Consider the following 57,671-nt stretch of genomic DNA (forward strand, 5'->3'; position numbering starts at 1 on the left):
AATTCCGGCCGATTGTAGACCGATGGATGGTAGGTATTACCATGCTCCAGACTCTATCCATCGGGGCCGGAGGCGGTTCCATTGCCTGGATTAATAAAAAATTGGGCAATAGACTTGAGGTCGGTCCGCAGAGCGCGGGTTCCATGCCAGGCCCGGTGTGCTATAACCAAGGGGGCACAGAACCGACAGTGACGGATGCCGACCTGGTGTTAGGGTATATTGATCCTGATTTCTATTATGGCGGTCGCATGAAACTTAACAAAGACAAAGCCTTCCGCGCCATTAAAAATAAAATCGCCGATCCCTTGGGAATCTCCGTGCCGGAAGCAGCATCTGCCATTAAAAGGTTGGTGGAAGAGAGCATGGCTTCGGCGATCCGCAAAGAGGTTCACTTAAGAGGGTACCAGCCTGAAGATTTTGTAGTGTTCGCTTTTGGTGGAGGCGGTCCGACTCATGCCGCTGGCTACAAAGGTGATATAGATAAGGTTGTTGTCTTCCCTATGTCGCCCGTATTCTGCGCCTATGGCTCTTCGATTATGGATATGATCCATATTTACGAAACCTCAAAGCGCATGGTCTTTATGGAGCCGGTGACTAAGAAAGTGGTAATCGAGCAGGAAGCTTTTAACGAAGTGGTACGCAGCCTCATGGATAAAGCCAAACAGGAGTTGGAAGGGGACGGACTTAATGCGGAACGGGTGATTTTCTCCTTGGAACTCGACATGATTTACGGTGGCCAGGCTCATGTCAAGCGCACAACATCCCCGAAGCTGTTTATTGAAAGTAAAGAGGATGCGCAGAAGATCTACGAACATTTTGAAAAGGAATTTGCTGAGTCCTTTAGCCCCTTAGTGGTTAACCCTGAAGGCGGGGTGTTTGTGGAAAACTTCGTGCTTCGAGCAATCATTCCCACGGAGAAGGTGAACTTGCCGCTATTAAACCTTGAGGGCACAGATCCAGCTCAAGCTTTAAAGGGAAAGCGCGAGATGTATTGGGATGGGCTCGGTTTTGTTCCTTCAGAAGTTTATGATTTTGACGCCTTAAAACCGGGCAATATTGTTGAGGGACCAGCAGCGGCGGAGGCTGAATATACCACCATTGTGATCCCGCCGACGATGCGTTTGACAATAGACCGGCATGGCCTGGGGATTCTGGAGACCAACAAGTAAAAGGAGGGCAAAGCAATGCCAATACCTACCCTTGAGGAAAAACTGGCTTGGATGAAACCCGCGCCCCCCATGGAGTATGAACTGGCCTGTGTGGAGAAACTCTCACTTGGCAGCTATGAAATCGGGGTTCAGCGCACAAATGATATATTAGATGAAGCAATGGAAGTATTTATGCGCTCCTCACGCAGTTCGATGGGTGTGGCCGGAGACTCTATCGTTAGCCTGTTTACTGCGAACGGGGATTTGGTGAACGCGGCCAGCGGTACCTTTTTACACGGAATGATTCAATCGATTGTCATAAAATATATCCTGAAAAACTACGCCGAAAATCCGGGGATAAACGACGGCGATATTTGGTTTACCAATGACGCTGTCTACGGAGGGATTCATAATCCTGACGTTGTGGTGGTCATGCCGACTTTTTACCATGGCCAACTGATAGGCTGGACCGGTGCAGCCCTCCATACCAGTGAGACAGGGGCGATTGAGCCAGGAGGGATGTCTGTTAGTGCCAAAACCCGTTTTGAGGAAGGCTTTAACGTTCCACCGTTAAAAATTGGGCAAAATTTCAAATTAAATAATGATTTTGTGGAGATGGCTGCTGCCTTTGGTATTCGGGCTCCGCAAATGGTGGTTATCGACCTCAAAGCCAGGAGCACGGCCGCTGACCGGGCCAGGACCAGGATTTTGGAATTGGCCGACAAAATGGGCGTGGAGCATGTTGTGGGTTTATTTCGCAAAATGCTAATTGTCGCCGAACAAAGCGCCCGCGAGCGCATTCGTTCGTGGCCGGATGGGAAATACCGGTCGGTCAATTTTAGTGACGGGGTTGGCCCGGCTGAAGGGCTTGTCCGCACCTCCCTCATGATTGAGAAAAAAGGTGACAGGCTTTTGCTTGACTTTTCCGGTACATCCCCCGAGAATTTTTCATCCTATAACGCCCACCCTCAAGCCATTGTTGGGCACGTTTCCAATTTCGTCTATGAGTACGTTTTTCATGACTTGCCGGTTGCCAACAGTGTTTTTGCGCCCATTGATTTTTACTTTCCGGAAGGCACATGCCTTAGCCCGGATGCCCGGGCGGCCACCAGTTGTTCGGTTATGATCGCTACTGGGGTCATGAGTGCTGTGCACAATTGTTTTGGCAAAATGATGTTCTGCACACAAGATTGGCAGCAGGTTACGGCTTCGGCCGGCAATGCCGGCAACGCTTTAGTTGTCGCCGGATTGTCCCAGTGGAATATGCCCTATTCCGACATGCTCGCTTATTCGTTAAACTCAGAGGGGCAAGGCGGCAAAGCCACTGGGGATGGGGTTAACACCTTTGGTTTTCCGTGGGCGGTATTCGGCCGCGCTCCTGATGTCGAGACGATGGAGAATGAGTTCCCTATGCTTGTGCCCTTCTCCCAACACTGGACCGATTCCTGTGGCCACGGCAAATACCGGGGTGGAGTGGGTTCCGCTCAGTTATGGGTAGCTTATCATGAGCGGGATGTCTGGTTCCTCTGCACCGCAGATAACACCAGGCTGCAAACTCCGCAGCCCATTTTTGGCGGCTATGCTCCCTGTACCGTACCGGGAATCAGTATCCGTAAGGCTGACTTACTAAGACGTATGCAGGCAGGGGAATTTAACGGACGTCTTGATCTAACGGAGATCTTAGATGAACAATCAATTGAGGGTCAATGGATTATTGAATTCTTTGCCCGCGCAGCGCGGTCGTTTGCTCATGGTGATGTCATCACCATCGCCTTTGCCACAGGTGGAGCCGGTTACGGCGATCCGTTGGAACGTGAGCCGGAACTGGTGCTGCAAGACCTGCAAAACAATATTATTTCCTTTTGGAGCGCGGAAAATATTTATAAAGTTGCCCTGGATGATTCCGGCCGTAAAATAGACCAGATGCTTACCAGTCAATTGAGACAAAAAGAATATCACCAGCGTCTACAACGAGGTCTTAAATACCAGGACTTCCAGGCGCAGTGGTCGCAAAAAATGCCCCCGCAGGAGATTTTACACTCCTTTGGCTCCTGGCCCGAAGGGAAACCCATTCAGATGATCATGCGCGCTTAAAGGAGGTGCTAATGATGTGTGCACAGGTTAACCGGGCCATGATAAAAAAGTTGGTGAGTGATGGGATTGCACCGGGAGAAACTCTCGTTGCCCCGCAAGTATTCAGCCAGGCTGCCCAAATAGAGAACTTGCCTTTGGAAATGTTCATTGGGAATGAAACGAAAATTCCACTGGCCTTGGAAAAGCTGCAAGCTCATTTAAAGTTAGGGTGTATGTTTTCGGCAATCGCCAATGACTTAACCGACACCACGCTAAAAGTTAGCCTGGAAACACTCAATCGCCTGCGCAAAAGATTTCGTGACAGTCAAATTATAGGTTTGGTCGTACCCGGGCCTTTCACAGCCGGTGGCGGGAAAGGTGCAAGTGACTGGAATGATTCCAGTTGGAACGATGCTTTAGATGCCGGGGCAGACCGTTTGAATTATGTTCTCAGAACCTATTGTGAGCAAGACCCTGATTTTATCATTGTGCGGGAAGAGGAACTACCGACAGGGTTGCCCGAATTTTGGCCCCAGTGGCAGGATGTTATGGAGGGCTTGGGCAATATTATTAGCTATTACCAAGTGCTGCCCATCGTGATGGCTGAAAATGGACATCTGATCGAGATTTCTCTAGCGTTGAATGAATGCCCTGGATTTGTGCCGACGTTTCATCAGGAGAGTGTCCCGGCGATGCAGGCACAAGGGATATTAGCTCAGAGACCGTGGGCTTTGGCGCTTGATTCCGAGTTCCCGGATAGGCAGCAGGGCCAGGACGCTAGAGTAATGGACACCCTTAGCGTTGAGGACCGACGGAACTTAGTGATGATTACTACTGACCGGGAGATCCCTCATAACATGAGTGTCGGAATACTTCCCGAGCTTGTGCAAAGGATGAAAAGCTTGGTTTCCTGAGACCGGCTGTCAATTCCCGAAAAGTTGGAGATGGAATGGGCAAGGGAGTAAACCGGCAGTGTAATCCAAAAAGCCAATCCTAAGGGGTTGGCTTTTTGACATGTGTTTTGGAATTTTAGCTCATATTTTATGGTCAGTTTGGTGCCTGATTGTACTTAACATACAAAACAGAGTTCAATTAGAGATAGCAGCTATGAACCTAGTGCAAAAGTACAATGAAAGTAGTCAGAATAATTAGACCATTATTGCTTCTGCATGATGAATAATTCGGGTTCAGATAGTACAGTTAATTTAATCTTAATACTCAATACTCAAGTTCAGAAGATCTTAGCAGAAAAACTTTTGTGAAGGAAGAGATGCAGATTGACTAATATTAATTTTGTTGTAAATGGCATCCGGCATCAATTAGCGGTGAAAGACAATGAAACATTGTTAGATGTATTGCGCGACCGACTAGGCTTAACCGGGGCGAAAAAGGGGTGTGATATCGGGGAGTGCGGGACATGCACCGTGGTTGTAGACGGGGAGCCCATTTTGTCCTGCATAACCTTGGCTGTGGAAATGGAAGGGAAGAGAATTACAACCATCGAGGGCTTGGCTCAGAATGGAGAATTGCACCCCCTCCAAAAAGCTTTTCACGAGCATGGGGCAGTCCAATGCGGGTTTTGTACCCCAGGAATGATTATGTCGGGCAAGGCTTTACTGGACAAAAACCCGAAACCGACAGAACAAGAGGTGCGCCGGGCTATCTCAGGCAATAGCTGTCGCTGTACGGGTTATGACAAACCGGTGAAAGCAATTCTCGCTGCTGCCGAGGCAGAAATTCAGTGATGAACGGAGGAAAAGGTGATGAGCGAGTTTGCTATTTTAGGTAAGCCCACTCCCCGAGTTGACGGGATTCCCAAGGTAACCGGCAAGGCGCAGTATGCGGCTGATCTTAGCGTAGCTGGAATGCTCTATGGGGAAGTCCTCAGAAGTCCGTATCCCCATGCCAGGATCTTGTCGATTGATACCAGCCGCGCTGAAAGGCTGCCGGGGGTGCGGGGGGTAATAACCGGCAAGGACTTCAATGGATTTCGTCATGGTTTTATGGCTCATACGCGGGATGAGTCCCCCTTGGCCCCGGACAAAGTCCGTTTCATCGGGGATGAAGTGGCTGCGGTGGCGGCGATTGATCCGGATATTGCTCACGAAGCCGTTGAATTAATCCGGGTTGAATATGAACAGCTTCCGGCAGTGTTCGATCCCGAAGAGGCAATGCAGGAAGGCGCACCGGCTATTCACGACCATGTGCAGCGCAACATTAGTGCGGAAATGCATTTCAATTTTGGGGATGTGGAAGCGGCCTTTGCCCGGGCGGACCATGTTCGGGAAGACCGCTTCTATAGCCAGTCAGTGCTCCATGGCTTTTTGGAGCCCCATGCCTGTATAGCCCAGTACGAAGAACCCGGGAAAATCACGTTTTGGGGATCCAAACAAAGCCCTTATTTTCCTTACCGGAACCTGGCCAGTGCTTTCAAGGTGCCTCTGAGCAATGTGCGGGTAATCCAGCCTGTTGTTGGCGGAGGATTTGGCGGGAAAAATGATACCTTTGCCTTAGACTATGCCGCGGTTATGCTGTCAAAGAAAACGGGGCATCCGGTGAAATTTGTATATGATATCGAGGATGTGCTGATGGCCGGCAGGCGCCGGCACCCGATGATTATTTATATGAAGACGGGAGTCAAAAAGGACGGAACCTTGTTAGCCACTGAGTGCCGGGTGATTGCGGACGGCGGAGCCTATACGGCGGTGGGACCGATGACTATTTACCTCGCTGGTGCTTTTCTTACTTTGCCTTATAAATTGCCTAACTTAAAATATGATGCCTGGCGGGTTTATACAAACAAACCAGTTTCCGTAGCCCAGCGCGGTCATGGGGTGCCTCAGACCCGATTTGCGGCCGACTGCCAGTTGGATCTGATTGCCAAGGACTTGGGCCTGGATCCGGTTGAAATCAGGTTAAAGAATGCCATCGAACCAGGACACGTGACGGTGAACAAGATTCACATCAGCAGTTGCGGCTTGAAGGAAACGATCAACCGCTCAACTGAATTTGTTAATTGGAAGGAACGCAAACAAGAACTGGCTAAAGAACGGGAAAAAGGCGGCCGCTACTTAAGAGGTATTGGTTTGGCTTGCAACGGTTTTATGTCCGGGGCCAGGCTGCACGGGCATACGGCTTGTGCTGTGGTCGTTAAGGTCCACGAAGATGGCACAGTTTCGGTTTTGCCAGGGGCCACCGATTCGGGCCAAGGGGCAGAAACGGTACTGGCTACTATGGCCGCTGAAGTATTGGGGATAACTCTGGAAGACGTTCATGTCTCGCGCGTGGATTCGTTTCTAACTCCGGTTGATCCGGGGAGCTACGGGAGCCGGGTTACCTCAACAGCCGGGCCCGCACTGCTTATTGCCGTTGGAAAATGCCGCACCCAGCTCGCGGAGGTGGCAGCCAAGCTTTTAGATGCGCCGGTTGCTGAAATTGAATTCAGGGAGCGCAAAGCCTTTGTTAAGGGAGACCCAACCAAGCAGATGCCGTTCGGGAAGCTTTGCCGCCTTGCTTACCAGTACGGCTCCGGACAGGTTATTATCGGAGAAGGGTACTTTGGCCAAAATGTGGCTCTGCCCAACTGGGATACCGGTGAAGGGGATGTGGCCAACGCCTATACCTTTGGCACCCAGGTTGCCGAGGTGGAGGTGGACCGGGAAACGGGTCAGGTCAAATTAAAGAAAATGATTGTGGCCCACGACCTGGGCAAAATGTTTAATCCTTTAATTGTGGAGGGTCAGCATGACGGCTCAATTTACGGTGGCATGGGTCAGGCGCTGTATGAGGAATGCCTGAATGAGGATGGACTTACCCTTAATCCGTCGATCCTGGATTATAAGATGCCGACAGCGCTGGATATGCCTGGGGTCATGGAATCTATTAACATCGAAACGAATGATCCGCTGGGTCCGTTCGGAGCGAAAGAATCTGCCGAAGGTACTCAAGTATCCACTGTTCCAGCCATTGTAAACGCAATTTATGATGCGACCGGGATCATGTTTACTGATTTGCCGATTACTCCGGAAAAAGTCTTAAGGGCACTGGAACAGAAAGAACAAGGGGGTGGTCCAATTGTACCTGCCTCAATTTAAATATCTTAAGCCTGGGACCGTTGCTGAGGCTGTAGCCATGCTTTCTGAGTACCAAGGGGGAGCAGGAGTGATTGCTGGCGGCAGTGATTTAATAGTTAAGCTTAAACATCAGATTGTTAATTTGCGCTATGTCGTCGACTTAAAAGGGATTTCTAATCTCTATGGCATCGTTTCCCGCGCAGATGAAATGGAAATAGGCGCTTTAACAAAACTAAGTGCTATTGAATCGTCTCCGGAGATTTTGAACAAAGCTCTTCTGCTGGCCCAAGCAGCCTCTGTGGTAGGCGGGCCTCAGCACCGGAGCATGGGGACGCTGGGCGGGAATCTTTGTCTTGATACGCGCTGCTATTATTTTAACCAGTCCAAGCGCTGGCGGCAATCACGCCCGCCTTGCTATAAAACAGGCGGTGACCGTTGCTATGTGGCTGCCAAAAGTCCTATGTGCCATGCGGTTTATTCCGGTGATACTGCTCCAGCTTTGATTGCCTTGGGTGCCCGGGTAAGAATCGTTGGGCCTGAAGGCGAGCGAGAACAAGAGTTGGAGCTGCTTTACAGTGGTAATGGTAAAAGGCCGATCAATCTGGATGCTCAAAGTATCATTACATCGGTAATTATCCCGATAAGTCCACCATATGCGGGCCATGCTTATGAGAAGTATCGGCTGAGGGAAGCGGTTGATTTTCCTGTAGTAGGAGCAGCAGTGGCACTTTCTTTTGAGCAACCGGGCGGAGTATGCACGCGTGCCCGTATTGTGCTTAATGCCGTGGGAACTGCTCCAAGCAGGGTCGAGGAAGCAGAAAAGTCCTTGCTTGGGCGCAAACTGGAAGAAGCGTTGGAGGAAGCAGCTGAATTGGCTTACCAAAGTGCACGACCAATACACAGAATGGGAGGGTCACCCTATTACAAGAAGAAGCTGGTAAAAGTACTAACGCGGAGAGCCTTAGAAAAAGCCGGGAGCATGGCCATTGGCAATGTTTAGATAAAAGAAGCGGATACTGGTAAATGGTTCGGAGAGGAAAGGGATTATGAGAGTGTTATTAAATAGAGGAATAAATCTTTCAGGACCACCAAGATCAGTTTTAAGAAGAGGGGGATAAAAACATGGCTGAGAAGGGTTCATGGCGCTCCGGGTATATTGTTGTTTTTGTTCTGTTTGTTGCACTCTTAGTAGCTTATCTCGATCGAGTCAATGCCTCGGTTTTAATTGCGGACACGGGTTTCTTAAACGATATGGGGATTGCAAACAGGCCTGACTTGCGTGGGCTGGTGATGTCAGTATTCTTGTGGGCTTATGGCGGGGCAGCGCTTCTGCTTTCCTTTGCCCTGGATAAGATTGGTGCGCGCAGGGGTCTGGTGATGGTGGCTTTAATTTGGTCTGCATCGATGTTTTTAGGTGGTATCGCTGGGTCATTTGTGGCATTAATTTTGTCAAGATTAGTTCTCGGAATCGGTGAAGGTCTTCAATTGCCGGTAAACTCAATGGTTGTGAAAACTTGGGCACCACCGAGGGAGCGGGGAATGGCAAATTCCATTTGGGGTACGGGTCTTTTTGTAGGATCGGCGATAACGATGCCTCTGGTTGCTTGGATTGTGAGTACGATGGGTTGGCGGGCATCCTTTTTTATCTTAGGAGTCGTTCCAATTGTAATCGTGATCCCATTAGTTCTCCTTTTCGTTTACAACCGTCCTCAAGAGTCACGCTGGATTTCAAAGACTGAACTAAGTTATATTGAAGAAGAACTTGAGGCTGAAAGAACTTCACAGTCGGCAACAGGACAAGGTGTCGAGGTGAAAACTGAATGGAGAAAAGTTCTAACTAGCACTGATTATTGGCTATCAGCCATAACATGGATGTTAACTACTTGGATGTTTTGGGGTCTGCTCACATGGCTGCCTTCGTATCTTAAAACCGAAAGGGGTTTTACCTGGGCTCAAATGGGCGGTTTATCTGCATTACCTTACCTTGTCGGCACAGTACTGCTGCTCTTAAGCGGGTATTTAATGTTCAGAGTTCGACGCAGCACCATCTTTATGTGGAGCGGATGTCTCGCCTATGCCATTAGTATGAGTATGGCGGTCATGTCAAAAAGCAATCTTGCCAGTGCTCTTTGGATGTCACTGGCCATGGGAGGAATATGCTGGGCGTTCGGAGCATCTTTTGTGGTCTTGCAAAAGATTGTTCCAACCAGTGTTACGGCCAGAGCAACCGGACTATGGCAAGGAATTGCCCAAATCTCGGCCGGATTTGTTCCTTATATTATGGGTTGGATCATTGCCCTGACGAGTTCTTTCACCGCTGGATTCCTATTCTTGATTATTGCTGCTTTGTTGGGTGCGGTGCTGAATTTTGTCTTGTTTACCCGGGAGGGTCGCACTTTCGGAAGAATAATCATTAAAACTGTAGTAGCAAGCTCGCCTGCAGTCAGCGAGTAAAACTCTGACGAGTAAAATTCAACTCAGGGAGTAGATTCAACTCAGGGGAGGCATGGTTATGTATCTGGAAATCCCAGAAGATGTTCAGTTTCTAAAAGATAATGTCCGCCGTTTAGTGAACGATAAGCTGGCCCCCCGGGCTCAGGAAATCGATGAGCAAGACGAATATCCCTGGGATGCTAGGGAAGTACTGGCCAAACAAGGGCTCTTTGCTCTCCCCTTTCCTGGAGAATACGGCGGCCAGGACGGAAGCTGGCTTAGTTTCTGTGTTACGATTGAAGAAATAGCCCGTGTTAGTGCGGCCGTCTCCATGACATACGGGGACACGGCTTTAGGTACCGGAGCCTTATGCTTTTTCGGCAGCGATGAGCAAAAAGCCAGGTATCTTCCGAGACTGGCCACCGGAGAACTCATACCGGCCTTTGCCATGACTGAGCCCAATGCAGGCTCTGATATCAACGGCATTCAGACCACAGCCGTACGCGAGGGTAATGAATACGTTATTAATGGCCGCAAATGCTTTATTACCCAGGGAAATATCGCCGATATTGTTACGGTCGGCGCAAAAACCATAGATGCCCGCACCGGCCAAAAAGGACTGTCCTTATTTATTGTAGAAAAAGGCACCCCTGGTTTTTCGTCTGGTACGCTCGAAAAGAAAATGGGTTTGCATGGGTCGCCCACGGCAGAATTGATTTTTGAAGATGTCAAGATTCCGGTGCAAAATCTGATTGGTCGTGAGGGTGAAGGCTTCAAAATGGTTATGCGGGTTATGGACCGTTCCCACATTATGGTTGGAGCCCAGTGCCTAGGCATAGCCCAGGGAGCGCTGGATGAAGCGGTTAAGTTCGCCAGAACCAGGGTTCAGTTCGGACAGCCGATTAGTAAATTTCAGGGAGTACAATTTTTGTTCGCTGAGATGCAGACTCTCCTGGAAGCTTCACGTCATCTGGTGTATGATGCAGCCAACCGCTGGGATCAGGGAATTGAGCCTATTGCCCAGTATGCGGCCATGGCTAAGCTGTTCGCAAGCGAGGCCTGTGTCAAGATCACAGACAAGGCCATTCAAGCAATGGGCGGGTATGGATATATTCGGGACTACCAAGTGGAGCGCATGGCACGTGATGCCAAGCATGCAACTTTAGTTGAAGGGACCAGCCAGATCCAGAAACTGATCATTGCCAGGAATTTGCTGGGCAGAGAGTATGCTTAAGTGGAAACTATTCGGGGCCATAAGCGCTGAAAGGAGTGAGTTGAGGTGCATGCAGCGCGCATATTGAATAAGAATGCAACTTATTATCCTGATGCTCCGGCAGTGGTAGACGGTGAGCGGAGATTGACTCATAAGGAGCTGGATCAGCGTGTGCGCCGTTTAATCAGCGTTTTGAAGAGCAGGGGAGTGGAAAAAGGGGAGCGTATAGCCATACTGGCTTACAATTGCCAAGAGTATCTTGAGTGTATGCATGTATGTGAGCGGGGCGGTTTCGTATGCGTACCTTTAAATTGGAGGCTGGACCCTGACAATATTGCTTTTATCCTGAATCACAGTGAAAGCAAAGTCTTGATCATTCACGGTTCATTATTAAAAGTTGTTTTACAGATTAAAAATCAACTCTCGTATGTGCAGCATGTACTGGTGTTTGGCACCAAAGAGTCAGAGATACTGCCTGAATGGGCCGAACCGTATGAAAGCTCACTGGAGGCGGCTAAACCGGACGATTCCCGTTCTGAGATTTTAGAGGACGATTTGGCCTATATTATTTATTCCAGCGGCACCACGGGCTTGCCCAAAGGGGTGATGTTCAGCCAGCGCATGCAGCTGGAGGCAGCCAAGACTTTTATCTCGGAGCTGGGGCTTAAGAAAAGTGATATTACTTTAAATGTTATGCCCCTCTTTCATTCCGGCGGGCATACCATGGCTTCGGCCATTGCGTACGTTGCCGGAACCAATATCATGATGGAAAAATTCGATGCCGTAAAAGTTCTGCAAACTATTAGTACAGAAAAGGTGACAGTGATTCATTTGGTCCCAACGATGCTTGCTTCACTTTTGGAAGTTCCGCATATACAAGAGTATGATTTAAGTTCCTTAAGGACTATCTTTTATGCTGCATCACCTGTCTCGCTCTCTTTGCTTAGAAAGGCCATGATTGTATTTGGACATGATCGGTTTATCCAAATGTATGGATTAACGGAAAATGGTCCGTCTGTAAGTTGTCTTTCCAGAGAGGATCATATTAAAGGTTCAGAAGAAAAGGCAGGGAGCCTAGAAAGGAAACGCTTAGAGTCTGTCGGGATTCCCCATTTTAATGTGGAAGTGCGTATAGTCGGTCAAGAAGGAGAAAACCTGGTGCTGGGGGCCGTGGGAGAGATTGCGGTCAGGAGTGAGAGCACTACCACCGGGTATTGGAAGCAGCCTGAGTTAACCAGCAGGAAAATAAAAAACGGTTGGCTGTTAACAGGCGATATGGGCCTGCTTGACCCGAACGGGTACCTCTATATTGTTGATCGCAAGGATGACATGATTATCAGCGGGGGCGAAAATATTTATCCCAATGAAGTGGAGTCGGTTCTTGCCGGACACCCGGCGGTTAAAGAAGCCGCTGTTGTAGGAGTTCCGGATGAAAAATGGGGCGAAGCAGTGGTGGCGGTTGTGGCCTTATGGCAAGGAATGCATGTTGATGGAGAAGAGCTTATGAAGTATTGTCGGGAAAGGATTGCGGGATATAAAATGCCCAAGAGGATAGTGATCAGGGATACTTTACCTAAAACGGGTTCAGGCAAGATTCTCCGCCGACTCGTTAAGGAGCAATTAAAGCAATGATAACAACCTGAAATGACAATGGCCAGGGATAACCTCTGGCCATTTCTATTTGGTTAGTGTTTCTTTTAGGTTAAATATTTTCAGGGCCAGGTATAGTTTGAATTTTACTTCGGCATCGTTTAGATCCAATTGACAAATTTCTTGAATTTTTTCTATACGATAGCGTAAAGTATTGGCATGGACGTAAAGGTCATTGGCCGTCTTTTTAAATTGACAGTCGTTTTTGAGAAAACAATCAAGAGTTTGCAATAGTTGCATTGAAGGAGTATGCTCCTCGTACTCGAGGAGTGGTTTAAGAATTAATTCAGCAAAGGATAGCATTTGATCCACATCTTCGGGTAAGGTAACCAAACCAATAATCCCCAAAGAGTCAAAGGATAACACCTGATTTTTGGAAATGGAGTGTTTCAGATAGTCAAGAGCTTTTAAGGCCTCGCTGTAAGATTTATAGTAGTCACCTGATTGCAAACATTTACGACCGAAAGTAATATAGCATTGAGTTTCGGAGTAACATTTGACTATGTGTTCAATGAGATGATGCGAGCGGGAGATTATGGTCACTTTTTTGATCTGTTTATTTCCTTCCGCGATCAAAATCAAAAAGTATTCTTCTTGAAGGCAGATTACTGTCGCTTCGATATCTCGCTCGAATAAAAAGCTTTTGATTGCTTTCAACTTATCAATATTGGGAACGGGCCCTTCAACATTGGCGATGATTAACCAGGTGGGTCTTGTTAAGTCTAAATTCAAAACCGTTGCTGTTTCCTGGATTACTTTTTCACTGTCATATTGTTTGAAAATTAATTTCCTATACAGATTTCCAAGAATTATTTCTCTGGTCTGAATTTCTGCGTCCTCGATTAAATTCTTTATCGATAAGGCCAATAATACCTTGGTGATGATGGTCCGGTCTTCAGCTGAAATAACCGGCGGGTTTTTCTTATCAAAGATATGAAGATAGCCATGGAGAGCATCTCCGGTTACTATTGGAAAGACTGTTCTGGACTGGCTCACCCCATACTGAGGGAGAGGAGGCATAACCACAGGGCTTTTTTGCTCTTGAATCTTTAACACAAATTCTTTTATGAAAGGGTCTGTTAATTGGGGTTTAGTAAACGCCAGATCATCTGGATCCATTAAAAACTTGCCTAAAATTCTAAAAAATTTATCCTCAATCAGAACCGGCCGCCCAAGTAAGGAACCCAACCTTTCGGCGATACCTTGGCTATTTGTCTCCGTTATTAGCGATAACATGAAAGAATCTATCTCTGGGGAAAGGTAGTCAAAGCCGGTTCCTTTAGTTATCATGATATTCCTCCAGTCCAGTAGGTCAAAAGTTACGGCTAAATATACTCTATTTTATCATAATCATCTAACTGCGAGACAGTTTATTCACATACTTTTGGATATTTGGTATTTGGGATGAATAGAGCTCTCCTTTCAACCAAGTTAGAAGCTTTTCATATAGGGCTGATAGGATTACAATCATATTAGTTCTATAGCAAAACCGGAGGACATCATGAACCACAACACAGGCGTTCAAAAAAGACTGGCAGCTGGAGGGAACATAACTGCCGGGTCCAATTCTATGCTTTATAGCTGGCTGATTCTCATTCTTGCTACCGGAGTGCAGGCCTCAATCGCTTTCGTCTCACTGGGAATCGGATCTTTGGCTCCTTTTATCGAGTCAGGGCTGGGGCTCAATAAATCTCAAGTTGGTTTTATTGGCGGTGCCGTTAATGTTGGCATGACTCTTACGGCTTTGCTTGCCGGGCGGTTCGTTGACAGCCGCGGGGAAAAAATCGTCCTTTTAATTGGCGGACTATTTACCGGTGCTGGAATTATGCTGGCTTCCCTTTCCAACACTTTTCCGGTGCTGCTGCTGCTTCTGTTTTTTACGGGGCTATGGGCAGCTTCAGCAACTCCGGCGGGAAGCAAAGCGATAATGAGTTGGTTTCCCCCGTCTAAACTGGGCTTCGCTTTTAGTGTCAGGCAGACCGGCGTTCCTTTGGGCGGATTATTTTCAGCCTTGGTTTTACCCCATCTGGCCCTGGCGTTTGGCTGGAAGGCGGGCATGGCTGTCATGGGGGTTGTGCCTATCTGCGGGGCGCTTCTATTTCAATTATTATACAAAACGTCTCCCCGTTCCAAGGCGGCATCGGATAATCCCCATAAAGCCCAGTTAAACTTCAGATGGATCATTCGTAATTTCAATATTTGGCTTGTAAGTCTTACAGCAGTCACCTTCATGGGGGCTCAATTTATTGTGATTGCTTATTTAGTTCTTTTTCTGCATGACCAAATCGGGTTTTCGATCGCGCTGGCCAGTATTTTTCTTGTAATAAGCCAGTGCGGGGGAATTATCGGAAGAATTTTTTGGGGATTTGTCAGTGATACCATATTTAGAGGAAAGCGTCGTCCCGCTTTAATAAGTGTAGGGGCTATTGCGGTGGTCATGTCTTTTTCAATGATATTCCTTACCCCGGCATCGTCCGTGTGGTTCGTAGGAATCATGTCGTTCTTATTGGGTTTTTCCGCGATTGGCTGGAACGGGGTTTATGTAGCTCTTATTTCAGAGCTGGCGGGAGCAGCCCAGGCGGGTACGGCAGTAGGCTTTAGTATAACTTTAATTCAGCTGGGAGTTTTGGCTTTTCCGCCGTTGTTTGGCTATTTCGTTGATATAACTAAGTCTTATCAAGCTAGTTGGATGATGTTGGCGATTTTGTTGGTTGTAGGGATTCTGATGCTGTTGCCGGTGAAAGAGAAGCTAGGGACTACTTGCAACCGTTAAATAATGGATGATGAAATTCGCAGACAACTGGAGGTGATTGCTATGGATGATCCGATGATCAGCCGTGCAATGAAAGATTGGGAAAACGTGAGTGCCGACCCTAAATTGAGAGAACTCTATTTTGACCGGAGAAAAGCGGTTATAGATCGGATGGCGGCGGCAAAGGCTGCGGAATTGAGAGAACAGAGAGCGTTGACCGAAGGCAGAGAAAAAGGCCGTGCAGAAGGCCGTGCAGAAGGTCAGAGCCTAATGGCTCAGGATGCTATCTGCCAATATCTCGATGCGCGTTTTGGAACTGCATCTGAATCTCTTCAAGCTGAAGTTCGAGGAATCACAGACTTGGAATCGCTTACTCGCTTGCTAAACCGGATTTTTAAGGTCACAAGTTTAGATGAGGCGCAAAACCTTATTCAGGATATTATATCTTAGGTTACAGCAATGCAAAGTAAAAAGATACCAACTTATCATACGTAGTAGATGCAAATTTGTGAGCAAACAACTAGTTTATTTAAGTTGTTTGCTCCTTCCTTTCTTTAGGAAAGTATTACCTCTAATCTGGTTAGGTTAAAATTCCCTAGCAGCGGGATGTGGCAATATGCTATAATGTAAAGAAATGGGAAGAATTTACTCGAAATTAGGATGGGTGTGAAACCGGTTGGTCGAAGAATTTAGGAATGACCGGCTTATGAAGCCGGTGAGTGAAGCTACATATTTAACGGTAGGGAATGCCTGGCGCTACCGCACGATCTTGCGTTACTTCTACCAGCAGCATGAGCGGCTGAGGCATTATCTGGTGCTGGAAGAGATCTTTGAGTATCTGCGGCAGAATCCACATTTTCAGGAATATTCCGAGGATATGCTGGAGCAGGATTTGAACATGCTGGTCAACTGGAAAAATCTTGTCCCCCGCCAGGATACCGGCCGGGTAAGTTCGATTGAGGACTTTAAGAAAAGGAAATTCCGTTACCAGCTGACCCCGTACACAATCGAAATCGAGCGCATGGTGATTGGACTGGAGAATTTGGGGGAGGGGTTTGGCGGTTCACTTGAACATACCCTCTTTGATAGGTTGCTGCAGGGGCTTTTGCGTCTGACAGAGCTAGATGCCGGGAAAGAGTATGTCATCTTTTCCGTGCCCTTGGACAAGGTATTTGAAATGTGGCAGGATCTTTATGAAGATTTTCGTAAACTTACGGAAAATGCCACTGATTATCTGGCTCATTTGCAAAGCGAAAAAGTAGAAGAGAAGATGCTGACCGAAGCGTTCTTGGTGTATAAGGAGGCTTTGACGCAGTACCTACGCAGTTTTATGACCAGTTTGCAGCGAACTTCCTTTCGGATAGAAGGGATGCTTGCAGAGATTCCCGCCTCCTTCGTCTCCGGATTAGCTGAAAGGTTGGCGGATCATGAACTAAGCATTCCCCGGCTGGATGAACGCCCCCGGCGTGAGCAGTTGATCAACGCTTATGAAGAGAAATGGCAAGTCTTAAGTCACTGGTTTTTAGGAACGGCAGGGCGCGAGAGTGATTTAATCTATCTCCAAAATGCCACCAATGAGACCATCCGCCGCCTCACGCGCTTTGCCCAGCGCCTGGGGGAAGCGCGCCATCACTTGCGCAGCCGCCGCAATGATTATTTGCACTTGGCGAACTGGTTTGTACAGGCTGAATCTCTGGCTGAAGCGCATGAGCTTTCGTCCTCAGTGTTCGGGGTTTTTCATACGCGCCATTTATGGGCTGAGGCGCCCAAACGGACTGAGTCCATTGAAACTGAAATTTGGCAGGAACCTGCGGCTTCTCTGGTGATCCGGCCTAAAATCCGCGCGTATAAGGAAAAGGTACGGCCGAATGCGGTTATGAGTAAAGCCCGGGAAAAAAGTGAAACCCGGGATCGCTATTTGCGGCAGAAAGCGGAGGAACAGGAACTGCTGGAGGATTTGATCTCACAGGATAAAATCGTGATTAAAGACTTGCCGCCGGTTGACCCCTATATCCGTAAAACCTTGCTTACTTGGATTGCCAAATGCATGGGGGCGCGCGACCATAAGGGCAAGACTGAGACCGGGCGGATTTTCCGGCTGCATTTGGCGAGCAAGGAACGGGTAAAGCTGGTCGCGCACGATGGGACCTTAGAGATGCCCGATTATGTCCTGGAGTTCGAGTAAGTTTGAAGGGAAGAATTTGATGGCGGAGAGGCGTAGTTTTGACGATGTAGCACGCGACGGGCTGCAGCTTCTTTTAGAGAATTTCTGGCTGGTGCGGGAGGAAAACCCGGAAGGATACCAAACCGTGCGTGAACGGGAGGCAGTCCTGCGCGATTATGTCTTGGACAAGTTTGGCTACCATTTGATTGTGCACCGGCACTTTGTCAAGTTAGAGAAGATTCCGGCGCGCACTGAGCCCTGGATGGGGATCGGGCACTTTCAGCATCCCCGAGATTATGCAATGTTGTGCTGCCTTCTGGCCTTTGTGGAAGAGAAGGCGGTAGATGAGCAGTTTTTGCTCTCCCATCTCTGCAATGAAGTTCAGGCGCTTTACCCAGGTGAACTTCCGCTGGACTGGCGCAGTTATGAACACCGCAAATCCCTGGTGCGGGTTTTGCAATTTATGACAGAGATGAATATGCTGCGGGTAGTGGACGGGGATACTTCGTCCTTTAATTTCAATGAATCCTCCGAGGTTTTGTATGAGGCCACGGTGATGGCGCGCTATTTCATGCGCTCTTATCCCAAAGACTTAGCCCAATTTGCTAGTAAAGAGGAACTTTTGTCTGCGGATTTAACGGAGGAAGAGACTGGAGCCGCCCGGCGTTACCGGGTTTACCGCCAGTTGGTGCTTAGTCCTGTCTGTTATCAGGGGGAGATGGGGGAGCTGGATTTTCTCTACCTGCGCAACTACCGCAACCGCCTGCAGGAAGATTTGGAGATGCACACCGGCTACCGGCTTGAGTTGTATAAGCAGAGCGCGATGTTGACGGCCGAGGAGCGCAAGGCCAGCTTAACCCTGTTTCCGGACCAGCGGGCCGTCTGCGACTTGGCGCTGCAGTTTGCCGGATTGGCGCGGGAGCGGCAGGAACGCAAGGAATGGTTGCTGGAAGGGGATGGGTCCATTCGTTTAACTCCGGTGGAATTTACCCAGGCCGTAGAGCAGCTGCGGCAGGCGTTCGGCGGGGGATGGGGCAAACAGTACCGGGAAAGCTTGATCCGCCAGGTACGCCGGGAACTGTTGGACGTACTCATGGATTGGAAGATGGCTGCGGTGGAAGAAGAGACGGGGCGGATTATCCTGCGCCCGGCCTTGGCCCGCTTGAGAGGGGAGTATCCTCCGGATTTTGCTGAGAGTAAGCAAGGCTGGCAGCCGGAGGGAGAACAGGCGTCCGTTGATGTGGCAGAGGGGGCTAGATAATGGAATTAGAACGCTGGCAGTTAAACCGGGCCGGATTATTTAATTTTTGGTATTTCGATGATGAAGAGCTTCCGTGTGCTGAAGGCAAACTTTTGCTGCGCGGGGCAAACGGCTCCGGTAAATCCGTGACCATGCAGAGCCTTATCACCGTGTTGCTGGATGGAAAGAAAAGTTCGGACCGCCTCGATCCCTTTGGTTCAAGAGCCCGGCGGATGGAGGATTATTTGCTGGGGGAAAAGGAAGTCGTTGAACAAGATGAACGGACCGGTTACCTGTATTTGGAATACGCACGACCGGGCAGGGGGCAGTACCTGACGACGGGGATCGGTCTGAGGGCTAAACGCCAAAGCAGTCTGGATTTTTGGGGATTTGTGATTCTGGACAATCGCCGGATTGGTCGCGATTTTCTTTTATATAAGACGGAGCGGGATTCTGAAGGGGAGACAGTCAAAATACCTCTCAGCCGGCGCGAGCTGGAGAACCGCTTGGGGGAAGGCGGACAAGTCGTGCGCACGCAACAGGAGTATATGGCTCTGGTGAATAAACACGTTTTCGGGTTTCGGGATCTGGAAACGTTTGAAGACCTGATGAAACTTCTGATTCAGCTGCGCAGCCCCAAGCTGTCCAAGGATTTCCGGCCGACGGTGGTGTATGAAATCCTGACCGAGTCCCTGCCCGCGCTTACGGATGAAGAGCTGCGGCCCCTTTCCGATACGATTGAGAATATGGATCAAATCAAGAGCCAGCTGGACCAGGCCGTGCGCGAAGAACAAGCCTTGCAGAGGCTTTTAAAAGTGTATGACCAGTATAATCAGCGCGTCTTTTGGGAAAAAGGAGAGGGCTTGGTGCAGGCCCATAAGCGGCGTCAGCAGGGCTTAAGCCGTGTGGCCGAGGCCGAGAAAGCGTTGGCGGCAGGAAATGAGGAACTAAACGCCAGTAAGCGGGAGCTTGAGGAGTTAAAACGGGAACAAGACGTTTTAGATAAGGAAAAGGAAGAACTTCAGGACCATGATGTCTTCCGGGCGGAACGGGAGCGGTCTCTCCTTTTGCAGGAACAGCAAGCGCTCAGAGCTGAGCGTGAGAAAAAAGAGCGGGCTGTAAGCGCGAAAGAAACCCAGGAGCGGGAGACGCGCGCGCATATCGTACAAGAGGAAGAAAAAGAACGCCAGGGACGTAAAGAGGTTGAGGAACGCCTGGATGAGATGGATTTTCTGGCGGAGGAAGCCGGTTTTCAAAGCCATGAGGTGGCGACCGATGAATTTAAAGGCCAGATTGAGCAGAATTTTTCGTTTAACTTGTGGCGTAAAGAGGCCAGGGATCACGAAGAGTACCTGGATAAGGCTTTGAGCATGTTCAGGGAAGAGAGGCAGGCGCAGGAGCGCTACCGCCTGGCTGAACTTGATCTGGGAGAGGCGGCCAAGGCTCTGGACCAGGCTCAGTTCGAAAGCAAGAAATGGGCGGATGTACTTGAGGAAGAGCGTGCGAACTGGGTCAATCAAGTGTTTGCATGGAATCAAGATAATAAAGAACTAAAACTGGAGCAGGAAGAGTTGCAACTGCTTATGCAGCGCATACGATTGTGCCCGGACAGTTATTCCTGGGATGTACTAAGGGAGCCAGTGCGTGCGGCTCAGGATCGGCTGCGGCAGCAGGTGCTGGTAGGAATAGCTGATCTTAAACATTTAATCACCCGGCAGGAAGAAAAAATCGAAGCGGTGAAGGCAGAACTTCAAGCGTGGCAGGGCCAAAAGGATCCTGAGCCGCCCAGGCATGCTCAAACCGAGGAAGCCAGGCGGGCTTTGGCGGCTGCGGGCGTTCCGTTTCTCCCTTTTTACGCGGCCGTGGAGTTCCATGAACACGTTCCCAAGGAGCTGCGGGCTTCACTTGAGGCTGCCCTGAAAGAGGCCGGGATTCTGGATGCCTTGATTGTGGGCTCGGCTGAGGCCAACATTGAATCGGACCGTATTTTAGAGCCGAATCCCCAGTTTATGACCCACACCCTGGCCGAATATCTCTACCCGACCCCGGTCGCAGGAGTGGAAATTGCTGCGGAAGATATTGATAATGTGCTGCGCACAGTACTTGTCGGGGAGCATGCGCACACGGCGCATCGCATGCGTGCGGAGCATGATAGCACTTCCGGCGGAACCGTGATTACGGAAGACGGAGGCTATCGGATCGGGTTGATTCAGGGCCAGGCGCCGCGAGAACAGGAATCCATTTATATCGGGAAAGAAGCCAGGCGCCAATACCGGCTGAAGGAGATTGCCCGCCTGGAGAAAGAACTGGCTCTGTTTCGGAGTGAGCGCGGGGATTTGGTGCGGGCACAGGAACAGTTTGAACAAAAGCTGGAATTAATAGCCGAGGAGGCCGCGCGCTATCCGAGCGAACGTGAGCTTAAAACGGCGCATCAGGAACTGGATTCGAGCAGGCGCCAGATTCAGGTGCTGGAGCAGGATGTCGCCAAGAAAAATCTAAAACTCAAGGCGGATCTGGAGCAGTGGCAGGATGTAAAGCAGCGCCTGCGGGAACTAACCCGCACCAGCATCCTGGCCTTTAGCGAGGAAGCTTATGCCACGGGGGTTTTGCGTTTCAAGGGGTACCGCGAGCATTTAGGACAATTGGAGGTTTTGTGGCAAAAAATTATCTCCGCCCGTTCACGTCTTGAACTGCAACGGTCAAGGCTGGAGGAGCTGACCCAGGAGGTAGACGAACTCAAAGGGGAGCTGGAGGTTTTACGAGGTCGGGAAGCCACTCTTCAAGCCAAGCTGGAAAAGGTCGAGGCCCGGCTGCATGAGTTGGGAGCAGAAGAGATCCGCCGGCGGGTGCGCCAAGTAGTTGAACGTTTGCAGCGTTTGCCTGCGGAAATTGAGGGTAAGATCACAGAATCGGAGGCCAAACGCAACGCCCAGGAACAGCGGATGCGGGAATTTAAACGGCTGCGCCGGGAGCAGAATTTAAGCCAAGCCTTAGAGAAACGGTGGCTCGAAGTTTTCGCGGCGGAGCGCAAGCTGCACCAAGGGTTTTATTCAGCCTTTGAAACGGATGAACAGCAAGGTGAGGCAGAGGCGGTGCCCGGGGAGAGTGTCTCGGATGAACGCCTGGCCTTTTATCTTAAGGAAGCCCAGGCCGTAGTGGCGGCAGGCGGGAAAGGAACGGCTGGAGAACGGGAAAGTTTGCAGGAGCGCGTGAGCGATGCTTTTTTCCGGGAGCAAGGGAACCTGGTTGAGTACCGCCCGGCTCTGCAGACAATGTTCGAGTCGGAACAAGAAGCAAAAGGGGCGCTGGAAGCAGAAGGGGAGCCTGGAGCTGACGAAGTCTACGCCGATCTCTATGATTTGTACCGGGGCCGCTGGCAGGAACTGCGGATCAAGGCCAGGCGGACGTATTTACTGTTAGAGTACGAGGGTAAAAAGGTTAATCCGTACTATGCGCGCTCCCAGATGGAAAAAAATATTGCGCTTCAGGAACAGCTGCTCAATGAAAAAGACCGGGAGCTATATGAGGAAATCATTATGCACAGCGTCGGCCGCATCATCCGGGGACGGATTCAACGGGCGGAACATTGGGTGGAGGAAATGAATCACCTGATGGCTCAAAGGGACACGTCCAGCGGCCTTAATTTCTCCGTGCGCTGGCGTCCGCGCACTGCGGAATATGAAGAAGAGATGGATACGGAGGACTTGGTGCAGCTGCTGAAGGCCGATCCCCGCTTGCTGAAGGAGTCTGATATGGCCAGGATTGTGGGGCATTTCCGGTCCAAGATTGAACGGGCTAAGAGCGTGCTAGCGGAAAAAGGGTATGGGGAAAGTTTTCATCAAATTATCAAAGAGATGCTGGACTATCGTCAGTGGTTTGCCTTCACGCTGTACTATCAAAAGAGCGGGGAGCGGCGCAAGGAGCTGACCAACCACGTTTTCTATACCTTCAGCGGCGGGGAAAAGGCCATGGCCATGTACATTCCTTTATTTTCCGCGGCTTATTCCCGCTACTCCGACGCCCGTCCGGAGGCGCCGCGCCTGATTTCCCTAGATGAGGCGTTTGCGGGCGTGGATGAGAACAATATCCGTGATATGTTTGATTTGATGGAAAGGCTCGGTTTTAATTACATTATTAATTCCCAGGCACTCTGGGGAGATTATGATACGGTGGCCAAGCTCTCGATTTGTGAGCTGGTGCGGCCCAAGAATGCCTCCTGGGTCACGGTTATCCGCTATTTTTGGGATGGTAAAGTACGGAGGCTGGTGGAAGAGCGGGATATGAGCGAAGAAGCGGCTGAGGTGTATGGGGCCGCGGCCGGGAGATGAGCAAGTTAGTGTGGGTGAGTTTGGCAGTTTCTGGAGTGACGCAACATGGATGAGCATCTTGTGCATGAAGCGGTGGCGTTTTTTCGCGCCGAGCCCGGTTTTCAACGACTCATTGAGAAGATGATCAAGAAATACCAAAGCTTGGGCCGTCTGGGTGGAACGGTCGTTTTAACGAACTTAAAACCCGCGGAGAAAGAAGCTTTAGGGGGATTTTTGCGCCGGGATTTAACGCGGCAGGTTTCTATCAGCCTGAGCGTCGAAAAATTCAGTGAGGCTCTGGGACAGACCAAATTTGCGCCGGTTTCTCTGCTTAAGCTGTTAGAGGGGTTTGAGGAGGGCTCACTGCTTACCCAGTCTGAATTATTCTCCATCAAGGAGCATGAGCGCGAGGAAGTCATCACACGTCTCCGGCAGCGCTATAACGATTCTTGGTGTCAAAGATGGCTTGGGTTAATTGCGGACAAACACCCTTCAACCCGCTGGCTTTGGGCTTACTTTGAACAGAATCCGTCCTTATTTACACACTGGATGGAGCATGTGTTAAACGCGTTATCAACTCTCCATGCCTCGGAGAAGTTTCAGCGTTTGCCGGTTTTGGCGCGCTCCGTCACCAAAGACCCGCATGGCTTTGATCAAGGCACTGAGCAAGGACGTCTGCTTGTCAATGCCTTAACTTTGTTGTGGCTGCAAGAGCAGGGTTCCCGGATGAAGGACGCGGAGGTTCATGTCCCGCAAAGCGCAGAAGTTAGTCGGCGTACGAGCGAGGTTCTGACTGAGATATTTCTCCATTTTGGCTTGTTGCGCGATGATATCTTGAATTTCTGCACGTGTACCGGCGTTATGGGCTTAGACGCCGGAGGGGTTGCCATACCCTTCTGGCGGGAAGCTTACCGGCAAAAAGCTGTGCTGAATTTGCCGCTGCGCGAAGTCGTTAAAGTGGAGCGTTTTGCTGCTGGAGCGAGTGGCGCCAATAAAGCTGTATATGTCGTTGAAAACTCCGGAGTCTTTTCTGCGCTCCTGGATTATTGGAATGAGATGCGCGGCGCTGAACCTTATCCTGCCCTTATATGCCTACATGGGCAGGCTAAACTTGCAACCTTGGTACTGCTGGATAAGCTCATAGCGGAAGGGGTTACTTTAAGGTATTCCGGGGACTTTGACCCGGAGGGGCTGCTGATTGCGGAACGCTTGCTCCTGCGTTATCCCGGCAAAGTGCGTCTGTGGCGCTATAGCATAGAAGAATATCGTTTGGCGCTCTCGCATAAGAGGATTTCAGATACCCGCTTAAAGCAGCTAAGAAAAATTAAGTCCATAGAATTTCAAAACCTCGCACATGAGATGGAGCATACAGGCCGGGCCGGTTACCAGGAGGGTATCCTGGAATTGCTTAAAGAGGATCTAATCTAAGCCATTATTCTAATAATTCATGTAATGCCTGCCTGGATTCCTCAGACAAGATATCAATGAAATGGTGTAAACCCACATTATAAACATCTCCACTGCAGCTTCAGGATTCCATTCAACATCCGTTTTGTTACCGGCTAATAACTCTCCCATGATCACTAAGCCATCTTCCTGAACAGCAGCACCCAACTTAAACTGTTTTAAGTCAGCTTGGGAGACGTAGCGTTAAAGTGTTTAATTGTAAGACATGTTCAATTATTAGACATAACGGATTATAGTTCGGGCTCAGATTAAGGGAGAAGGCATACCTGTGTCTAAATTATAGACAAACACACCCTGGCAAGGGGTTTTTTTATTTGGTATAAATATTGCAATAGTCTGATAATTCATAATGGGCAAAGGGAGAGAAGGAGAGTTTCAGAATTTCACAGGTAAGAGAGGTGATTGACTAAACTGGAGAAGATGCGGTCAAGCTCGGACATGGATCAAGGGCAGCGGGAGTTTTAGAAAGTATTATATTTTAGATTCTAGGGGGAATTTTTGGTGACTAACTCCTTTATACCTCTGGTGGATCAAATTTATCATGATTCGCCGTTAATCAAAAGAAGTTTTGAGGCTCTTACCGATGATTTGCTGTTTTTGTTTGAACGTTTAAACGTTCGGGTTTCTTTGGTTGCGGTGTATATTGAGAATGTGAACCATTCCATTCCGAAAGGGCTTCTGCGAAAAACCTGTGCTGCTCTGCCTCTTTCTTTTACGGAATATTTCGTTCCGCAAAATACCGACTGGGATGAAATCATTGCTTTAGTCAAGTCACTTAATGTTGATAAGGACATCCATGGGCTTATCGTTGATTTGCCTTTCTCCCCGGATTCGATCTTGATCTTTATAGATCCGCTTAAAAATGTTCGGCTGAACAATTCAGATTACCTTCAACTCAAAGAATTAGGTCTTCCTCCAAATGAAGAGGAGATATTAAGTATTCTTATGATGCTCGAAAAAACCTTTGATGCTGCTGTTGAACAAATCTCTAAACAAAGGGGGAATCCCGGATGAAGTGGCCGGTACGTCAGGTCTGTCTCCAGTGTGAGGAGTGTGTGCTTTCGAAAACGAACGGACTATGTCCAATTCGGTTGTGCGCGAAAAGTCTCGTAAGTGGTCCCTGCGGAGGCGTGATCAACGGAAAGTGCGAAATCGACCGTTTGTCTTCATGTGTTTGGCATGCCATCTATATGCGCTGGTCACAGATGAACACTCCGGAATCCATGCCTCAATTTTTCAAGGACTTTTCCCGTTCTGTGTTTTTTAGCCAAAGGAGAATGCCCGATGCCCTTTATTGAGGAACTTAACAGGAAAGATTTTCTTAGGACGGTGGAGTTAGTCCCGCCTCGCGGTACAGATGTGACGGGGCTCTTACGCCAAGCAGAAAAACTGGCCCCATTTGTTGATGCATTTAATCTTCCTGATAATCCCGGTGCTCGTCTGCATGCAGCACCTATTGGAATAGCGTTCGTCCTTCAATCCCAGGGTTTTGAGAGCATTTATCAGGTTACGTGCCGGGACCGCAACAGGCTCGCTTTGCAAGCCGACCTCCTGGCAGCCGGAACTTTAGGTATTCGCAATGTGTTAGTAGTTACAGGCGACCATAACTTGCTTGGGGATCATCCAACCAGCAAACCGGTTTACGATTTAGATTCTGTCCAGCTCTTAACTATCATAAAAAACCTTAATAAGGGGTTGGATGCCAATGGACAGTCCCTGGATCAGAAAACAATCTTTTGTTACGGTGCGGTTGTAAACCCTTCGTTTGATAATTTGAAAAGCCAGCTTGAGAAATTGAAGCTTAAGGTAGAGGCGGGCATCTCCTTTGTGCAAACCCAGGCAGTTTTCGATTATGATGCTTTCAAACTCTTTATGGAAAACGTAAAGCAAATTCCGGTCAAAGTCCTTGCGGGTATCCTTCCGCTCCGTTCTGCCCGTATGGCCAGTTGGATCAACCGGCATGTCGCGGGAGTTTCCGTTCCTGCTCATATCATTCGCCGATTGGAGACAGCCAAAGATCCTGTTGGGGAAGGATGGCGCATTGTCGAGGAAACCATAGATGCCGTCAAAGAGGTAAGCGATGGATTGCATTTTATGTCCTTGGGGGACAGTCATGGCTTAACAGAATATCTAAAGTCACTGCTTTGACCCATCCGAACAATAAGCATAAGCACAAAGTGAATTTACAATTCACATTTCCAATATAGATCCCTCTCACTCGTATAGATTATGTAAGATTACAGTATCAGGCAGCGAAGGAAGGTAGGTAAAAATGAAGCTGAGCAACGCTATCGCTCAGAAAATTGTAGAGTTTATTTTTGGGCAAAGCGGCTATCATGTCATCGTGTGCGATGATAGCGGGACGATTATCGCCGATTCCGCCCAGACCAGGGTGGGGTTGGCGCATAAAGGAAGCCGGGCCATACTCACCACGGGCCAAGATTTTGCCATAGTCACAGCCGAAGATGCTGCGGCCTCCGAGGGTAAGTTAAAAGAGGGTTACAATCTGGCTATTAAAGCGGACGGAGTTAAAATCGGAACGTTTGGCATTGCCGGGCCTTTGGATATTGTGCGGCCTGTCGCCCACATTGCCGCCGGGATGGTGGTGACCATGTTAAGGGACGAAGAATTGAAACAGGTTATTCGCTCTCAAGTGCAGGCATTGAGCCAGTCGGTGGACCAAGCAGCCAAGGCGGTGCAACAAACTGCTGCCTCAGCCCAGGAAATAGCAGCTATCAGCCAAAGTATCGCCGAAGTAGCCCAGGAGGGGAAAAACCGGGTCAAAGCTACGGCGAACATTTTAGACTTTATTCTCCGGATAACTAAACAGACTAATTTGCTCGGATTGAATGCCGCTATTGAGGCGGCACGGGCTGGGGAACAGGGGCGCGGTTTTATGGTAGTAGCCGGGGAAGTACGCAAGCTGGCAGACGAAAGCAGTCGTTCCGCCGATGAGATTAATACCATTCTTTTTCAGTTCCAGTCTATGATCGAAAAGATCACGGAAGGGGTTTTACAGAACAGTGCCGTGACCCAGGAACAAGCTCAGGCTAATCAGGAAATTTTCCGTTTGATTGAGGAAGTTCAACAGGTTAGCCATAAGTTGAACACTTTGGCAGAGAATCTCTAGGTACTGAGTTGATTAATTGTGTCAATAGATTACCCAATAGTTGCCGTCATCCATCTATGGCATTCACCGTCAATGAATGTTATAATATTCGTAAAATTTTGCTTGGATTTTAAAGATTGAACAACTTAAACAATGCAGTGTTATTAAAAAAGCTTAAATCTCTAGAAAAGGAAAGGGGTTGAAGGGCATAGCATGATCTGGGTTAAAGACGTCATGATGCCTATTCCTTTTCCATTAACTGAAACCCATCGTTGTGAAGAGGCTTTGAAGCTGATCACCCGCCACCGGGCGCCGGGGTGGCCTGTTCTGAATGGGGAAGGAAAGTTAATAGGAATTGTCGTGCTGGATTCACTCGCCGGATATTTAAGCGGGGACGGTTCCCGGGAGGATGCGCTTTCCTGTATGAAAGCCATTGACCGCGAACCAGTTATTTTAAAAGCGGGGATGCCCCTGGAAGAAGCTTGGGGCCATTCCTTCCATGTGGCGGCGGTCAGCCGGGAAGACGGGGAAATCATCGGGGTTTTAAGCCGTGCTAAGCTGGCGCTGGCCTTATATCAGCGTGCCGAGTTCCAGGTTAAGGAGCTGGAGGCGGTCTTAAACTCCGCTCACAACGGGATTGTGGTGATTAACAGCGAAGGACTCATTACCTCCTTTAACCGAGCGGCGGAAAAATTCACCCGTTTGTCCGGTGATCAAGCCCTTGGGCGCCATGTGCTCGATGTCCTGGTGCCGATGGGGCTGATGGAGACCCTGCAGACCGGGCAGTCCGAATACTCGGAGAAGTTCCGGGTAGGGCGCGGGACGTATATTATTAACCGCGACCCGGTGATTCAGGATGGAAAAATCACCGGTGCGGTGGGGGTGTTCCAGGATATTTCCGAAATCGAGTCAGTGTCCCAGGAACTGGTCTCGGTTAAAGAACTGAACCGGGAGTTGGACTCCGTGATTCAGTCCTCTTCCGATGGGTTTGTGGTTACGGATGCGAGCGGGCAGATCTTACGGGTGAATTCCGCCTATGAAAAGTTAAGCCAGTGCACTTCTCAGGAGCTTTACGGGCGCAGAATCCAGGAACTAGGGGAAGAAGGGATTTTCGCCCATTCTTTGGTCGACGTGGTACTGCAGCGCAGGCACCCGGTGACCGTGATGGAAAGCAAGCAGGATCACAGCTTCATGGTCACGGGTACCCCGGTCTTTGATGAGGACGGGCGCCTGCTCCGGGTCGTGATCAATTTGCGCGACATGACCATGCTCAACCAATTGCGCCAGGAGTTGACGGAATCAAAGCGCCTGAGTGAAAAATACCATTTGGAACTCTCGGAACTGCGCGAGCGCCAGGATACCGGGGGCATGGTGGTCTCAGGCCCGGAGCTGGAAAGGGTTCTTGAACTGATCATGAGGGTTGCCAAAGTGGACTCCACCGTCCTCCTGTTAGGGGAATCCGGGGTAGGAAAGGAAGGGATGGCCAAGCTTCTGCATACCAAAAGCCAGCACAGCGAAGGCCCGTTTATTAAAGTAAACTGCGGGGCCATTCCGGAGCAGCTGCTTGAATCCGAACTCTTTGGGTATGAAGGGGGAGCTTTTACCGGAGCCAAGCGCGAAGGGAAAATCGGGATGTTCGAGCTGGCTAACAACGGAACCCTTTTGCTGGATGAAATCGGGGACTTGCCCTTTAACTTGCAGGCCAAGCTTTTGCGGGTGCTCCAGGAACGGGAAATTGTACCGGTTGGGGGAAGCAAGCCGCGTGAGGTGAATGTGCGTATCCTGGCTGCGACCCATAAAGACCTTGAAAGTATGGTGCGTGCGGGAGAGTTCCGGGAAGACCTCTATTTCCGCTTAAATGTGGTTCCGATCTGGATTCCGCCGCTCAGGGAACGGCGCGGGGATATCGTACCGCTTTTGCATCATTTCCGGGAGAAGTTCAGCAAGAAGTACGGCTTACACCGCGAGTTTGCTCCGGATGTGGTGGAGGCTTTTGTCCAGTACGAGTGGCCGGGGAACGTCAGGGAGCTAGAAAATATGGTCGAGCGCCTAATGGTGATGGCTCCGAGTGAGCTCATCACCTTGTCCCAGCTTCCGCCGGTGTTTCAGCGGCAGGGGAGCGAAGAAGGGGGCGTATCGGTACACTCTTTGATGCCGCTCAAAGAGGCCGTCATGGAAGTTGAAAGGCAGCTGATCGAGAAGGCTCTTAAGAAGTACGGCAGCACCTACAAAGCGGCCGAGGCCTTGGGCGTGAACCAGTCAACCGTGGTGCGGCGGATGGCGCGGTTTCGCAAGGGGAAGGGCGAGTAAGAAAAGCGATTTTCTGCGCAGCAAAATGGATAACTGGGAGGATCCTTTTTTATCTTTAATGTCGAAATATGGCGAAAAAAGAAGAACACACCAAATATAGAGAACCTGGCTGGGAAAACAGTTTCTTGTGGAATGCAAATTGCATCAAAAATCTTCTAAACAGCGCAATAAACGGATGGCAAAGGAGGATTTGAGATGAAGGTCAAGCAAGTGATGCGTTGCAATCCGGTTACCGTGAGTCCGATGTCCACGCTGGCAGATGCCGGTAAAATTTTTCTTAATTTGGATGTTAACTGTGCACCTGTGGTGGGTAAGAACGGTGAGACAGTCGGAATTATCACGATATCCAAAGTGTTGGAACACCTGTTGGCAGGGGTTTCCCCCCAGGAGAACGTGGGAACATTCATGGATGAGCCGCCGGGAGTAGTGACCGAGAACACGGATTTTGCGCAGATTGCCCATACTCCCAGTATGGAACGCCTGCTGGTGCTGGATCAGGATAACCGTCTGACGGGAATACTATCGAGAGTTGAGCTTATAAAAAAGGTCTACCGATCCTGGGAGGAGACCAGAAACGAACTGAATGTGGTGCTCCAATCCGTGAGCCACGCCATTGTGGCTTTTAATGCTGCCGGACTGATTTACCTGCTGAATAAAGGAGCAGAAGTGTTGCTGGGGCTGAGCTTTGACGCGGTCGGGCGGCCGGTCGAACAGATTTTGCCGGCGGGGGAATGGCTTGATGTTCTATCCGGGAAGTCTCATATCGGGTTCAAAATGGAGATTAATGCAAAGCGCATCGTCGCCAATGCCACGCCCATCATTTCGGGCAGAGACGTTACCGGCGCTGTCGTGGTTCTTCAGGATTTGTCGGAAATGGAGAACTTGATTCTGGAATTGTCCAAGGTTCGGGAATTGAAGGACGAGTTAGACAATATTATCGAATCGTCCTACGATGGGATATTGGTTGTAAATACTGCCAAAGAAGTGCTCAGAGTCAATAAGGGCGCTTTGCGTTTCTTTAACGTCAGTGAACTTCCGGAACATGGTCGTTTGAGTCGCCTGGAATCGGATATTGCCCTCCGCCTGGATGAAATGGTTACTGAAATAAGCAGGACCGGAGAGGCTTTAACCAATATCTATTCCAACGCGGGCGGGCAGGAGATCATGATTACGGGTAATCCCCGGTACGATTTCGAAAGGCAATTGGTGCAAGTGATTTTTAACCTGCGCGATCTGACTGAGCTCCAGCGGCTTAAAGTTCAGATTGCCGAGGCAAAGGAAGAAAAGCTCCGCTATTCGGAGGAGTTGAAGGAATTAAGATCAAAGCTGCTAACGGAAAAACTAGTAGCTAAAAGCCCTGCCATGGAACCTGTCCTGGAATTGATGATCCGGGTAGCGAAAGTGGAGTCCACCGTGCTTATAACCGGTGAATCGGGCGTGGGCAAGGAGGTCGCAGCCAAGACCATTCACAGCTTAAGCACCCGGGAGAGCAGCCCTTTTATTACGGTGAACTGCGGCGCTATTCCGGAAAACTTGCTGGAGTCGGAACTCTTTGGTTATGAAAAAGGAGCTTTTACGGGGGCCAACAAAGAGGGGAAAATCGGTTTGATGGAAGCTGCCAACGGGGGGACGATTTTTCTCGATGAAATCGGCGAACTTCCGCTGAACTTGCAAGTTAAGCTTTTGAGAGCCATTCAGGACAAGGTAATCCAACGGGTGGGCGGGATCAAGCCGATCGAACTTGATGTCCGGATTATCGCCGCTACCAACCGCAATCTTAAAGAAATGGTGGAAAGGCAGGCTTTTCGGGAAGATCTCTTCTACCGCCTGAACGTGGTGCAAATTGAGATACCCCCTCTGCGCTGGCGTAAAGAGGATATCTTTCCCTTAGCAGAACATTTTTTGCAAAAATACAACTTAAAATATAGCAAAATAAAGAGCATCCGCCCTGCAGTATACAGGATTTTCGAGAATTATGCCTGGCCCGGCAATGTGCGGGAGTTGGAAAACATGATTGAAAGGGCGGTCATTCTCAGTGAAGGGGAACTCATTGACGTTTCCCACCTGCCGGATCAATTAGGGCAATCCGGCGGTGCCAAAGAACGGGTGGAGATTAAAATCCGGGAAGTGGTTCCTTGGAACGAGGCCTTGGAGCAGATGGAAAAGGAATTGCTGCGCAAGGCGCTGGAACAGGGAAAAAGTATCCGTAAAACGGCTGATGTGTTAGGAATTACTCATACCACAGTCTTGCGCAAAGGCAGGCAATATTCTCTCTTAAATTTGACCGATGGCTAAGTGCGACCAAGATTTGCACTTTTTCAGCAGCTTAAGGTGGAATCTGAGCGTTACAGATGGAATCCTGGTGTTCCAGCCCGGGAAATACGGATTTATTAAAATTGAACGACTTATCGGAAAAAATGTAAGATTCCAAGTGGAACTGTAAAGTTCCACTTGGTTTTATTTCGGAGCGTATGGATTCGTGCCAATTTTGGCACGGGCAGTGGAATGAAATGCTGAGAGGCGCGCACAGAGCGCGCCTTGCTTGTTTATTGACCGGCGGCCAAAAACCGGAGAGCCACTTTACATAGTAGTTTTCACCGGTTGGTATACAGTTTGCTAAGTATACTGATACAGGCTTTAAAACTTGTCGAATTATGATGAACAAAGGAAGGGGAGAATGAATATGACCAAGGATTTGCAGCACATTCCGGTCAGTGTCGGTATGTATGCGAACTGGTGGTGGAAAAACTACGGGATCTCGTACAACAAACAGTATTATTACGACCCGGACTACCGCATTGAGGCCCAAATGAAACAGCAAAAAATCTTGTATGAGCGCTTCGGCGATGTGGGTCTGGGTAATCCCAACCCGGAGCCAAACCCTTTCATTGACTATGGCATGGCCTTGCTGCCGGAAATGTTCGGGTGTGAAATTACCTTTTTTGACGATGCCTTACCCTGGGCTAATCCGGCCAACCTTTCCGAGGAAGAGGTTGAGAAATTAACCGTGCCCGATGTTGAGCACAGCCACCCGATGACGGAAATCATTCGCCAAATGGATTATCTGGAGCAAAAATATGGTCGGGTAACGGGCAACATTAACACGACAGGTATTCTTAATTTGGCCTTGAAGATTCGTGGTGACCAGCTTTATGTGGATTTTTTCGAGAATCCGGAGCTTGCGCACAAACTGATGAACATCTGTTTGGAAAGCATTATCAAGCTGGCGAATTATGTAAGAAAACGGACCGGCACCCTGGCCTCCTCGGTTACTCCCATGGCGCCGCCGGAGATGTATATTCTGCCTAACTGTACGGTTGCGCAGATTTCTAATGACGCGTACGAGGAATTCGTTCTGCCCTACGAACTGAAACTGGCTGAAGCCATGCAATCGTTTGGCATACATCACTGCGGATCGGTGGACAATGTGGTGGTCGGGTACAGCAAAGTAAAGAATATGCAGTTTATTGAAGTAGGACCCAAATCGGATTTGCGGCGTGTACGCGAGTTGATGCCGGATGTTTTCATCAATGCCAGGATAGATCCTGTGCGTATGCTTAAATGCACCCCGGCGGAAATTGAGCAGGATGTCAAGTATCTGATTGATAACGGCGGGCCTCTTAATAAGCTCTCCATTGATGCGGTGGGTGTAGACTATGGTACTCCCGATGAGAATGTAAGAGTTATGCTTAACACGGCCAAAAGTTACAGTGCGGAAAAGATGAAGGCAGGGTTTTAATCAAAAGCGAGGGGGAATAAAGATGTCAGTTCTTGAGGAGCTAAAGAATTCGATTATCACGTACAAGCCGGCTAAGGCTAAGGAGTATTGCCAACAGGCTTTGGCTGAGGGCATCGATCCGGGGGTTATCTTAAGTGAGGGATTGATCGCCGGGATGAGTGTGGTTGGAGCCAGATTTAAGAAAAATGAAATCTATGTGCCTGAAGTCCTGATCGCCGCGAAGGCTACGCATGCCGGGCTGGACGTATTAAAACCGATTCTGAGTGAGCGGAAAACAGAGCCGATTGGGAAGGTAATTATTGGCACTGTCAAAGACGATCTCCATGATATTGGTAAGAACCTGGTGACCATGATGCTGGAAGGCGGCGGGTTTGAAGTAGTCAACCTGGGTGTAAATGTTGATCCGGAAAAATTTATCGCTGCCATTAAAGAACATGATCCCGATATTGTCGGAATGTCGAGCTTAATTACCTCCACACTCCATTGGGTGGAAGATACGATCACAGCCATTGAGTCTGCCGGACTGCGTGACCAAGTGAAGATTATGGTGGGCGGGGCACCGGTAACGGAAGAGTGGGCGCTGCAGATCGGGGCGGACGGCTTCGGTAAAGACGCCACCGCCGCGGTGGAAATGGCGCGAAAACTTCTTGGAGTCGCCTAGATATTTGTCATGCGAGAGGAGGAGAGGATTTTGTATCATACCGAAATACGCAGCAAGGACAAGATCGTCACGATTGGCCGGGATTTACCGGCAGTGATCATCGGGGAGCGCATTAATCCTACAGGTAAGAAGAAATTCGGCCAGGCTCTATTGGCCCGGGATTTTGAGGCGGTAAGACGGGAGGCCATGACCCAAGTCGAACAGGGTGCGGATGTCCTGGACGTTAACGTAGGGGTTGCGGGTGTTGACGAAGTTGCTCTCTTGCCCGAAGTTGTGAAGATCGTGGCCGCAACCGCAGATGTTCCCCTTTGTATTGACTCAGCCAATCCTCAGGCTCTGGCCGCTGCCTTAAAGGTTTATGAGGGCAAAGCCCTGGTTAATTCGGTCACTGGGGAGGAAAAGTCAATTGACAGTGTTTTGCCTGTCGTTAAAGAATATGGAGCGGCAGTCGTAGGGCTCTTGATGGATGACGAGGGGATCTCCAATGATCCGGAAAAAAGACTGGCTATCGCCAGCAAGATCGTGGAGCGGGCTGAGAAAGCGGGAATTGAACGCTCGGACATTGTGATTGATTGCCTGACCATGACTGTGAGTTCAGACCACAATGCAGCGGTGCTCACCTTGAAGACGATTGAGCGGGTTGTGGAAGAACTGGGCACAAACATTATTCTCGGCATCAGCAACGTCTCGTTTGGACTGCCAGACCGGCACAGCATTACCAAGACCATGCTGGCCATGGCTTTAAGAGCAGGTTTGACCTGTGTGATCATGGATCCTACAGCTGAGGGAATGCGCCGGACCATGAAGAGCGCAGACCTGCTCCTAGGCCGGGATGAATGGGCAATGAACTATCTCGCGGAGTACCGTCAGTATTCAGAACAAGCCTAAAAGTTATGGAATGATTGTGTTCATGCCAGATGAATGAGGCCGTATGATTCGATTCGAAGCCACAGCGAGCGCGGAGTTTGATTTCCTGATACGGGAATAACTGATTGACCAGGAGAAGGGGGCGGTAAGATGGCAGATTATAGAGTGATAGCCTGTGAAGTATTTGAGCAGGAGATTCTGAACGGTCTTCATCTTTCCCCGGAAAAATGTATTTTTCTGCCGCAAGGTCTCCACCGCACCCCCGATTTGTTAAAGACAGAGCTGCAAAAACAAATCGACTTGCTGGACGAGCAAGGAGGAGTAGACTGCATTTATCTCGGTTATGGCTTGTGCGGCCATGGTGTTGCCGGTGTATGCTCCCGTATGAGCAAATTGGCCATTCCGGACAGTGAGGACTGCATACCGGTGTTGCATGGTCTCAGTCGTGCTGGGGGTCGGCAGACAGTCGACCGGACGATGAGCTATTATCTGAGTGCCGGCTGGATTGCCTATGGCAGCGATGGCTGGAAAGAATATCAGCGTTGCCAGGAAATCTTTGATCATGAGACAGCTTACTGGTGTACCAAAGAGATGATTAAACACTACCGGAAATTCACCTTGATCGATACCGGAATGCCCAGTTATTCTGAGGATCAAGCTTATACCCGGCGGATCAGTGAATTTTTCAGCATGGAATACGGGGAAGTAAAGGGTTCTTTGGATTGGCTGGAGAGTCTGCTGAACGGGGAGGCTGCTTTTAATGTCATGGTTAAACCAGGTACGCCGCTGGAAGTAAAAATGTTCACCGTTGGAAATTCTGCTGCAATAGACTGATACTCGTCTGAGGCAGCAGAAACAAGGGGTGGAGGATTAGCAAATGAAGGAGTATAACGTAAAATTCATCCCTCAAAATAAGGAAGTGACGGTACTTGCAGGCACGACCGTCATGCAGGCAGGAGAATCAGTAGGGATTGCCATGGAAGCTCCTTGTGGGGGACACGGGACGTGTGGCAAGTGCATGGTACGCTGTTACGGTCTGAACGCAGAGCCAACGGCGGCTGAAAAAGAAAAAATTAAGCCTGAACTTCTGACCGATGGGTGGAGGTTGGCTTGCCGGACCATAATTAATCAGAATATGGTAGTGGAAGTGCCGGAACAGGGCAAGGGCCGCCTCATTAAAGGCGCTCTTGCGGAGGCTAAAATTGATTGGATAACAGAGCCGGCATTGCTTAAAGAACATTTATCAATAGACAAGCCTTCCCTTATCGACCAGCGTGCGGACTGGGAACGGGTGCAAGATCTGCTGTCCGTTTTCCAAACAAAGGTTGATTTGTCCTTGCTGAAACAGCTCCCCGGACTGCTGCGTCAAACTCCTGATCTTACTGCTGTAACCTTCCAGGGCGAACTCATGGCTTTGGAACCAGGGGATACGACAGAGTACGCATTTGGGTGTGCGGTTGATATCGGCACCACGACCGTGGTGTGCAGTCTCCACGATTTGCGAACAGGGCGTCAGCTGGCCATAGCCACGGCATTTAACCCACAAAGGGCATACGGAGCTGACGTTTTGGCACGCATTGACTTTTCCCTCGCGGACGCCAATTTAGAGAAGCTGCAATCCCTTATTGTGGAACAGATCAATTCTTTAATTAAAGAAGTTAGTGTGCAAGCTGATATTGACCGGGAAAAGATTTATGTACTGAGTGTGGTTGGGAATACCACAATGCAGCATCTGTTCCTTGGGCTTAGCCCTAGCCACATCGCTGTGCCACCGTTTGTGGGAGTGCTTTACGCGGGGTTGAGTTTTCCGGTTGCCGACCTAGGGATAAGGATTAATCCTAATGGCAAAATAACTCTGCTTCCCCACGTCGCCGGTTATGTGGGAGCGGATATCGTGGCTGGGGTCTTAGCCACATCTTTGTACAGGGAGGAGCGTCCCAGTCTGTTGATTGACGTCGGCACCAACGCGGAAATAGTGTTGGCGGCCCAAGGTTCATTATATGCTTGTTCCGCTGCGGCAGGTCCGGCTTTTGAAGGAGCCAATATCAGCTCCGGTATGCGGGCGGGAAGCGGGGCTATTGACCGGGTCTGGCTCGATGAAGGAGAAATTCATTACAGTGTCATCGGTCAGACTGAGGCCAAAGGCCTGTGTGGTTCTGGGCTCATAGATGTTATGGCCGAGTTATTAAAGGTAGGGCTTATTGACAGCACAGGCCGCTTGTTGACCCGGGAGGAAGCTGAAGAGGTTGTGGGACCCGTTTTGGCAGGAAGGTTAAGGGAAGAGGCAGATGGTAATTATTTTGTGTTGACTGAAAAGGGAGGGGTGCCGCAAGTAAGTCTTACTCAGGGAGATATTCGTCAGGTTCAGCTCGCGAAGTCCGCTATTTTAGCAGGGATCCGGATTCTGACCAAGGAAATGGGTATCGAGATGCAAGATATTCAAAGGATTTATCTGGCAGGATCGTTTGGCAATGTGCTTAATAAGGTTAATGCCCGGGCAGTCGGCTTGATTCCTCCCGCTGTTTCCGAGGAAAAAGTTCAGTATGCCGGGAATTCTGCGCATGTCGGGGCCCAGCTCAATCTGTTGCGTTTTGACACGGAGCATTTAGCGCGGAAAATAGTTCGAAAAATCAAATATATCGAACTCTCTGACCGGATGGACTTTACGGAAGAATTTACCGAGGCCATGTTCTTTAACGGAGAAAGTGAGTAGAGAAAGGGGGATAATTTAATGAATGCTTATGGTTATTGGATGTTGGGCATAGCCTTTCTTTATACCATGATCTTAATCGGTGCCGGGGTTGTGGCTAAGAAGAGGGCCAAACAAAGTGACGGGTATTTTGTCGGCGGCCGCCAGTTTAACCGCTGGACAGTGTCTTTCATGATTACCGGTTTATTTGCGGGATCAACTTATATTTCTATTCTGGAACTCACCTATATCAAGGGAATTTCTGCTGCCTGGTACGGGGTCGCTGAACTTACTCATATTTTAATTATTGCTTTGGTTCTTATCGGTTCTTTTCGCGAGAAACTGCTCGTTACCATCTCCGGCCTAATCGGGGATAAATTCGGGCGCGCTGCTTTGGGAATCGCCGGTTTTATTACAGCCGTAACCTTCCCGATGTGGTCGGTGGCCACTGCCCTGGCCTTTGCTTCAGCGCTCCATGTTTTGACAGGGCTTTCCATGATGACTTCGGTTATTGTAACGGCCTTACTCCTTTTGGTGTATCTGCAAGCAGGAGGAATGTGGTCCATTGCCTTCACACAAACCGCTAATTTGATTGCGTTTTTTGCTATGTTTGTCGTGGCGGCCATTGCCATTTTTATTAACCCCGGGCTGGACGGAATTGCCCGTTTAGCTGCAACCAAGCCTGCCATGTTTGACGCCGGTAATGTCGGTTTGCAAGTGATTTTGGCCTGGTTTGGTACCTTCTGGGTCAATGTTTTGGTGGCACAGGCCGCCTTCCAAATGGCTTTGTCGTGCAAGACTCCCGAGGAAGGCCGTAAAGGTCTGTATATTGCGGCCGGCTTTAATGTTGTCTTTATCGTCATGGCAGTGATGGTTGGTTTGGCTACCGCTGCTGTAATGCCTGGTATTAGCCGTGGTTTGATGGCGGTTCCGACTTATCTGATGCAAACTCTGCCCCCGCCGCTTGTCGGCGTCTTTACCCTGGGTATTTGGGCTGCTGCTCTCGGTTGGGGCGCTCCCTGCCAGTTCTCCGGTGCTACCAGCTTAGGCCGGGACGTGGGCAGGGCGATATTCCCGCAGGTCACCCCTGAGACTCAGGTCAAATGGACGAAAATTTCCCTGGTTATCCTAACAGGACTTATGGTTGGTTACGGCTTCCTTCGCTCGGAAAATGCGGCCTGGTGGAACGTCTTTGCCTGGACCGCCCGTAACGGTGCCACTTTTGCTCCCGTGTTGGCAGCGCTGCTGTGGCCGGTGGCTACCCGTTTTGGGGTGGTCTCGGCTATGATTCTCGGCTTTGGTGGCGGGTTGGTATGGAATGCACTGGGCAATTGGTCGGCGGATAAGTTCTATCTCAATGTGCACCCGGTCTGGGTAGGGATGATTTTCAATATTCTGGGTCTTGTTCTAATAAGCTTGTTGGGACGGGTTGGCCAAATAAAGTTTAGCGCCAGTGTTTCCGATGGCAAGCGCAAGGCAGGATTTATTTCTGCGGGTATAGCAGGGGTTATTCTCCTGGTGATCGGTTTGAATTTCCAATGGCTCTTTACTAAAGGTTTGCTAGGGATGTTTCTCTTTTTAGTCGTGTTGTCCGCTTGGGTTGTATTGATTAGTTTTGTCAGCCTGGTGGAAAACGGAGAGGTTGCTGAAGGAAAGATTCGTATCGCCGGTGTGGGCAAATAAGATTTATTGAAACCTGACCGTTGTTTTATGGATTAGAGGGAACGACTTTTTGCCGCTACGGCAAGGGTCGTTCCCGTCATTCAAGGAGTGTAAACTATAAGCGAATGAGCAGGAGTTAAAATCATCTTGACAATCGGAGGTAATCAATATGACAGCTTACTTCTTTTTGGTACTTTTGGCGTTAGGCATGACCGGAGGCTTTTTCTCCGGCTTGCTGGGGTTAGGCGGTGCAATCCTGATGGTGCCTTTGCTGCTGTATGTCCCGCCGTTATTGCATCTGCCTGCCTTGGATATGAAAACCGTGGCAGCAATAAGTACTTTGCAAGTCTTCGCCAGCGCTGCTTCCGGTGTTGTGGCTCATCGTAAAAGGGACGCTCTTAGCATACCTGTGTTACTTGTCATGGGGATCCCGGCCGCTCTGGCCGGTTTCGTGGGAGCTTTCTTTTCACAGTATGTAAATGCCCGTTTCTTATTAACCATCTTTGCCGGAATATCTACCCTCGCCACTTTATTAATGTTTTTACCCAAAAGAGATAAAAAGAAAGAAGAGAGTCTCTCGGGGTCAGAAAGTGCTGATCAGATTCAGTTTAACCGCTTCTTGGCCGCTTTTTTGGCTGCGCTAATAGGATTCATCGGGGGGATGATCGGAGCACCGGGAGCTTTTATTTTTGTGCCGGTCAGCGTTTATATCCTGAATATTCCCCTCAGGGTTACCATTGGTTCTACCTTGGGTATTGTTTTATTCACTTCCTTTTCAAGCATGCTGGGAAAGATTTTAAGCGGGCAGATGTATTGGGCCTTAGGGGCTGCTCTCGTCTTGGGTTCGGTGCCGGCGGCTCAGCTGGGCTCCAGACTCTCGCATCGGGCTCCGCTTCGGGTGTTGCACTGGATTATGACAGGAATCATTGCTTTTTCGTCTCTGAAAATATGGCTGAATGTCTTTAATTATTCATCATAATTAGAAAATAATTTAGGAAAAGGTGGGAATGGGGCGGATGCCCAACCAGTCCGGAACGGTACCGGACATTAGAAGCTGAAGTTGAGGGAGGATGTTTTTTATGGCCAGAGGAATGATTAACTGCGGGATTTGCGCCCACAATATCGAGGTAGAAGCAGATTGTCCGGACGGACAAAATGTAAAACTGAAAATAAGCAGTGACTGTCCAAACTATCAAAAAATTGCCGCAGAACTGCAGGAAGTAGATGCGTTTAAGGAACTCTTTCAACCTTTGCATCTGGGGCAAGTCTACCAGGCTTTTGCCAAGCACAGCCCTCATCCCAGTTGTCCCGGGCTTTCCGGTATGCTTAAAACCGTGGAAGTTGCCGCCGGACTGGCTTTAGCCCAAACTGCCGGTATAGAAGTAAAGTGAAGCAAAGTAAACTGAAGCAAAGTAAAGTAAAGTAAAGTAAAGTAAAGTGAGTTAAGTAACCTATCCTTTTGAACAAGTCGTGGAGGAATTAGTATATGAGCAGCCGCCTTATTCCCGTATGGAACAGAGAGGATATTTTTTCTGAGTACCGGGATACGCCCATCGGCCACCTCTTGGAGTATCATAACCTGAATGTGCCCTTCCAGAGCTATACTAAAGCAGAACTGTTAATCGGCATGTGCATGGACAACCGCAAACATCTGCACATTCCGGACAATTTTGCCTATATAATCCGAACCGGTGGGGGAAATTTACGCTACAGTGAATTCAAGGTCTCTTATGCCATTGCCATTGGAGGAGTTAAAGCCATCGCTTTAATAGCTCACAACAACTGCGGGATGGTCAATCTCTACGCCAAGAAAGACAGGTATGTTCAAGGACTGGTAGATCAAGCGGGCTGGGACAGGGAGTGGGCGGAAGAACATTTTTTGCATTTTGCCCCTATGTTTGAAATCGGGAACGAATTGGACTTTGTCCTGAGCGAGGCTAAAAGACTCAGGCTGAGATACCAGAAAATCCTGATTGCGCCGCTTCTGTACAAAGTTGAGGACAATTATCTTTATTTAATTCAAGAGTAAAAACAGTGTGTCGCAATTCCTAAAATACGCCATGTCTTTTTTCAGGCCTGGCGATTTATTGTTTAGGCAATTCGAAAATAGGACCAACACAGTGCTACTCATGTTCGTCAAGCAGAGGTACATTTAACCTGAGGTGCTTAACGACTTTAATGTAAAATGCTGCAGGATCACCTTTTAATAGGAAAATATGGGGGGTAAAGATAAGTGAAATCGATTCGGATCAAAATCATGCTGTTGTCGAGTTTGACCGTAGCCATTGCTCTTTTATGCTTGGGGGCCATACTTTATTATCAGACCAAGACTACGATGGTTACATCTACCGAAACAATGTCCCAGGAGATTGTAAAAGCCAGAGGGGCAGAAGTCGGTCGCTGGCTGGAGGCGAAAACAGGTGAAGTAGCTGCCCTGTCCAAGGCAGAAAGCCTGGAAACAGGGGACTGGACGCAGGCTAAAGCTTATGCTGACTCCCTCAACGGGAAGCTTGATAAAGAGTTCGAATTTGGTTGGTATGCAGACCTTGATGGTAATTTCTATACCACAATGGGGAAAACAGGGAATATCAGAAACAGATATGACTACACAGCGATCAGAGACCAAGGCAAGGAAGTGTTTATCAGCAATCCAATGCCGTCTGCAGTCACAGGTAAACCCGTGGTAGTGATTACCCATGCTGTCAAAGACAGAAGCGGGAAGTTGACAGGGGTTTTTGCCGGGGTAATTGACTTGGGAACGGTTGCCCAGATCGCCAACCAGATTAAAATCGGGCAAACCGGATTCGGCTGGATTGTGGACGGCAGCGGGCTGGTTATCGCGCACCCGGATGATAAGATGAGAATGAAGCTGAATCTTTTAAAATCAACCGAGGCTGGATTTAAGGGTTTGGATGAACTGGGAAAGAAAATGACGGCAGGCCAGGAAGGCAGAGGAAAAATCATTGATCCTGACGGTACGGAAAGATACATGATTTTTACTCCTATCCCCGGTTCGCCCAACTGGAGTCTGGGGGTTTCAGTACCAACTTCTGAACTTTTGATGTATGCCAATTCCATGCTTAAGACCACGGTGATTAATGTCGGAATCATTCTCGTATTGAGCATTGTTCTGTCCGTGGTGGTGGCAGGTACTTTGGCCAAACCAATCGTGGAATTGACAGGGCATTTGAACAAGCTGGCGCAGGGAGATTTCACCATAACTTTACCGGAGAAAATCCGCAAGAGGAAGGACGAATTGGGTATACTGGCCCATGCTATGTCCGCCATGCAAGATTCTGTCGGCACTTTGATTAGGCGAGTGTTTGGCGCGTCGGAAAGTGTGACCGGCCAAAGTCAGCAGTTAGCGGAGATTGCCAATGGCGTGCAGCAGGGTACGGAGCAAATTGCGGCAACGGTGCAGGAAATGGCGGCGGGAGCTGAGGAACAAGCCGGAACTGCGGCCGAAATCGCCAATTCAACAGAAGCCTTGAATAAGCTGTTCGCTCAGGCGAACCAAAGCGGGGAGGAACTTAAGACCTCGTCCAATCTTGTGTTAAAGACCGGCAATAAGGGTACGGAGCAGATGGAAAACTCAGTGCGGCAAATGGAAGTGATTAACGCAATCGTCACAGACTCGGTGCAAAAGGTGCAGGGGTTGGACCAAAAGGCCCAGGAAATTTCCAAATTAGTACAAGTGATTAACGACATTGCCGATCAGACGAATCTTCTGGCCTTGAATGCGGCCATTGAGGCGGCCAGAGCGGGAGAAGCAGGCCGGGGATTTGCAGTGGTGGCCGAGGAAGTTAAAAAATTAGCTGAGCAAACCAGGAATTCTGCCGCAGAAATAACCGGGATTGTAGAAGGGGTACAGTACGAAAGTAAAGTGGTGAGTGAATCCTTGGAGAAGGGTTATTCCGAGGTTGAAGAGGGGATGAGCCAAATCCAGATAACGGGACAGGCTTTGCATGATATCAATACTGAGGTTGCGCAAATGGTGGGCCGGATTCAAAGTTTGTCGGACAACCTGCAAGAGATTGCCACCAGCAGCAAGGCTATCAGTAGTGCGATACAGGGAGTTGCTTCCATTGCGGAAGAGACTTCTGCCGGCATTGAAGAGACTGCTGCTGCGGTTCAGGAACAAAACAGTGCGATGGAGAGAGTGACTCAGAATGCCGACACCCTGTCGCGCTTAGCTCAGGAATTGAAAGAGACGGTTGGTACGTTTAAGGTTCAGGCTTAAATAAGGGAGGTTGAAATGGACTATTTCAGGCTGGCAGTGATCGTTTTGGTGGCTACTACACTCCAGGTTGGCACAGGATTTGGCTTTTCTATCATGGCGACACCATTTTTGCTCCTGTTGTATGACGGCCATGATGCCATTCAAATTAATATCATTCTTTCAGTTGTCATCTCCTTGGTTATGGTTTTCAAAATCCGTCACGATGCAGATAAGGCTATGCTGCCGCAGCTTATAAAAGGAAGCATTGCCGGGATACCTATAGGTATGGCCTTTTTTCTTATTCTTGACGTCCGGTTTTTGAAGATTCTGGTCAGCGTGCTCATTCTTATGCTAACCTTCTTGTTGATGCTAAAACTGAAAATACGGCAAAGTAAATGGAAAGACCTGCTATCAGGCGGAATTTCCGGGTTTTTAAGCACAAGTCTTGGTATGCCGGGTCCTCCTTTACTTATATATTTTTCCGGCATCGGAATGCCCAAGGAGAGGATGCGGAGTACAATTCTGTCCTTTGCCCTTGTGGTTTATTTTGTTAGTTTTGTATTGCAACTTGTGCTTTACGGGACTAATAAGACAGTCTGGCTGGCAAGTTTATCATCCCTGCCCGTTCTGGCTGGGGGGACATTTTTGGGACAGATCTTGTTTCGGAAATTAAGCCAGCGGTTATTCACAACGCTCACATACTTAATATTGGTTTTTACGGGTGCTTATTTGCTCATAACCAGTATATAATATGACTTAAAGGTACGGATGAGAATCCAGATCTAATGCAATACTTCGGGATATATTAAGTATTGGTTTCCTTCAAGTCGAATTTGCAGTTAGCAATGCAGAATTGACTCAACCCGAAACCTTCATTTCAGACAGGGCTTTCAAGGATAACCTAAAGTACCACTGCAGTTTTGCAGTGGTACTTTATTTTTGTAGGTATGTGACGAAATCTGTTCTCTTAAAGATTTTTCCGTTCGGTCTTAATTTCCTACTTTTAACCCGCTGATTTCTACCGATCGGCCTGAAATTTGTGAATATTTCAATTTGATGGCACATGGTTTGCACTAAAACAGAAAACAAAAGTTGAAAAACTGAGGAACTACATAAGGAGGGAATTATTCATATGAGTCCACGTTTTACAGGGAAACCGGCTGAGGAATTCGACTTCAAAGAAATCATCTATGAAAAGAAAGATTGGGTCGCCACCGTCACCATCAACCGTCCGCATGTCTATAACTCGTACAGCACCTTAACCTTGCAAGAGCTTACCGAAGCCTTCCGTGATGCCTCCTGGGATGACTCTGTAGCTGTGGTCGTACTGACCGGGGCCGGGGAAAAAGCCTTCTGCACTGGGGGAGATGTTAAAGAATACGCCGAGGACTACACCAAACGTCCGCGCGACTACTGGAAGTGGATGGGGGTTTTCACCGAGTGCCATGATGTTCTAAGAAACATCGGCAAACCCACCATCGCCCGCATCAATGGTATTGTTGCCGGCGGAGGCAACGAATTCAACATGGGCTGCGACCTCGCCATCATGGTCGAAGGGGCCAGCATCCAGCAAGTCGGAACCATGGTCGGATCTGTGGCCGCAGGCGGGGCCACCCAGTGGCTCCCCATCATTATCGGAGACCGGCGGGCTCGGGAAATGCTCTTCTTAAGCGAACCCATCACTTCCCAACAAGCCCTTGAGTGGGGCCTTGTAAACCAAGTCGTACCTCGCGACCAACTGGACCAAGCCGTTGCTACCATGGCTGAAAAACTTATAAATAAATTCCCTGAGTGCCTGCGCTACACCAAACAGCAGACCAACTTCTGGAAAGATCTCGCTTGGAGTTCCACCGTCGGGCATGCCCGCGAATGGCTCGCTCTCCACTTCGCCAGCGTCGAACCGTATGAGGGCATGAAAGCTTTCGTTGAAAAGCGGCCCAAAGACTACATCGGTTTAAGACAGAAAGCTGCCTCGGGCGGTTCCAGCGAATTCCTCTACGGCCCATATACCCATACTTGCCCCAGCTGCGGAGCCAAAGGAATCCCGGATGACTTCAAATTCTGCGGGGTCTGCGGGGCGAAATTAGAATAGAGATAAAGGGTTCGATAAGGGTAGATAGATATAGAATGGAAATTTCCCTCTGAAATAAAATCCATTTCAGAGGGAGTTTCCTATCTGAAGGAAAGTGAAAATTTTGAAAGGAGTGAAAGGATGGGCCGCACGCAAAAACTGATGTCAGCGCGCGAGGCTGTCAGCCACTGGGTTGGGGATCGGTGCGAGTCGCTGGCTGTCGGCGGCATGCACATGCATAACAACCCGATGGCCCTTATTCGGGAAATCATCCGCCAGGGCAAGAAAATCAAGCGCTTAATCACCAGCCCGTCCGCCGATATCAATGCGGACTTGCTCATTGGTGCGGGTCTGGTGGAAGAGATTCTCACGGCCTATGTCGGGTTTGAGCATTTGGGACTGGCGCCCAACTTCCGCCGGGCGGTGGAAACAAAAAGCATGAGGCTCTTGGAATGTGATGAGCCTTTTATCGTTTACGGTTTGCAAGCCGGGGCCGGAGGTCTGCCCTTTATTCCCTATCCCAAGGGTTTGGAATTAAACGATCTCCACAAAATCAACCCGGAAATGTACCGCTTTACGACGGATCCTTATACCGGGGATGAAGTGATGACGGCGGCACCGATAAAACCCTCGGTGGCCTTGGTTCACTGCCAGGAAGCAGACCCTTACGGCAACGCCCTATTTAAAGGAAGTGAATTTACGGACCGGCAAATGGTAATGGCCGCCGATACGGTCATCATACAGGCGGAAAAAATTGTCCCGGACCTGGCCCGTAAATATGGATCAACCAAAGTGAATGTCCCGGGCTTTTTGGTTTCAGCCGTGGTGGAAGCCCCTTATGGCTGCCATCCGACGTCTTCCCATGGGTATTATACCTTTGATGAAGCTCACTTGAAGGAATATATCAAGGCTTGCAAAACCCCAGAGACGTTTGCGGCCTATCTCCAACACTATGTGACCGGCATCCCCGAAGAAGAGTATGCGGGCAGAATCGGGACGGAGCGTCTGCAAGCCTTAAGTAAAAGGGGGGAGTCTGAGTGAGTGAGAAAACATACTCCACGGCGGAACTTATGGCCTGCGTTATGTCTCGTCATCTGCAGGACGGGGAAGTGGCGATTATGGGTGCGGTCAGTATGATTCCGATGGCTGCCTGCCGCATGGCGCAAGAAACCCATGCCCCGAATCTGTACTACATTGCAGGGGGCAGCGGAGCCGTTAATCCTCACCTGGAGCCCTTGGTTTTTTCCTCCTGTGATGATGAAAACCTGCGTTCGGATGCGGCCATGGCTTTGCCTGATGTCATTCTTTTAGAAGGGCATGGCAAACGCCTTGATGTTTTCTTTGGCGGCGGCCTCCAGATCGATAAGTACGGCAACTGCAACTTAGTCTGTATTGGGGACTGGGACAAACCGGCCTTGCGCGGGCCCGGAACCGTAGGACTGCCGTTCCTGCCGCGGGCGGGACGGGTAGTTATTTATACTACATCCCACAATGCCCGCACGTTGGTGGAGAAAGTGGATTTTAACAGCGGACCTGGCTTCTTGGACGGTCCGGAAGGGTGGGCTGCTAAGGGGCTGCCGGGGAACGGCCCGGCCTTGGTTGTAACTCCGCTCTGTGCCATGGATTTTGATGAAAAGAGCAAAATTATGCGCCTCAAATCCGTGCACCCGGGAGTGACCGTGGAGCAGGTGGTGGAAAACACCGGATTCAAGCTCATTGTTCCGGAACACGTTCCCACAACCCCGGAACCTACGGAAACTGAGCTTAAGGCTTTGCGCCAAATTGATCCGACCGGAGTGGCGAGGAATTTAATCTAACCCATTTCCACCTTTCAGTGCTTCACCCATCTCCCTCTGCCAAGAGCTAAATTCCCCGTAACACACGAAACTAAGCAGAAATGATTGAAGTATATCGATAGGAGGGGTATAAATGAGCGGAAGCGGTCTGTACTTTCCGGATCAGTTTAATGTAGCAGTGGAACTCGTTGACAAGAATCTGGAAGAGGGCAGAGGGAAGAAGGTAGCGGTTTATTACAAAGATCAAACCTTTACCTATGAAGATATTTTTAAGGCGGTCAATAAAGCGGGTAATGCTTTTAAGAGCCTGGGTGTAGAGCGTGAAAACAGGATTTTGCTTTTGCTGCTTGACTCCCCGGAGTTCGTGGCCAGCTTCTTTGGGGCGATTAAGATGGGAGCGGTTCCGATTCCCACGAATACCATTTTAAAGCCTAAAGACTATCTCTACCTGCTGAATGACAGCCGGGCCAAAGTGGCAGTAGTAAGTGAAGCCCTGGTCGGCCAGATTGAGGAAATCCGGGGAGAACTGCGTTACCTTAAGCATTTGGTGGTGGTGGGCAAAGCGGGTCCGGGGCAGATTTCCTATGAGGAGCTGGTAGGCCCGGCTTCCGATGAACTGGTGCCGGCGGACACCCATAAGGATGAACCGGCATTCTGGCTTTATAGCTCGGGCAGTACCGGTTTCCCCAAGGGAGCGGTCCATCTTCACCACGACATGATCGTAAGCGCCGATCTTTATGCCAAAAAAATTCTAAACATTACGGAAAATGATATTTGTTACTCCGTAGCCAAACTCTTCTTTGCTTATGGGTTAGGCAACGCCCTTTATTTCCCCTTCCGCGTCGGGGGCTCGACCGTGCTTGTTCCGGATCAGCCGAAACCGGAGACCGTGTTTGAAACGGTGCGTAAATACAAGCCAACTCTCTTTTACGGGGTTCCGACGTCTTATGCTTCTTTGCTACAAACGGCTGAAAAAATGCCGGGGGTTGACATGAGTTCGATCCGGCTTTGCACTTCGGCGGGCGAAGCGTTGCCTAAAACCGTATATGATGCATGGTATAAGAAGTTTAACCTGGTGATTTTGGATGGCATCGGTTCAACCGAATGTGCGCATATTTTCATCACCAACCGGGTGGGAGATGTCAAACCGGGAGCGACCGGCAAACCGGTTGAGGGATATGAAGCCAAAATCGTGGATCCGGACGGAAATGCGGTGCCGCGGGGTGAGATTGGCACCCTGATGGTCAAAGGAGATAGCATCGCCGCCTATTATTGGAACAAGCATGAAAAGAACAAAGAGACTTTCCACGGGGCTTGGATTAATACCGGGGATAAGTACCTGCAGGATGAAGACGGCTATTTCTGGTATGTCGGCCGCACGGATGACATGATTAAACCAGGCGGAATCTGGGTTTCCCCGATCGAGGTCGAAAACACGATTATGGAACACTCCTCTGTGCTGGAATGTGCCGTGATCGGGGTAGTCGACAGTGACAATCTGGAAAAACCGAAAGCCTATATCGTGCTCCGGGATGGGCTTGAACCCTCAGAGGATCTGGCAGTGGAAATCCAGCAATTTGTCAAGAGTAAAATCGCTCCCTATAAATTCCCGCGCTGGGTGGAATTCATTCCGGAGCTCCCCAAAACGGCTTCCGGCAAAATGCTCCGCTACAAACTAAGAGAACTAAACAAAAAGGAACAAGTTGTACTTCAAGAAACCGCAAGTTCCACAGAGGAGGGTTAAGAGGATGAAATTACAAGGAAAAGTCGCTCTGGTGACAGGCGCCAAAGACGGAATCGGCAAAGCAATCGCACTGGCCTTCGCCGATGAAGGGGCGGATGTCGCTTTGGTCAGCCGCTCCATTACCCGTGAGGATGATGTCGTGCGTGAAGTGGAAGCAAAAGGAAGAAGGGCGTGCGTGGTCAAAGCGGACGTGTCCAAACGGGAATCTGTCCTGGCGATGGTCGAACAAATCAAGGCAGAGCTTGGTCCTGTAGACATTCTCGTCAATAATGCGGGTCTATCCATTCCGGCAATGCTCTTAAAGATGACGGAAGAGCAATGGGATGAAGTGATCAATGTCCATCTGAAAGGCACTTTCCTTTGTACCCAAGCCGTGGCCTTTGACATGAAAGAGCGGGGTTTTGGCCGAATTATCAATGTCACGTCTTCAGCTGGGCTGCAAGGGACCATCGGGCAGGTAAACTATACCGCAGCCAAAGGAGGAATCAACGCTTTTACCAAGTCAGCGGCGCGTGAACTCGCTAAATACGGGATTACGGTCAATGCGATCTCTCCCTTTGCGGAAACGAAGATGACCACAAAAATTGCCACTGATCCAAAGCTCAGGGATAAATATCTGGAGCGGGTGCCCATGGGCCGCTTTGGCCAACCCGAGGAAATGGCCCCGGGCTTTGTCTTCCTGGCTTCTCCGGAAGCAGGGTATATCACCGGACAGATTCTCTGCATCGACGGCGGCATGATTATGAGATAGAACGATCCTACAGGATTAACAATAAGGGGGTCTTAGCTAAATGAAGGAAGTAGTTATTGTAAGTGCCGTCCGGACTCCAATTGGGACGATTGGCGGGACACTGAAAGACATACCGCCTCAGGATTTGGGGGCAATTGTAATTAAAGAAGCCGTTGCCAGGGCGGGAATCAGCCCCGAGCTGGTGGAAGAGGTGATCATGGGCTGGTCGCGTCAAACCACCGAGGCCTCCAACATTGCCCGGGTTGCTTCCCTGCTCGCCGGCATCCCGGAAGGAGCGGCGGCCTTTACGGTTCACCGCCAGTGTGCGTCCGGCCTGCAGGCGATCAGCAATGGAACCCAGGAGATTCAGACCGGCCGGGCGGAAGTGGTCGTGGCCGGAGGAAATGAAAGTTTGAGCCGCGCGCCCTATTACCTTAAGAATGCGCGCTATGGTTATGGCGCCGGGGATGGGGTTTTGGTGGATTCTCTCACGGAAGCCGGTCCCGGGGGACAGCCGCTCTCCATGTACGGTTCAGTGTCGATGGGGGATACAGCCGAAAATGTGGCTGAACAATTTAACGTATCCCGGGAAGATCAGGATGCGTTCGCGCTTCAGAGCCAGGAACGTTATAAGAAGGCGTTTGCTGCGGGGTTGTTCAAGGATGAAATTGTTCCGGTAGAAGTGCCTGCGCGTAAAGGAACCATCATTTTCGATACGGATGAACACCCGCGTGAAACCACCCTGGAAAAGCTGGCAGCCCTGAAGCCGGCCTTCCGCAAAGGCGGTTCCGTTACGGCCGGCAACTCCTGCGGGCGCAATGATGCCGCTGCGGCCGTCGTTCTAATGTCTGCAGACAAGGCGAAGGAATTGGGCATAAAACCTCTGGCCCGCATTATAACCGACGCGGCAGTCGGAGTGCCGCCCCAGATTATGGGGATCGGGCCGGTTCCGGCAGTCCGCAAAGCCCTGAAACAAGCTAATCTGACTTTGGATGATATTGAGCTGGTGGAGTTGAACGAAGCCTTTGCTTCCCAATCGCTGGCAGTGATCCGGGAACTGGGCATGGATATGAATAAAGTGAACGTCAACGGCGGGGCAATTGCCTTGGGACACCCGATCGGCGCCACCGGCGCCCGCCTCATGACCACGCTCCTGTATGAACTGCGCAGGCGCAAAGCCCGTTATGGCATGGTTACGCTCTGTATCGGAGGCGGTCAGGGCATGGCGACGATTATTGAAGGGATTTACGAAGATTAGGGCAGGAGATAGAATACGAGGAGTCAGGAGTCAGGAGTCAGGAGTCAGGAGTCAGGAGTCAGAATTCAGAAGACCTAGTAAGAACACTCATAGGATTAACATGAGATGTGGCATTGTTGATAATCAGTAGAATTGGAAGCGGGTGAGTAAGGAAGTGCTGGAAACGAGGGCCGGTCTGATCGAGGTAGCCTTGGGACGCAAAGCTCCTGATCTGTTAATCCGCAATATGCGCCTGGTCAATGTCTATTCCGGGGAGATCCTTGACGGCCAAGAAGTAGCCGTGTGGCAGGGTAGGATAGCTTATGTAGGACCTGAGGGGAAAGCCGGAGAGGGTACGGAGGTTGTTGACGGTAAAGGCATGTACTTGCTCCCGGGTTTTATCGATGTCCATGGACATGCGGATTTTATTACCAATCCTCTGTCTTTAGCCCAGGCAATTTTGCCTACAGGAACCACGGGGATGCTGACAGATACCCATGACATTGCAGGAGCGCTGGGGATTGGCGGGGTTGAACTGATGCTGGAGGCAACCCGCGATATTTCCTTTCGCTACTATGTAGCTGTTCCCTCCGCTTGCCCGCCGCTGCCTGAGTTTGAAGGGGAAGAGGTTTTTAGCCGGGAAATTGTAGAGGCAAGTTTGGGCAAACCCAGGGTCTTAGCCGTAAGTGAAGTCACAGCCTGGGGACGGCTGATGGTTCCGGAACCGGAGTTTCTTGCGAAAATCGTTTCCGCTGCGGAACACGGGAAACGCATTGAAGGGCATATGGCCGGGTGTTCCTATGAGAAATTGAATGCTCTCATAGCTTGTGGTTTTACCTCATGCCATGAGAGCATTACGGCAGAAGAAGCCTTGAACCGCCTGCGCCTCGGGCTCTATGTGATCCTCAGGCATGGCTCGATCAGGGCTGATCTGGAGCCTCTTTCCCGACTGGTGACCGAGCACTCGGGGCCGGATACTTCAAGGATAATGCTCAGTCCGGACTGGTTCAGCCCTATGGATATCTTGAAGCATGGTTATCTAAATTACTTGGTTACCCGTGCAGTAGAGCTGGGAATCCCTGCAATTAAAGCCGTCCAGATGGTTACAATCAATCCGGCGACCTATTTAGGACTTGATCGCGAGATTGGCGGAATTGCTCCCGGACGTCTAGCGGACTTTATGTTGGTTAAGGATATTGCCCGACCGGACCCGGCTAAGGTTTGGGTCGGCGGCCGCTTGGCAGCCGCTGACGGCCGGCTGCTTATGGATTTCCCTAAATTCCCGGCCACGCCGCTGGCAGCCTGGAGAAAAGGCCGTGTCCCCCGATCTCCGGTTATGGCCGCGGATTTTGCGGTCAAAAGAGATGGAGCGGATAAGGTTGAGGTTCCCATTATTCAGATGGTCAACAAAACCATTACCAAGACAGTGATGCGCACTCTATCGGTAACCGACGGATTGATTGAGCTTCCGCCGGATCTTATGAAAATCAGTATGTGGTCGGCCCAAGCCCAGACTTGGATGAAGGGCTTTTTAGGCGGCTTTGGTGCCCGCATCGGGGGTTATGCCAGCAGTATTGCGCATGAGACCCATATGCCGATGGTGGTGGGCAGCAATGACAGAGATATGGCTCAGGCTGCCAACCGGATGCTGGAAATCGGGGGTGGCACGGTGCTGGTGGAAGAGGGACAGGTGGTTGGGGAAATCCCCATGACCACGGGTGGCATCCTTTCTGATACGGGTGTGCAGGAGACAGCCGAAAATTGGACTGAGCTGAATGAATACCTGCATAAAAAAGGGTGCCCCTTTGACGATCCCCTCTTTGGATTGGGTTTTCTTGGATTTACCGGTTTGCCCTATGTGCGAATTACCCCTTCAGGGGTAGTGGATATCCGTCATAAAGAAGTTATTTTTGGCTAAAGCAAAATTAAAATTAGAAGCTATCCAAAAAGTTTACGGAGGTGTATTTATGTGAAAGCAGCTGTATTTTATGGTCCCAACCAACCCCTTAAAGTGGAAGACGTGCCAATACCCCAAATCGGCCCCGGTGAGATCCTGGTTAAAGTCGCAGCCTGTGGACTATGTCACACGGATTTGCACTACATTGACCATGGGGTTCCGACATTCAAAAAGCCCCCGCTTATTCTCGGTCACGAAATCTCCGGAACAGTTGCCGAAGTGGCTCCGGATGTGACAACCTTCAAAGTAGGCGACCGCGTGCTCTTGCCGGCCGTGATGTCCTGCGGCGTTTGTGACAACTGCCGGGAAGGCCGGGGCAATATTTGCTCCAGCATGGTCATGCCGGGCAATGATGTGGATGGTGGCTATGCCGAATACATCAAGGCGCCTGCCAACAATACCTTCCATTTGCCGGAGGAAATCCCCTTGATTGAAGGCTCGATCATTGCGGATGCGATTACGACACCCTATCATGCCGTGAAGAACCGGGGCAAAGTAAGGCCCGGGGATACCGTAGTAGTTTATGGCTGCGGCGGCGTAGGACTTAACTTGGTTCAAGTCGCCAATGCAGCCGGTGCGTCCGTGATTGCGGTCGATTTAGCTGAGAATAAACTGGCAAAAGCTAAAGAACTGGGTGCGGTGGCTACGTTTAACGCCGGTGAGACTCAAGATGTGGCCAAGGCTATCCGCAAATACACCGGCGGGGGCGCGGACATTGCCTTTGAGTGCATCGGCAATCCCAAGACGATGGAAGTCGCTTTCAATGCCGTACGCAACGGCGGCCGCTTTGTCATTGTGGGTTACACTGAGCACACCATGACTTTAAATGCCAGCCGGGTGATGTACCGGGAGATGGAGGTGGTCGGTTCCCTCGGCTGTCCGTTGGTTGATTACCCCAAAGTGATTGAAATGGTCCGCACCGGAAAAATTCAGGTGTTACCGATGGTATCCAAGCGCTTCTCGTTGGATGAAATTAATGAAGGCCTTGATTACCTGCGATCCGGCCAAGGATTTAGGTCGGTTATTATACCTTAAAGATTACTCTTAGGGTAGTCAGAATTCAGCAGTCAGAATTCAGCGAAGATCAGCTCGATCCCGGGTGAGGAGGGGATAAGGATGGCAGCAACCGGTCTTACAAACAATCTACCTCAAGCTGAGGCACAGGCAAAAGTGCCGCGCATAGATTTCCATGTCCATCTTGGGGTCTATACCTACCATCACGAGTGGGTGACAGAATGGATGAAAATTGCCCACCCGGTCGGGTATGAGGAGTATATTGAGCGGTATAATGATCCGGGAGCGTTCGAAGAGCTCCTGACCAGTGAAGGAGTGGACTATGCCTGTGTGCTCACAGAGCTCAGCCACATTACCACAGGAGTCTGCACCAATGAGCAGGTTCGGGATTTTTGTCATGGGCGCCCCCGCCTCATTCCTTTTTGCGATGTCAACCCCAACATCTATACCAGGCCGGGTGAGCAGCTACGGCGTTTTGTGGAAGATGAAGGGTTTCGCGGGGTCAAACTTTATCCCACCTATCAACAGTACTATCTAAATGATCCTAAGATTTATCCCATTTACCGCGCGGCTGAGGATCTGGGGATTCCGGTTCTGATTCACACCGGTTCATCGATCTTCCGCGGCGCCCGCCTTAAATACGGGGATCCCTTGCACTTGGATGATGTAGCCGTCGATTTCCCCTACCTGAAGCTGATCATGGCCCACTCCGGGCGCGGGTTTTGGTATGACCGGGCATTTTTCCTTTCCAGAATCCACGAAAATGTGTATATGGAGGTTTCCGGTCTTCCTCCGACCAAGCTTCTGGATTATTTTCCGGACTTGGGGCGCAATGTGGATAAAGTAATTTATGGAAGCGATTGGCCGGGTAACCCCTGGATAGGGTCTAACATGACAAAAATTGCCGAGCTGCCGCTCCCTCCCGGGGGAGCAGATAAGATCCTGGGCGGCAATGCGGCCAAGATTTTGGGTTTAACACTGAACTAACCCGCCCTAAGTCCCTCGCCTCTAAAGGCGGCGGGTGCCAAAGGGCGGTTAAGTCCAGTATGGACTCGACTAACATTCAGCGGGGGTTGAATCCCCCTCTGAATGAAGTCTCGGTTCAATCTAGGGTTTAGGCACAGCCTTAAAAAAGTAATTACAATAATTTTGTTGAGAGAGGGGTGTTTCCATGTCTTATGAGGTTATTCAATTGACTAAAGAGAATGGGGTAGCGACCATTACTTTAAACCGTCCCCCCATGAACCCCTTAAATAGCCAAGTATTTCGAGAATTAGCCAGGGCGATTGATGAACTGGATGCGGATAGCTCGGTTAAAGCCGTCATCATTACCGGATCCGGAGAAAAAGCGTTGGCCGCCGGTGCGGACATTACGGAGATGGTGAACCTAAGTCCGGTGGAGGCCTATGCGTTTTGCCAAATCTCGCGGACGGCCTTTGAAAAGATTGAAAACCTGCGCAAACCGGTAATCGCTGCGGTTAATGGGCTGGCTTTAGGCGGAGGCACTGAGCTTACCCTGGCCTGCGATTTCCGGATTGCGGCGGATACGGCGAAGTTCGGGCAGCCGGAAATCAATCTCGGAATCATTCCCGGAGCAGGCGGAACCCAGCGTTTAGCCCGCCTGATCGGGACTTCCAAGGCGAAGGAACTCATTTTCCTGGGCGATATCATTGATGCAGCCACGGCGGAAAAATTAGGTTTAGTGAACAAGGTTGTCCCGGCCGCTTTACTGATGGAAGAAGCCAGAAAATTGGCGCAAAAATTGGCCTCCAAACCGGCAATAGCCATGAAGATGGCCAAAGAGGCGATCAATACCGGGATCAACCTGGATATTTCTTCGGCTTTAACTTTGGAAATCCAGAATTTTGTCACCGCTTTTGCCAGCGAGGATCGGAAAGAGGGCATGGGAGCCTTTATGGAAAAGAGAAAGCCCAATTTTACGGATAAGTAAAACTCTAATTTTAACTTGCGAGAGGTGAAGAGGATGCCGGATTTGCCCAAAGGCGGGAGCTTTTTATTAGAGCGGACAGATCCTCAAAGTATTTTTACCCCTGAGGATTTTACGGAAGAGCATAAAATGCTGGCACGCACGGTGAAGGGATTCGTCGATGACCATATCTTGGCTAATATCGAGGAGCTGGAGGCACAGAAAGAAGGCTTAATCAGAGAACTGCTCATGTCTGCGGGGGAGCTTGGCCTCCTGGGTGCGGAAATTCCGGAAGCATACGACGGCTTTGAGCTGGACAAGATCAGTGCCACCTTGATTGCGGAAGGAATGGGCCGTGCGGGTTCCTTTGCCATGACCCAAGGCGGGCAGACAGGCATCGGCAGTTTACCCATTGTTTTCTTCGGCAACGAGGCTCAGAAGCAGAAATACCTTCCGGGAATTGTTACCGGGGAAAAGATCGGGGCCTATGCTCTGACAGAGCCCGGAGCCGGTTCGGATGCCTTAGCGGCGAAGACCAAAGCCGTCTTAAGTGCGGATGGAAAATACTATATCCTTAACGGGGCCAAACAATTTATTACCAATGCCGGAATGGCGGATGTGTTCATTGTCTATGCCAAGATTGACGGGGAGAAATTCAGCGCTTTTATCGTGGATGGGGATTCGGAAGGCCTGTCCACGGGTGCCGAGGAAAAAAAGATGGGGATTAAAGGGTCTTCGACCCGGACCTTAATCTTGGAAGATGTCAAAGTGCCGGTGGAAAACCTGCTCTTTGAAATCGGGCGCGGGCACGTGGTCGCGTTCAATATCTTGAACATGGGGCGCTACAAGCTGGCGGCGAACTCGGTTGGCAACGCCAAATTTGCCCTTGAAATGGCGGCAACCTATGCCAATGAGCGCAAACAGTTCAATGTCCCGATCGCACAATTCGGCCTGGTTAAGGAGAAACTGGCGGAAATGGCAGTGAAAATTTATGCTGCCGAAAGTATCGTATACCGTACCGGCGGATTGCTTGATCAGATGATGGGAAGCCTGGATACCTCCGGTCCGGATGCCGGGCAGATCGCTGCCAAAGGGATCGAGGAATATGCCGTGGAATGCTCCATGAACAAGGTCTTCGCCACAGAAGTATTGGGGTATGTGGTAGATGAGGGAGTGCAGATTCACGGCGGGTACGGCTTCATCTCGGAATACCCGATTGAGCGGCTGTACCGGGATGCCCGGATTTACCGAATTTTCGAAGGAACGAACGAAATCAACCGTTCCTTGATCCCGACTACACTCGTACGCAGAGACACGAAAGGGGAGCTTACCCTCCGGGAAGGAATCTCTGCCCTCGATGTGCGCCTAGCCGGAGATTTTCCGGTACGGGTAAAAGCAGAGGAATTGGTCCAAGCAGCA

The 57,671-nt window shown here is 49.8% G+C and carries 44 protein-coding genes (2 of these 44 only partly in view); 43 read left to right on the forward strand and 1 reads right to left on the reverse strand.

The features are described from left to right. The 9 genes from J0X21_RS00910 to J0X21_RS00950 all read left to right on the forward strand — a co-directional run. A protein-coding gene (locus J0X21_RS00910) for a hydantoinase/oxoprolinase family protein (RefSeq protein ID WP_206808830.1) crosses the window boundary here: on the forward strand, nucleotides 1-1,169 show its 3' portion. Its footprint begins 955 nt before the window's first position; 1,169 of the gene's 2,124 nt are visible here — the last part of the coding sequence; its start codon lies beyond the left edge, outside the window; it ends in the stop codon at nucleotides 1,167-1,169. A gap of 15 nt (nucleotides 1,170-1,184) precedes the next feature. After that, on the forward strand, nucleotides 1,185-3,242 hold the full coding sequence (locus tag J0X21_RS00915) for a hydantoinase B/oxoprolinase family protein (RefSeq protein ID WP_206808839.1): 2,058 nt from the start codon (nucleotides 1,185-1,187) through the stop codon (nucleotides 3,240-3,242). 14 nt (nucleotides 3,243-3,256) lie between these two features. Next, nucleotides 3,257-4,135 carry a hypothetical protein gene (locus tag J0X21_RS00920; protein WP_206808841.1) on the forward strand — a complete coding sequence of 293 codons (879 nt, stop codon included), beginning with the start codon at nucleotides 3,257-3,259 and terminating at the stop codon, nucleotides 4,133-4,135. A 363-nt stretch (nucleotides 4,136-4,498) separates the two neighbouring features. Then, complete coding sequence (locus J0X21_RS00925; RefSeq protein ID WP_206808851.1) at nucleotides 4,499-4,966, forward strand: (2Fe-2S)-binding protein; 468 nt, start codon at nucleotides 4,499-4,501, stop codon at nucleotides 4,964-4,966. Nucleotides 4,967-4,984: 18 nt separating this feature from the next. Then, on the forward strand, nucleotides 4,985-7,315 hold the full coding sequence (locus tag J0X21_RS00930; RefSeq protein WP_206808859.1) for a xanthine dehydrogenase family protein molybdopterin-binding subunit: 2,331 nt from the start codon (nucleotides 4,985-4,987) through the stop codon (nucleotides 7,313-7,315). After that, the gene (locus tag J0X21_RS00935) at nucleotides 7,296-8,294 is read left to right on the forward strand and encodes an FAD binding domain-containing protein (RefSeq protein ID WP_206808861.1); all 999 of its coding nucleotides are present in this window, start codon (nucleotides 7,296-7,298) and stop codon (nucleotides 8,292-8,294) included. The genes J0X21_RS00930 and J0X21_RS00935 overlap by 20 nt, the downstream gene beginning before the upstream one ends. 122 nt (nucleotides 8,295-8,416) lie before the next feature. Further along, complete coding sequence (locus J0X21_RS00940; protein WP_206808863.1) at nucleotides 8,417-9,748, forward strand: MFS transporter; 1,332 nt, start codon at nucleotides 8,417-8,419, stop codon at nucleotides 9,746-9,748. A gap of 58 nt (nucleotides 9,749-9,806) precedes the next feature. Then, nucleotides 9,807-10,961 carry an acyl-CoA dehydrogenase family protein gene (locus J0X21_RS00945; RefSeq protein WP_206808873.1) on the forward strand — a complete coding sequence of 385 codons (1,155 nt, stop codon included), beginning with the start codon at nucleotides 9,807-9,809 and terminating at the stop codon, nucleotides 10,959-10,961. Between the two features lie 45 nt (nucleotides 10,962-11,006). Further along, nucleotides 11,007-12,572 carry a long-chain-fatty-acid--CoA ligase gene (locus J0X21_RS00950; RefSeq protein WP_206808874.1) on the forward strand — a complete coding sequence of 522 codons (1,566 nt, stop codon included), beginning with the start codon at nucleotides 11,007-11,009 and terminating at the stop codon, nucleotides 12,570-12,572. 45 nt (nucleotides 12,573-12,617) lie between these two features. Here the strand turns inward: J0X21_RS00950 and J0X21_RS00955 are convergent, their stop codons facing one another. Next, nucleotides 12,618-13,880, reverse strand: a complete 1,263-nt coding sequence (locus J0X21_RS00955; RefSeq protein ID WP_206808876.1) for a PucR family transcriptional regulator — start codon at nucleotides 13,878-13,880, stop codon at nucleotides 12,618-12,620. Between the two features lie 211 nt (nucleotides 13,881-14,091). Between J0X21_RS00955 and J0X21_RS00960 the strand changes: the two genes are divergently transcribed. The 34 genes from J0X21_RS00960 to J0X21_RS01125 form a co-directional block, all read left to right on the forward strand. Next, nucleotides 14,092-15,363: an MFS transporter gene (locus tag J0X21_RS00960; RefSeq protein WP_206808877.1), complete on the forward strand. Its 1,272-nt coding sequence runs from the start codon at nucleotides 14,092-14,094 to the stop codon at nucleotides 15,361-15,363. A gap of 42 nt (nucleotides 15,364-15,405) precedes the next feature. Then, on the forward strand, nucleotides 15,406-15,792 hold the full coding sequence (locus J0X21_RS00965; protein WP_206808879.1) for an RpnC/YadD family protein: 387 nt from the start codon (nucleotides 15,406-15,408) through the stop codon (nucleotides 15,790-15,792). A 256-nt stretch (nucleotides 15,793-16,048) separates the two neighbouring features. Next, nucleotides 16,049-17,527, forward strand: coding sequence for a TIGR02677 family protein (locus tag J0X21_RS00970; RefSeq protein WP_206808881.1), 1,479 nt, complete (start codon nucleotides 16,049-16,051; stop codon nucleotides 17,525-17,527). A 19-nt stretch (nucleotides 17,528-17,546) separates the two neighbouring features. After that, a complete protein-coding gene (locus J0X21_RS00975; RefSeq protein ID WP_206808883.1) occupies nucleotides 17,547-18,767 on the forward strand; it encodes a TIGR02678 family protein in 1,221 nt (406 codons plus the stop codon). Next, nucleotides 18,767-23,074: a TIGR02680 family protein gene (locus tag J0X21_RS00980; RefSeq protein ID WP_206808885.1), complete on the forward strand. Its 4,308-nt coding sequence runs from the start codon at nucleotides 18,767-18,769 to the stop codon at nucleotides 23,072-23,074. Before J0X21_RS00975 ends, J0X21_RS00980 begins: the two co-directional genes overlap by 1 nt. A gap of 45 nt (nucleotides 23,075-23,119) precedes the next feature. Beyond that, nucleotides 23,120-24,481 carry a TIGR02679 family protein gene (locus J0X21_RS00985; protein ID WP_206808887.1) on the forward strand — a complete coding sequence of 454 codons (1,362 nt, stop codon included), beginning with the start codon at nucleotides 23,120-23,122 and terminating at the stop codon, nucleotides 24,479-24,481. A gap of 540 nt (nucleotides 24,482-25,021) precedes the next feature. After that, on the forward strand, nucleotides 25,022-25,534 hold the full coding sequence (locus J0X21_RS00990) for a tetrahydrofolate dehydrogenase/cyclohydrolase catalytic domain-containing protein (RefSeq protein WP_206808889.1): 513 nt from the start codon (nucleotides 25,022-25,024) through the stop codon (nucleotides 25,532-25,534). Next, complete coding sequence (locus tag J0X21_RS00995) at nucleotides 25,531-25,818, forward strand: methylenetetrahydrofolate reductase C-terminal domain-containing protein (RefSeq protein WP_206808905.1); 288 nt, start codon at nucleotides 25,531-25,533, stop codon at nucleotides 25,816-25,818. Before J0X21_RS00990 ends, J0X21_RS00995 begins: the two co-directional genes overlap by 4 nt. Then, nucleotides 25,805-26,668, forward strand: coding sequence for a methylenetetrahydrofolate reductase (locus J0X21_RS01000; protein WP_206808914.1), 864 nt, complete (start codon nucleotides 25,805-25,807; stop codon nucleotides 26,666-26,668). The genes J0X21_RS00995 and J0X21_RS01000 overlap by 14 nt, the downstream gene beginning before the upstream one ends. Nucleotides 26,669-26,792: 124 nt before the next feature. Continuing rightward, nucleotides 26,793-27,650, forward strand: coding sequence for a sugar diacid recognition domain-containing protein (locus J0X21_RS16020; RefSeq protein WP_206808916.1), 858 nt, complete (start codon nucleotides 26,793-26,795; stop codon nucleotides 27,648-27,650). Nucleotides 27,651-27,842: 192 nt separating this feature from the next. Continuing rightward, on the forward strand, nucleotides 27,843-29,939 hold the full coding sequence (locus J0X21_RS01010; protein ID WP_206808925.1) for a sigma-54-dependent Fis family transcriptional regulator: 2,097 nt from the start codon (nucleotides 27,843-27,845) through the stop codon (nucleotides 29,937-29,939). A 195-nt stretch (nucleotides 29,940-30,134) separates the two neighbouring features. Then, a complete protein-coding gene (locus J0X21_RS01015) occupies nucleotides 30,135-32,234 on the forward strand; it encodes a sigma-54-dependent Fis family transcriptional regulator (protein ID WP_206808934.1) in 2,100 nt (699 codons plus the stop codon). A 388-nt stretch (nucleotides 32,235-32,622) separates the two neighbouring features. Next, the gene (locus J0X21_RS01020; protein WP_206808943.1) at nucleotides 32,623-33,678 is read left to right on the forward strand and encodes a uroporphyrinogen decarboxylase family protein; all 1,056 of its coding nucleotides are present in this window, start codon (nucleotides 32,623-32,625) and stop codon (nucleotides 33,676-33,678) included. Nucleotides 33,679-33,700: 22 nt separating this feature from the next. Next, nucleotides 33,701-34,339: a cobalamin B12-binding domain-containing protein gene (locus tag J0X21_RS01025; RefSeq protein ID WP_206808945.1), complete on the forward strand. Its 639-nt coding sequence runs from the start codon at nucleotides 33,701-33,703 to the stop codon at nucleotides 34,337-34,339. 30 nt (nucleotides 34,340-34,369) lie between these two features. Further along, the gene (locus J0X21_RS01030) at nucleotides 34,370-35,227 is read left to right on the forward strand and encodes a dihydropteroate synthase (protein ID WP_206808954.1); all 858 of its coding nucleotides are present in this window, start codon (nucleotides 34,370-34,372) and stop codon (nucleotides 35,225-35,227) included. Between the two features lie 129 nt (nucleotides 35,228-35,356). Next, on the forward strand, nucleotides 35,357-36,040 hold the full coding sequence (locus tag J0X21_RS01035; protein WP_206808955.1) for a DUF1638 domain-containing protein: 684 nt from the start codon (nucleotides 35,357-35,359) through the stop codon (nucleotides 36,038-36,040). A gap of 43 nt (nucleotides 36,041-36,083) precedes the next feature. After that, complete coding sequence (locus J0X21_RS01040) at nucleotides 36,084-37,919, forward strand: ASKHA domain-containing protein (RefSeq protein ID WP_206808971.1); 1,836 nt, start codon at nucleotides 36,084-36,086, stop codon at nucleotides 37,917-37,919. Between the two features lie 18 nt (nucleotides 37,920-37,937). Beyond that, a complete protein-coding gene (locus J0X21_RS01045; protein ID WP_206808973.1) occupies nucleotides 37,938-39,578 on the forward strand; it encodes a sodium:solute symporter family protein in 1,641 nt (546 codons plus the stop codon). A 148-nt stretch (nucleotides 39,579-39,726) separates the two neighbouring features. After that, entirely contained in the window at nucleotides 39,727-40,536 is an 810-nt protein-coding gene (locus tag J0X21_RS01050; RefSeq protein WP_206808975.1) for a sulfite exporter TauE/SafE family protein, read from the forward strand. Nucleotides 40,537-40,636: 100 nt separating this feature from the next. Continuing rightward, entirely contained in the window at nucleotides 40,637-40,948 is a 312-nt protein-coding gene (locus J0X21_RS01055; protein ID WP_206808978.1) for a DUF6951 family protein, read from the forward strand. Between the two features lie 95 nt (nucleotides 40,949-41,043). Next, nucleotides 41,044-41,586 (forward strand): carbonic anhydrase, encoded by a 543-nt coding sequence (locus J0X21_RS01060; protein ID WP_206808979.1) that lies wholly within the window; start codon nucleotides 41,044-41,046, stop codon nucleotides 41,584-41,586. Nucleotides 41,587-41,790: 204 nt separating this feature from the next. After that, nucleotides 41,791-43,797 (forward strand): methyl-accepting chemotaxis protein, encoded by a 2,007-nt coding sequence (locus tag J0X21_RS01065; protein ID WP_206808981.1) that lies wholly within the window; start codon nucleotides 41,791-41,793, stop codon nucleotides 43,795-43,797. A 15-nt stretch (nucleotides 43,798-43,812) separates the two neighbouring features. Further along, nucleotides 43,813-44,526: a sulfite exporter TauE/SafE family protein gene (locus tag J0X21_RS01070; RefSeq protein WP_206808983.1), complete on the forward strand. Its 714-nt coding sequence runs from the start codon at nucleotides 43,813-43,815 to the stop codon at nucleotides 44,524-44,526. Between the two features lie 382 nt (nucleotides 44,527-44,908). Next, nucleotides 44,909-45,868: an enoyl-CoA hydratase-related protein gene (locus J0X21_RS01075; protein WP_206808985.1), complete on the forward strand. Its 960-nt coding sequence runs from the start codon at nucleotides 44,909-44,911 to the stop codon at nucleotides 45,866-45,868. Between the two features lie 120 nt (nucleotides 45,869-45,988). Then, entirely contained in the window at nucleotides 45,989-46,888 is a 900-nt protein-coding gene (locus J0X21_RS01080; protein WP_206808988.1) for a CoA transferase subunit A, read from the forward strand. Next, on the forward strand, nucleotides 46,885-47,664 hold the full coding sequence (locus J0X21_RS01085) for a CoA-transferase subunit beta (protein WP_206808989.1): 780 nt from the start codon (nucleotides 46,885-46,887) through the stop codon (nucleotides 47,662-47,664). The genes J0X21_RS01080 and J0X21_RS01085 overlap by 4 nt, the downstream gene beginning before the upstream one ends. A 112-nt stretch (nucleotides 47,665-47,776) precedes the next feature. Continuing rightward, nucleotides 47,777-49,387 (forward strand): benzoate-CoA ligase family protein, encoded by a 1,611-nt coding sequence (locus tag J0X21_RS01090; protein ID WP_206808991.1) that lies wholly within the window; start codon nucleotides 47,777-47,779, stop codon nucleotides 49,385-49,387. Between the two features lie 4 nt (nucleotides 49,388-49,391). Then, nucleotides 49,392-50,138, forward strand: a complete 747-nt coding sequence (locus J0X21_RS01095) for an SDR family NAD(P)-dependent oxidoreductase (RefSeq protein ID WP_206808994.1) — start codon at nucleotides 49,392-49,394, stop codon at nucleotides 50,136-50,138. Nucleotides 50,139-50,178: 40 nt separating this feature from the next. Beyond that, a complete protein-coding gene (locus J0X21_RS01100) occupies nucleotides 50,179-51,375 on the forward strand; it encodes a thiolase family protein (protein ID WP_206808996.1) in 1,197 nt (398 codons plus the stop codon). A 154-nt stretch (nucleotides 51,376-51,529) separates the two neighbouring features. Beyond that, the gene (locus tag J0X21_RS01105) at nucleotides 51,530-53,272 is read left to right on the forward strand and encodes an adenine deaminase C-terminal domain-containing protein (RefSeq protein ID WP_206808998.1); all 1,743 of its coding nucleotides are present in this window, start codon (nucleotides 51,530-51,532) and stop codon (nucleotides 53,270-53,272) included. Between the two features lie 51 nt (nucleotides 53,273-53,323). Next, nucleotides 53,324-54,346 carry a zinc-binding dehydrogenase gene (locus J0X21_RS01110; protein ID WP_206809000.1) on the forward strand — a complete coding sequence of 341 codons (1,023 nt, stop codon included), beginning with the start codon at nucleotides 53,324-53,326 and terminating at the stop codon, nucleotides 54,344-54,346. Between the two features lie 81 nt (nucleotides 54,347-54,427). Then, nucleotides 54,428-55,312: an amidohydrolase family protein gene (locus J0X21_RS01115; protein ID WP_206809002.1), complete on the forward strand. Its 885-nt coding sequence runs from the start codon at nucleotides 54,428-54,430 to the stop codon at nucleotides 55,310-55,312. Nucleotides 55,313-55,496: 184 nt separating this feature from the next. After that, on the forward strand, nucleotides 55,497-56,276 hold the full coding sequence (locus J0X21_RS01120) for an enoyl-CoA hydratase/isomerase family protein (RefSeq protein ID WP_206809004.1): 780 nt from the start codon (nucleotides 55,497-55,499) through the stop codon (nucleotides 56,274-56,276). A 33-nt stretch (nucleotides 56,277-56,309) separates the two neighbouring features. Further along, nucleotides 56,310-57,671: the 5' portion of an acyl-CoA dehydrogenase family protein gene (locus tag J0X21_RS01125; RefSeq protein ID WP_206809014.1), read on the forward strand. The gene runs 393 nt beyond the window's last position; only the first 1,362 of its 1,755 coding nucleotides appear in the window; it begins with the start codon at nucleotides 56,310-56,312; its stop codon lies off the right edge, out of view.

Source organism: Paradesulfitobacterium ferrireducens, from assembly GCF_017310645.1.
Lineage (GTDB): Bacteria > Bacillota > Desulfitobacteriia > Desulfitobacteriales > Desulfitobacteriaceae > Paradesulfitobacterium > Paradesulfitobacterium ferrireducens.

Coding starts and splice junctions, on each gene's coding strand:
- J0X21_RS00915 (WP_206808839.1), top strand. CDS start 1,185: ATGCCAATACCTACCCTTGAGGAAAAACTGGCTTGGATGAAACCCGCG.
- J0X21_RS00920 (WP_206808841.1), top strand. CDS start 3,257: ATGTGTGCACAGGTTAACCGGGCCATGATAAAAAAGTTGGTGAGTGAT.
- J0X21_RS00930 (WP_206808859.1), top strand. CDS start 4,985: ATGAGCGAGTTTGCTATTTTAGGTAAGCCCACTCCCCGAGTTGACGGG.
- J0X21_RS00940 (WP_206808863.1), top strand. CDS start 8,417: ATGGCTGAGAAGGGTTCATGGCGCTCCGGGTATATTGTTGTTTTTGTT.
- J0X21_RS00945 (WP_206808873.1), top strand. CDS start 9,807: ATGTATCTGGAAATCCCAGAAGATGTTCAGTTTCTAAAAGATAATGTC.
- J0X21_RS00955 (WP_206808876.1), bottom strand. CDS start 13,880: ATGATAACTAAAGGAACCGGCTTTGACTACCTTTCCCCAGAGATAGAT.
- J0X21_RS00960 (WP_206808877.1), top strand. CDS start 14,092: ATGAACCACAACACAGGCGTTCAAAAAAGACTGGCAGCTGGAGGGAAC.
- J0X21_RS00965 (WP_206808879.1), top strand. CDS start 15,406: ATGGATGATCCGATGATCAGCCGTGCAATGAAAGATTGGGAAAACGTG.
- J0X21_RS00970 (WP_206808881.1), top strand. CDS start 16,049: ATGAAGCCGGTGAGTGAAGCTACATATTTAACGGTAGGGAATGCCTGG.
- J0X21_RS00975 (WP_206808883.1), top strand. CDS start 17,547: ATGGCGGAGAGGCGTAGTTTTGACGATGTAGCACGCGACGGGCTGCAG.
- J0X21_RS00980 (WP_206808885.1), top strand. CDS start 18,767: ATGGAATTAGAACGCTGGCAGTTAAACCGGGCCGGATTATTTAATTTT.
- J0X21_RS00985 (WP_206808887.1), top strand. CDS start 23,120: ATGGATGAGCATCTTGTGCATGAAGCGGTGGCGTTTTTTCGCGCCGAG.
- J0X21_RS00995 (WP_206808905.1), top strand. CDS start 25,531: ATGAAGTGGCCGGTACGTCAGGTCTGTCTCCAGTGTGAGGAGTGTGTG.
- J0X21_RS01000 (WP_206808914.1), top strand. CDS start 25,805: ATGCCCTTTATTGAGGAACTTAACAGGAAAGATTTTCTTAGGACGGTG.
- J0X21_RS16020 (WP_206808916.1), top strand. CDS start 26,793: ATGAAGCTGAGCAACGCTATCGCTCAGAAAATTGTAGAGTTTATTTTT.
- J0X21_RS01010 (WP_206808925.1), top strand. CDS start 27,843: ATGATCTGGGTTAAAGACGTCATGATGCCTATTCCTTTTCCATTAACT.
- J0X21_RS01015 (WP_206808934.1), top strand. CDS start 30,135: ATGAAGGTCAAGCAAGTGATGCGTTGCAATCCGGTTACCGTGAGTCCG.
- J0X21_RS01020 (WP_206808943.1), top strand. CDS start 32,623: ATGACCAAGGATTTGCAGCACATTCCGGTCAGTGTCGGTATGTATGCG.
- J0X21_RS01025 (WP_206808945.1), top strand. CDS start 33,701: ATGTCAGTTCTTGAGGAGCTAAAGAATTCGATTATCACGTACAAGCCG.
- J0X21_RS01035 (WP_206808955.1), top strand. CDS start 35,357: ATGGCAGATTATAGAGTGATAGCCTGTGAAGTATTTGAGCAGGAGATT.
- J0X21_RS01040 (WP_206808971.1), top strand. CDS start 36,084: ATGAAGGAGTATAACGTAAAATTCATCCCTCAAAATAAGGAAGTGACG.
- J0X21_RS01045 (WP_206808973.1), top strand. CDS start 37,938: ATGAATGCTTATGGTTATTGGATGTTGGGCATAGCCTTTCTTTATACC.
- J0X21_RS01050 (WP_206808975.1), top strand. CDS start 39,727: ATGACAGCTTACTTCTTTTTGGTACTTTTGGCGTTAGGCATGACCGGA.
- J0X21_RS01055 (WP_206808978.1), top strand. CDS start 40,637: ATGGCCAGAGGAATGATTAACTGCGGGATTTGCGCCCACAATATCGAG.
- J0X21_RS01060 (WP_206808979.1), top strand. CDS start 41,044: ATGAGCAGCCGCCTTATTCCCGTATGGAACAGAGAGGATATTTTTTCT.
- J0X21_RS01070 (WP_206808983.1), top strand. CDS start 43,813: ATGGACTATTTCAGGCTGGCAGTGATCGTTTTGGTGGCTACTACACTC.
- J0X21_RS01075 (WP_206808985.1), top strand. CDS start 44,909: ATGAGTCCACGTTTTACAGGGAAACCGGCTGAGGAATTCGACTTCAAA.
- J0X21_RS01080 (WP_206808988.1), top strand. CDS start 45,989: ATGGGCCGCACGCAAAAACTGATGTCAGCGCGCGAGGCTGTCAGCCAC.
- J0X21_RS01090 (WP_206808991.1), top strand. CDS start 47,777: ATGAGCGGAAGCGGTCTGTACTTTCCGGATCAGTTTAATGTAGCAGTG.
- J0X21_RS01095 (WP_206808994.1), top strand. CDS start 49,392: ATGAAATTACAAGGAAAAGTCGCTCTGGTGACAGGCGCCAAAGACGGA.
- J0X21_RS01100 (WP_206808996.1), top strand. CDS start 50,179: ATGAAGGAAGTAGTTATTGTAAGTGCCGTCCGGACTCCAATTGGGACG.
- J0X21_RS01115 (WP_206809002.1), top strand. CDS start 54,428: ATGGCAGCAACCGGTCTTACAAACAATCTACCTCAAGCTGAGGCACAG.
- J0X21_RS01120 (WP_206809004.1), top strand. CDS start 55,497: ATGTCTTATGAGGTTATTCAATTGACTAAAGAGAATGGGGTAGCGACC.